The organism is Rhizobium sp. CF142, from assembly GCF_000281145.1.
Lineage (GTDB): Bacteria > Pseudomonadota > Alphaproteobacteria > Rhizobiales > Rhizobiaceae > Rhizobium.
Genome location: NZ_AJWE01000023.1, coordinates 1 through 57,671, shown reverse-complemented (window position 1 = coordinate 57,671; position 57,671 = coordinate 1). Strand labels below are relative to the sequence as shown.

The following is a 57,671-nucleotide window of genomic DNA, read 5'->3' as shown; positions in this document are numbered from 1 at the left end:
TGGCCTCGGCATAGGAGTGGAGTTCTTCGCGCGCCCATTCGGTCTCGGCTTCCTGGGGTACAGGAGCCGGTGTTTCGGCAGCCGGCTCGGACCACATGCGATCGAAATGCGCTGCCGCATCCATTGCAATCGGGTCTTCGCGCGTGTGCTCGATGAAGTCGCTGGTTTGCGGCTGCGATTGCGGTTCGAAATCGGCCATCGGCTCGACGAGTCGATTGGACGCACGGTCTATGCCGCGTGGAGCCGGCTGATGAACCTCTTCGTGCTGAAGCTCTTCTTCCACCTCATGGGCGGTTTCGGCTACCGGCTCGGCAGCGACCTCTTCCGGCCGCGGTTCTTCCGGATAATATTCCTCTACCGGCTCATGAGAGCTCTCGGTCTCGGCATGAACCTCAGCCTGCTCCGGCGCGCGCCATTCTTCCGCAGGCGCTTCTTCCTCATGAGGCGGATGCCATTCGGCGTGCTCGGGCACCACCTCTTCGGCGGGAGCGGCCGCCTGAACGACCTCCTCCGGCTCGGCAGGCTGCTCGTAGGCGGGATGTTCTACGTCCTGTTGCTCATGGCTTTCGGATACGGGTTCCTCGGCAGCAGGGGCCGTCTCTGCGACAGGCTCGTGCTCGAGCGCGGGCTCCTCATGAACTTCAGGCTCCGGAGCGGCTGTGACCGGTTCCTCGACAGGCACGGCTTCCGAGTGTTCGCCCTCGACTTCGCGGATTGCCGCCTCGAGCTTTTCGAGCTGGCGTTGCAGCATGGCTTCCGGCGGACGCGGCTTCATGTTCTCGAGCTGCCGCTGCACTGCGCCGCGCGCGCGCTCGTAGACCTTCACCCGCATCTCGGGCGTATTTTCAGACAGGCCGTCGACTGCCCGCCGAATAACTGCAATAAAATCCGCCATCAGTACTTTCTCAAGAAGTCCGGCACACTCCCGAACGGTCGCCTTAAGTGACCCGCGACATTAATCCTCAAACGGATCGGTCACAAGTATGGTGTCGTCACGCTCGGGGCTGGTGGAAAGAAGCGCAACGGGCGCGCCGATCAGCTCTTCGACCTGGCGAACATATTTGATCGCCTGCGCCGGCAGATCCGCCCAGCTGCGAGCACCGACCGTCGATTCCTTCCAGCCTTCCAGTGTGACGTAAATCGGCTCGACCCGAGCTTGCGCCGCCTGGCTTGCCGGAAGATGGTCGATCTGTTCGCCGTCGAGCATGTAGCCGACGCAGATCTTCAGTTCGTCGAGACCATCGAGCACATCGAGCTTTGTCAGCGCAATGCCGCTGATGCCGTTCGTGGCGACCGACTGACGCACCAGTGCAGCGTCAAACCAGCCGCAACGGCGCTTGCGCCCCGTCACCGTGCCGAATTCATGGCCCTTCTCGCCGAGGAACTGACCGATTTCATCCGTCAGTTCGGTCGGGAACGGACCTTCGCCGACGCGCGTCGTATAAGCCTTGGTGATGCCGAGAATATAACCGAGCGAACCCGGCCCCATGCCCGAACCGGCAGCGGCCTGGCCGGCCACCGTGTTGGACGAGGTCACGAAGGGGTAGGTGCCGTGATCGATATCAAGCAGGCTGCCCTGCGCACCTTCGAAGAGGATGCGGGCGCCCTTGCGGCGCTGCTTGTCGAGGAACAGCCAGACCGTATCGCGGAAGGGCAGCACACGGTCGGCGATCGAGGTCAGTTCATCCATGATCGTCTGGTGGCTGACTTCGGCAACACCGAGGCCACGACGCAGCGCATTGTGATGGGTCAGGATACGATCGACCTTGCCCGGCAAGGCTTCGAGGTCCGCGAGATCCATGACGCGGATGGCGCGGCGGCCGACCTTGTCTTCATAGGCCGGGCCGATGCCGCGCCGCGTCGTACCGATCTTGGTGCCGCTGTTGGAAGCTGCATCTTCACGGTAAGCATCGAGCTCGCGGTGCAGGGAAAGGATGAGGGTCGCGTTGTCGGCGATGCGCAGGTTCTCAGGCGTAACCTTCACGCCCTGCGCTTCCAGCCGGCCGATCTCGGCGATCAGCGCATGCGGATCGACGACGACACCATTACCGATGACGGCCATCTTGCCAGGGCGTACGACACCGGAAGGCAGCAGCGAGAGCTTGTAGCTCGTGCCGTCGATGACGAGCGTATGGCCGGCATTGTGTCCGCCCTGATAGCGCACCACGATGTCAGCGCGTTCCGAAAGCCAATCGACAATCTTGCCCTTGCCTTCGTCGCCCCACTGCGAACCGACCACGACTACGTTCGTCATCAAACTCTTCCTGTTACCGGCGGAGAACCGCACACCTGCTCAAACCCGCGCATCTATAAAGCTTTGTTTTTGGGAAAGCGACCCTGTTGTCACAGCAGATTCGGCTTTTTACGTGACAAATCAGCCGCCGGCAGGCTAAGCCCCGTCATAAAAAGCCTGCCAGAGACGACAAAGACGGGAAGATCCCCTTGCAAGCTACAGCCTATATCTGCCTCGTCATTGCAACTCTCTGCTGGGGCGGCAATGCCGTCGCAGGCAAGCTGGCGCTCGGCCATGTCAGCCCGATGATGCTGACCTTCCTTCGCTGGTTCCTGGCTGTCGTGCTGATCGCCGCCGTCTCGCTGCCGCAGTTGAAGAAGGACTGGCCGGTCGTGCGCAAGAACCTGCCCCTTCTCTTCTTCTATGGCGTGATCGGCTACACGACCTTCAATGCCATGCTCTATTCGGCCGTGCAGTATACGACGGCAATCAATGTAGCGATCGAGCAGGCCGGCATCCCTATGCTGATTTTCCTGTTGAATTTCGTCTTTTTCCGCACCGGCGTTTCGCTGGCCCAGGTCGTCGGCTTCGGCATGACGCTTGTCGGCGTCGCACTGACGGCTGCCCATGGCGATCTTGCAACCCTGCTGCAGCTCAGCCTGAACCGCGGCGATGGATTGATGCTGATCGCTGTCGCCGCCTATGCCGTCTATACGATCTTCCTGCGCTGGAAGCCCGTCGTCGACTGGCGCACGCTGATGGCGATCCCCGCGCTCGGCGCGGCGCTGACCGCCCTGCCGCTGCTTCTATGGGAGGCCTCCCGCGGCGCGGCCCAATGGCCTGATGGCAAAGGCTGGGCGATTGCCGTCTATACGGCAATCTTCGCCTCGCTGCTGGCGCAGATACTCTATATCAGGGGCGTCGAGGAAATCGGCGCTAATCGCGCCGGCCTGTTCATCAATCTCGTCCCGGTTTTCGGCACGCTGCTTTCTGTCGCCTTGCTCGGCGAAACGCTGCAGCTTTTCCACATGATTGCGCTGGTGCTGACGCTCGGCGGCATCGCTATCGCCGAAAAGGGCCGCCCAAAAATGGCTGCGCCCACCGTGCCGGCTTCGCCGGTCGACTAACCAAGCTCCAGCGTCGTCACGCCATAGACATTCTTTAGCGGGATTTCGGGCGCCGGACCGCGATACATGCGCGCGGTTTCCATAACCGGCTCGAGCCCTACGCTTTCCGCAAGTGCAATCGCCTCGGCATTGGCGGCGGGGATATCGATATAGATCGACGCGCCATGCGCCTGAGGAATAAGGCCGGCCAGAAGGGCAGCGGCGCTATCTGCGTCGCCAGCAAAAAGCGGGCCGATCTTGTAGCCCTCATAACAGCGGCGGATCGTGCCGTAACCGCGGATCTTGCCGCTCTTGCGCACGACGACCGAGCTGCGCCCCTTGCGGCCCGTGCACCAGGCGGCAAGAAAAGCCGCACGGGGCTGCGGGAAAATACCGCTGTCATAGCGCAACAGGCCTTCGAGCCTCGCGTCCGGAACCGGCTGCGCGACGAGTGACGACTGCGGCACCGATGTCGGCACGCCGCCATAGCGGATCGTGTTATAGGCGATCTCGAAACCGGCCTTGCGGTAGGTTGCCTGCTGGGCCGCAACTCCATCGAGGCCGATCGTGCGATCTCCCGCCGACGCGATGCCGGCGTTCCAGATCGCCTTGCCGAAGCCCCGGCCGCGGAAATCGGGATGCACGATGTAAAGACCGAGGAAGGCAAAATTGTCGCCATATTTGACGACTGAGATAGAGCCGACCGGCACCTCACCGATGGCGCCGACGAAAAATCCGGAAGGATCAGCTTCGTGGAATGCGATCGCATCGTCGAGGCCGGGATTCCAGCCCTCCTGACGTGCCCATTCCAGCGCAAGCTCCAGTTCGCCGGGCCGCATGGAACGAACGGCAAATTCCGAATTCATGCAACCTTCCCAGATTGAAACCCGCAAGTCCATTCCGCCATGCGCCAAGCAATCGTCAAGTCGATTGTCCCTGCGCTCAGTCCGGTCATGATGAACTCGCGTTCACGGCTTGAACGATGCGTGTCGTCGTTTTGAAATGCAATGCAAAAGAACTTCGATCTCGCCTTACCATGAAACAATGTAATTGCAATCTCAAGAAAATTACTGCGCCCGCCGGATCCTTCCCGCGGGCGCAAATCGAAGACGGCAGTATCTAGTATTTAAGCCTTAGCGCAGAAACGGACCCAGCGCTTCGGCAGTACCGATGGTCTGGGCAGCCTGGCTGAGAACGCTGTCGAAAACGAAGCCGACGACGATGGTCAGCTGCTGCGAATAGGCCTTCAGCTGATAGCCCTCGCCTTCGACCTGCGCCGGCGCGCTGAGGACAAAAGGCATGTTCGGGCGAACGAAACCGGCGCTCGTCGTCAACGGCTCCTCCGGCAGGTGGCCGATGGCCGAAGTGTACATCAGGTCACGGCCGAAACCGCCCGGGCCAAAGGCGAAAGCCGGCTGGCCTGCAGCCGATATCGTGATTGCGAGCGTCGCGGCAAGAAGAAATCTGCTCATCTCAAGTCCCCGTTTCCAGCCGGCCGGCGATTTCTGCCTGGCCGCAGCGCCGATCGCATCTGTCCATGCCCGGCCGCTTTCATGAGGGTCACTCTACATGCCAGTATTTGCAGGCTTTTTAAGCCGATCCGTACAATTTTATTGAAACGCGATTTTTTAGACTGTCGCCATTCAAGCAGAAAACAATCTTTACCATACGCCTTGACGGTATCTTCGCATCCTTACTTTTAAGGTGCCTCAAAACGAAACAGGGGCAAAAACGATGCACGAAGTTCCAGTCAAATCGCGGATTATCCAGAACGTCTATTTCAGCCAGGAAGACGGGCGCCTGCGTATCTGCTTCCGCAACGGCGAAGAACGCCTGTTCGAAGGCGTACCGGCCGCCGACGTGAGCACCATGGTGAAGGCGCCTTCGCCGGGCCAGTATTATATCGACCGGATCAGGACGCGGTATCGTCGTATCGCGGCCTGACAGGCTTCGATCGCTTCACCGGAGCGGCCTTAAATCGATTACGCCGCGCCGAGTGAGATCGATTGCCACATCGGTCCGAGCCTTATAAATGATGACTTCCATTGTCCGAGGTCTCGCGAACTGACGATGCCATCGTCCGATCAGAACATGAAACTGGCGCCGCAGCCGCGAAAGGGCCGCGCCGTCATGTGGCTGCTGATTGTTCTGTCCGTTTCAATTATTGGCGCAACGGTACTGCTGTCGAATGACATGCGACACCTGAAGTCGCTGGCCCACTATTTCGGCATAGAGCTTTTCCCGCCCGCGGCACCCCCGCCTCCCCCCCCGCCGAAGGTCTTCCGCCGCACCGAACCTGTCAGCATCAAGATCGCACCGCGCATGTTCGACCCGCCGCAGCCGGCGCTCGCGAGCGTTTTCCTGCGCACCTGGCGGATTTCCGGCCCGCTCATGTGCGAAGCGCTGCGCTCAGCCGGCGTGGAAACCAGCGAATGGGCGGAAACGGCATTCAATTCCGATACGTTCGAATGCTCCTACGAACATGTCTACAAGAAGGAGAAGGAGCACGTCGTCAGCTCGCTCTTCCTCGTCGTGCGCGGCAACGGCAGAGGCACGATTACGAGCATGCGCGTGAAGCTCCTCGGTCCCGCGACCGATAGCAACGGACAGCTTGATCCGAGCATATCACGCATTTTCGAAACCATGCTGACGCAGCCGGCGTGGCTGGATTTCCATGATGCGCTGACGGCAATCCGCAATCTCAGGGATGTGAAGGAGGAAGGCTTCGGTGCCCTCATCAACTTCACCCAGGAATTTTCGCGGCCGGGCGCCTTCAACTTCACGCTCCTGCTTCAGGAGAGCTCCGCCCAACAGCGCCGCACGAAGGATTACTTCTCCCCGAAGACCTGGCTGCCCGCGCCCGATCCCTCCTGGCAGGTGCCGGAACTCATCTTCTGGCGACGCGCCTGATCACGTCGCGCTGCCAACGAGCTGCTCCTTGGGCATGTCGTTGAGCAACTCGGCGAGGTCCTGACCGTCCCGCCGGCAACTCACCATGAACAGCTTCGGCGCTAACTCCTTGCTGCTGCATTCGATGAAGCTGCGGCGCAATGCGGTCCGCAACAGGCCCGCTGCATTCTGGCCGCAGGCAAGGCGCCGACCCTGCGTATCGGCGCAGAGCGCCCGCGGAGCGATCCGCGCGACACCGGTAATGACGAAGGTGTTGTCATCAAGGAAAAAGGTCGCATTGTCGATGACCTTCAGGGACGGGCCGGCAGAAAACTTGAAGGGATAGCGATCGGGCTCGCGTTCATAGGGCTGATGGCTCGCATCGATATGAACCGGCACGGAGGTCCAGATCGCTCCACTTTCTGCATCCATCCGCGGCGTCGCATCGACCGGAGAGGCGACCAGATAGGAGGCGAAAGCCATCGCGCCCACAACGGCCACGAGCGCGCAACAGATGCGGCCGAAAAGAATGATCAGCTCTGCAATCACCCGCAAGGACATCCCCATTTCAAGGCTGGACGAAACGCTTTTGAACGCTCGCTGAGGGAGCATTGTTCCGCTGCAGGTTGCGCTTAATTGTCATAACGCTTTCGGGCTAATTTAGAGCGTCAAACTTCAGACGCATTTAACTCAAAATAGGTAGGGCTCCACTCTTTGGATCCTTGACTTGAATCGACCAGAGATTAGCTTGACGCTGTCTTGAACCGCTCGTCGGATCCAGCAGCCACCTCTCTCGCGCGAAACACATCGGGGAGTACCGCATGGAAACTAGACTGCAGTCCAAACTCATTGAAGCGATCGATTACCAGCGCGAGACTCGACACCTCACGCTCTATCTGACCAACGGTCAACGTCGTCACTACGAAGATGTCCCTGAAGGCATCGTCGTCGGACTGACCGCAGCAGCTTCTCCTGGCGACTTCTACATGAGCCAGATCCGGGGCCGCTTCCGCACTACCTGAAAAATACGGCACGCACCCAAGGCGTGCCGTGTCGGTGCACTGAGAGTTAGCCTAAAGTGCTCGCCGACTGCACCGTTCGAACCGAAATCGGCCTCACATTCCATTCATCGACTAAACTTCAGCCCCCAGATCTCAACCCGCCACACTTCGCGATTTGCCACCGTGGCCGTTTGATGCAAGAAGGCGCCCCGTATCGGCGGCGTTAGAGGGATAGCCGAGCGCAAAACCCTGCAGGCTGTCGCAGCCAAGCCATGACAACGTCACGGCATGGGCTTCGGTCTCCACCCCTTCGGCAATCACTTCCACATCGAGAGCCTTGGCAATCTCGACGATCGATCCCACCACGCGCCTCTGCTCAGCCGATTCAACCACATCGGTGACAAGCTGACGGTCGATCTTCAGCCGCTTCGGCTTCAGTCGCACGAGGCCAATGAGCGAGGCATGGCCGGAACCGAAGTCATCGATCTCGATATCGATGCCCATCTGCTTGATGAGGTCGATATTGGCGAGGAATTTCTCATCGCAATCGTCGAGGAAGATCGTTTCCACCAGCTCGAAGACGATGGCGCCCGGCGGAATGGCCAGCCGGCGCAGCTTGTCCAGCAGGGCAGGATCGGCAAGACGCCCGGGCGAGATGTTCACGGCGGTGCGCGGCACATGATAGCCCATGGCCTGCCAGGCGGCGCGATCTTCAAGCGCGCGCTGCAAGACCGCGGCATCGATCTCCGCCGAAAGCCCGTATTCATCCGCAATGCGTAGGAAGACGCCTGGCGCAAGTACGCCCTTTTCCGGATGGTTCCAGCGTGCCAGCGCTTCCAGCCCGGTGATCTCGCGGGTGCGCGCATCGAGCTGCACTTGGTAGTAGGGAATGATCTCACCCTGTTCCAGGGCTTGGGCGAGATCTTCGGCTAGGCGACGCTTGCCGCGCAAGTCGTCCTGAAGCTGTCGGCTGAAGAATTCGATGCGGTTGCGGCCGAGCTTTTTTGCCTGGTAGAGCGCCAGATCGGATTCGGCGAGCAGGTTGCGCGCCCTTTTGTCGCTGCTCCAGGATACACCGATCGACGCACCGGATTGCAGCATCTCCTGCCCGAAGCGGATTTTCTTCCGCAGTCGCCGCTGCACATCCTCGATGATTGCCTTCAGCGCATCGAGGCCGGCGAAATTGGTCAGCACGATGACGAAATCGTCGCCGCCGACACGGGCGGCCATGCCATCTGAGGGAATGGCAGCGGCAATTCTGAGTGATGCGGTACGCAGCACGGCATCACCGGCGGCGTGACCATGGCTGTCATTGATCTGTTTGAACTGGTCGAGATCGAGATGCAGGACGGCAAGCGTCGACACGCTCTTATCCGCCAGCAGCGCCGCGAGCCGCCTGTCGAACAGGCGCCGGTTCGGCATGCCGGTCAGGTAGTCATGATTGGCGACATGCTCGATCCGCGCATTGCTTTCTTCAAGCGCCAGCGCCCTAGCCTCGGCCATCATCTTCTGCCTACCGAGCTCGGCATTGAGCAGCACATCGGATGTTACGTCCCATTCCGCACCGATGAAGGAGGGGGTGCCCTCCTCATCGACATAGAAATGTGCACGCGACCTTAAATGCCTGATCTCTCCACTCGGCAGAATGATGCGAAACTGGGAGTTATACGCGCCGCGAGTGGCAACCGCTTGTTCGAAATCCTGCTCGGCCCGTTCCCGGTCCTCGGGATGCAGGGCATTCGTCCAGATCCAGGTCGGCACTTCCCGGTCTGTCTGGCCGGTACAATACAGACGGTGCATCTGCGCGTCCCAGAGTATAGCATCTTTGTTGATGCTGTGCTCCCACACACCAATTTGCGAAGCATCAAGCGCCAGCTCCAGTCGCCGAAGAAGATCCTGGAACTCTCGCTCTGATCGCGTTGGTTTATTCTCGGGCAATTCGTTTCAGCCTTCGAAGCCTGCAAAAACTCATAATATAGTCGCAAGCCCTCATTAATGAAGCCTTTTCGTAAGTACCGAACTAGTTACTAGGTGAACTGTTCGTTACGACTGCCTTCTTTTCAATCAGTATTGTTTTAATCAGTGATTGTGTCGCGGTGGGTTCCTGGCAATCTGCCGGAACTCAGCGGCCCCCTCGATGACCGCACCATCTGACAGCTGCGTCACCGTATTGCGGTAGATGCGCTGCCACGGCGTCGCATCATCAGGCACCGGCGGGATTCCATCGCCCTTGCGCCGCTCGATTTCAGCCTTATCAACCAGCATATCGCAACGCCCCTGATTGAAATCGATGCGAATGATGTCGCCGGTCCTGAGCCACGCAAGCCCACCGCCCGCCGCACTTTCCGGCGAGGCATTGAGGATCGAGGGACTGTCCGAAGTGCCGGACTGGCGCCCGTCACCGATCGTCGGCAGGCTCTTGATGCCACGCTTCAGGATATGATCCGGCGGCTGCATGTTGACCACTTCTGCAGAGCCCGGCCAGCCGAGCGGACCGGCGCCACGGATGGCGAGGATCGTGTTCTCGTCAATGCCGAGCTCCGGATCGTTGATGCGCTTGTGGTAATCCTCCGAACCGTCGAAGACGACAGCCTTGCCTTCGAAAACACCTTCCCGGCCTGGCTCCTGCAGGTAACGCTTGCGGAAATCCTCTGATACGACGCTCATCTTCATGATGGCGAAATCGAAGAGGTTGCCCTTGAGTACGAGGAAGCCCGCACGCTCCTTCAGGGGCGCGCTGTAGGGTTTGATGACGTCGCGGTCACGTGACTCACGCCCTCTCAGATTCTCCGCCATGTTCTTGCCGGTGACGGTGCGACAGTCGCCATCGAGCTTGCCGGCCTGCAGCAATTCCCACATCACGGCAGGGGTACCGCCGGCACGGTGGAACTTCTCCCCGAGATAGGCACCCGCCGGCTGCACATTCGCCAGCAGCGGAATATCGAAACCATGCACCTGCCAATCCTCGGGATACAGCTCGACTCCCGCATGCTTCGCCATGGCGGCAAGATGCGGCTGGGCGTTCGTCGAGCCACCGATCGCAGAATTTGTCTTGATGGCATTGAGGAAGGCCTCGCGCGTCAGGATATCCGACGGCTTCAGGTCTTCGAGCACGATCTCGACGGCGCGACGGCCGGTGCGATAGGCCATCTGGCCGCGCTCACGATAGGCAGCCGGAATATTGCCGCAGCCTGTCAGCGAAAGGCCAAGCGCCTCGGCCAACGCATTCATGGTCGAGGCTGTGCCCATCGTGTTGCAATGGCCGACGGAGGGTGCCGAATCGAGCGCCGTCTGCAGGAATTCCTCTTCGTCGATCTCGCCTGCCGCGAGCTTCCGGCGCGATTGCCAGATCGCCATGCCCGAGCCGGCGAGTTTTCCTTCATGCCAGCCGTCGAGCATCGGCCCGCCCGAGAGAACGATCGCGGGAATATCGACCGTCGAAGCCGCCATGATCGCCGAAGGCGTGGTCTTGTCGCAGCCGGTCGTCAGCACGACACCATCGAGCGGATAGCCGTAGAGGATTTCAACGAGGCCGAGATAAGCGAGATTGCGGTCAAGTGCTGCCGTCGGGCGCTTGCAGTTCTCGAAGATCGGGTGCGTCGGAAATTCGATCGGGATGCCGCCCGCATCGCGGATGCCATCCCGCACCCGCTTGGCCAACTCGATATGGACACGGTTGCAGGGTGTCAGGTCGCTGCCGCTCTGGGCGATGCCGATGATCGGCTTACCGGACCGCAGTTCCTCCGGCGTCACACCGTAGTTCATGAAGCGCTCCAGATAGAGCGCCGTCATGTCGATATGATCAGGATTGTCGAACCAGTCCTGCGAACGCAGGCGGCGCTTGCCGGTCTTGCTGTCGGTCATTTCTTTCCTCCCGGTCGGGCATTCCTGTCTTCGAGATGGAGCAGCAAGGCGCTGTGATCCGTCTCGCCGTTGCCCCTGGCAACAAATTCTGTGAATTCGGCATGAACCGCTTCCGTCAGCGGCAAGGTCAGAGACAGTGCCTTCGCCGTCGCCATGACGGCGTCGAGATCCTTCAACTGGTTGGCCGAAGAACCACCCGGCGCGAACTGCCGGTCGATCATGCGCTTGCCATGGATCTCCAGGATGCGGCTGTCTGCAAAGCCACCACGCACCGCGTCCCGGAAAGCGGCCGGCGAACCGCCGCCGGCCTCGATCAGCATCATCGCTTCCGCGACGGCACCGATCGTCACCGCAACGATCTGCTGGTTGGCAAGTTTGGCAAGCTGCCCGGCCCCATCAGGGCCGACATGTGTGACCCGCCCCATCGGCGCGAAGACATCTGAAAGTTCGGCGATGACGGCAGCATCCCCGCCCGCCATGATGGCAAGCGTCCCGGCCGAAGCGCCGACCACGCCGCCGGAAACCGGCGCATCGATATGGCGGATGCCGCGTTTGGCAAGCTTCTCGGCATGTTCCCGCGCGAAAGGCGGAGCGATGGAACTCATGTCGATGACAACAGCACCCGGCTTCATGGTCTCGACGGTTCCTATGTCGAACAGCACCTGCGCGACAGCCTCAGCATTGGTCAGCATACAGATAACGACATCGGCTGTGGAAGCAGCCTCCGAGGACGTAAAAGCTACAATGGCACCATCGCCGGACAGCGCCTCAGCCTTGTCACGGTCACGATTCCAGACGGTGACAGAAAAGCATGCACCCAGTAAACGCCGCGCCATCGGCGCACCCATGAGCCCGGTACCAAGGAAAGCGATCTTCCGCTTTCCGCTGTTTTGCAATGCGTGTGTCACCCAGCCCTCCCGAACTGTTGCCTGCCCTTGATATCCCCCTCACCTCAGCATGCAACCGTTTTGATGGACGTAACGCATTTTTGTCTCATCACCTAAAAACGAAACGGGCGAGGACCGAGGCCCCCGCCCGATTTACCCGACAAAGGAGAGGTTATTCCGCAGCGACCTTCATATGGTCGTCTTCATCCTGCGGATGATTGTCGTTGTGCTGAACGAGCGGACGGTTGCCCGTCATCCGGCGTAGAAGCACGTAGAACACCGGCGTCATGAAGATGCCGAAGAAGGTCACGCCGATCATGCCCGAGAAGACCGCGACACCCATGGCCGCGCGCATTTCCGAACCCGCACCGGTCGAGGTGACAAGCGGCACGACACCCATGATGAAGGCCATCGAGGTCATCAGGATCGGGCGCAGACGCAGGCGGCTGGCCTCGATCGCGGCTTCACGCGGCGTCCTGCCTTCGAACTCCAGCTCGCGGGCAAATTCCACGATCAGGATCGCGTTCTTGGCCGATAGACCGACAAGGACGACGAGGCCGATCTGCGTGAAGATGTTATTGTCTCCACCGGTGAGCCAGACGCCGGTCAAAGCGGCCAGAACACCCATCGGCACGATCATGATAATCGCAAGCGGCAATGTCAGGCTCTCATACTGGGCGGCAAGCACGAGGAAGACGAGCAGCAGCGCCAGCGGGAAGACGACGACGCTGGAGTTACCGGCAAGGATCTGCTGGTAGGTCAGGTCGGTCCACTCGAAGTCGATGCCGGCAGGCAGGGTCTCGTGCAGGATCTTCTCGATCGCAGCCTGCGCCTGGCCGGACGAGAAGCCCGGTGCCGGACCGCCGTTGATATCGGCAGCGAGGAAGCCGTTGTAGCGGTTCGCACGCTCCGGACCGGTGCTGGCATCCACCTTCAATAGCGCTGCGAGCGGAATCATCTGGCCCGATGCCGAACGAACCTTCAACTGGCCGATATCTTCCGGCTGGGCGCGGAACTTGGCATCGGCCTGCACACGGACGCTGTAGGTGCGGCCGAAGGCGTTGAAGTCGTTCACATAGAGCGAACCGAGATAGATCTGCAGCGTCTGGAAGACGTCGGTGACGGACACTCCGAGCTGCTCGGCCTTGGCGCGGTCGAGATCGGCATAGAGCTGCGGCACGTTGATCTGAAAGCTGGAGAACAGGCCGGCGAGTTCAGGCGTCTGATAGGCCTTGGCAAGCACTGCCTTGGTTGCCTCGTCGAGCGCCTGGTTGCCGAGGCCAGCACGATCCTCGATCTGCAGTTTGAAACCACCCGTCGTGCCGAGGCCGTTGACCGGCGGCGGCGGGAACATGGCGATGAAGGCATCCTGGATGACGCCGAACTTCTGGTTCAGGGCCATGGCAATTGCCCCACCCGAAAGATCGGGCGTCTTGCGCTCCTCGAAATCCTTCAGCGTCACGAAGACGATGCCGGCGTTCGAAGAGTTGGTGAAGCCGTTGATCGACAGGCCCGGGAAGGCGATCGCGTTGGCAACGCCCGGCTGTGCCAGAGCGATGTCGGTCATGCGCTTGATGACGTCTTCCGTACGGTCGAGACTTGCGGCATCCGGCAACTGGGCAAAGCCGATCAGATACTGCTTATCCTGCGACGGCACGAATCCGCCCGGTACCGTGTTGAAGATGTTGTATGTCGCTCCGACCAGCACAAGGTAGAACACCATGACGATGCTCTTGCGCGATACCAGACCGCCGACGCCCTTGCCGTAGGCGTTCGAACCGGCGCCGAAAGCGCGGTTGAAGCCACGGAAGAACCAGCCGAAGATCGCGTCCATGAACCGCGTCAGCCAGTCCTTCGGCGCATGGTGACCCTTCAGGAGAAGGGCGGCGAGCGCCGGAGACAGCGTCAGCGAATTGAAGGCGGAAATGACGGTCGAGATCGCGATCGTCAGCGCGAACTGGCGATAGAACTGACCCGACAGGCCGGAGATGAAGGCAAGCGGCACGAAGACCGCGACAAGCACCAGCGCGATCGCGATGATCGGGCCGGAGACTTCCTTCATGGCCTTGTAAGTCGCCTGACGCGGACTGAGCCCGGCCTCAATGTTGCGTTCGACGTTTTCAACGACGACGATTGCGTCATCCACGACGATACCGATCGCCAGCACCAGGCCGAAAAGGCTGAGTGCATTAATCGAGAAGCCGAACATGTACATGACCGCGAATGTACCGATGATGGATACCGGAACGGCAATCAGCGGGATGATCGAGGCACGCCATGTCTGCAGGAACAGGATGACGACGAGAACGACGAGCGCGATGGCTTCGAGCAGCGTGTCGATGACCTTCTCGATCGAGGCGCGAACGAACTTCGTCGTATCATAGACGATCTCGTATTTCACGCCTGAAGGCATGGCCAACTGCAGCTCGTCCATCGTCGCGCGGACATTGTCGGCGATCTCGATCGCGTTCGAACCCGGCGCCTGGAGAACGGCAACGGCGACAGCCGGCTTGCCGTCGAGCAGCGAACGCAGCGTGTAGTCGGCGGCACCCAGTTCGATCCGGGCAACGTCGCGCAGACGGGTGATCTCGCCATTGGCGCCCGTCTTGACGATGATGCTGCCGAATTCCTCGGGCGTGCGCAGACGACCCTGGGCGTTCACGTTGAGCTGGAGATCGACGCCCGGCTGGCTCGGCGAAGCGCCAATGATGCCTGCAGCGGCCTGGACGTTCTGCGAGCTGATCGCATTGCTGATGTCGCTTGCGGCAAGATTATGCTCGGCTGCCTTCTGCGGATCGATCCACACACGCATGGAATAGTCGCCGGCACCGAAGACCTGCACCTGGCCGACACCGGCGATACGGGCTAGCCGGTCTTTGACGTTCAGCGTCGCATAGTTACGCAGATAGGTGATGTCATGACTGTTCCCGTCGGAGACGAGGTTGACGACCATGATGAAGTCAGGCGAGCTCTTGACCGTGGTAATGCCAAGCGCGCGAACTTCCGCCGGCAGGCGCGGTTCGGCCTGCGACACGCGGTTCTGCACGAGCTGCTGCGCCTTATCGGGGTCGGTACCGAGCTTGAAGGTGACGGTGACGTTCAAGGCGCCGTCAGACGTCGCCTGGCTGGACATGTAGAGCATGCCCTCGACGCCATTGATCTGCTCTTCGAGCGGTGTAGCCACCGTTTCGGCGATGACCGACGGGTTTGCGCCGGGATAGGTGGCATGCACGACGATCGACGGCGGCACGACCTCGGGATACTCGGAGATCGGCAGCGCCCTGAGGCCGATGAGGCCGGCGACCACGATGAGGACCGAAAGAACACCGGCAAAGACCGGGCGGTCGATAAAGAATCTGGATATGTTCATTTTAACGCCCTCTCCGGGGTGAACATGGATGCAAAGTCCCTCGCCGGCGGCTTAAAGGCGCACCGGCAGGTCATGTTATCTAGGGTAACGGCCGCCTCCCCGAGGGAAGGAGGCTCAAACCTTACTGAGCGGTCGCGACCTTCTCTTCCATCTGGGGTGCTACGACTGCACCCGGACGGATACGCTGAAGGCCGTTGACGACGATCTTGTCGCCGATTTCGAGACCGCCTTCGACCACGCGCTGGCCATCGAACAGCGAACCGAGCTTGATCTGCCGGTAGTTGACCTTGTTCTCACCATCGACGACGAAGACGAATTTCTTGTCCTGGTCGGTCCCGACGGCGCGGTCACTGATGACGATCTTGTTCTCGGCCTTCGGCTGGCCCATGCGCACCCGAACGAACTGGCCGGGGATCAGCTTGCCGCCGGGATTGTCGAAGACTGCCCGCACGGCAATGGTGCCGCTGGCAGCATCGACTTCGTTGTCGACGAGCTGAAGCTTGCCCTTGATCGGCGTTCCCTCATCGGTAAGCGTGCCGATTTCAACCGGGATCTGTTCAACCGCCGGCAATGCCGCATCAGTTGCCGGAAGCTCAGAGAGAGCCTTCGTGACCATCTCTTCGCTGGCATTGAAGCTTGCATAGATCGGATCGACGGAGACGAGTGTCGTCAACTCAGGCGAAGCCGAACCGGCCGCAACAATATTGCCGACTGTGACCTCGATCTTGCCGATACGGCCGGAAACCGGCGCCTGAACCTGCGTATAATCGAGATCGAGCTGCGCGGACTGGAGAGCAGCCTGTGCCGAACGCAGGCTTGCCTGGGCTTCAGCCAGCGTGCTCTGACGCTGGTCGAGGTCGCTCTGCGAAATCGTCCGGTTGTCTGAGAGACGGCGGCCGCGGTCGAGTTCCGTCTGCGCCAGGCTGACCTTGGCTTCAGCCGAAGCGACCTGGCCCTGGGCCTGGGCGACGGCTGCCTGATAGGGGGCAGGATCGATGGCGAAAAGCAGATCGCCTTGCTTGACCAACGCACCTTCACGGAAATGCACGGACTGGATGGCACCCCCAACGCGGGGACGGATCTGCACACGATCGATAGCCTCGAGACGACCGGAGAAATTCTCCCAGTTCGTCACATCACGGCTGGCGACGACGGCAACCGTCACCGGCACAGCGGGAGGCTGCGCAGGTTCAGAGGCGGCCGTGGCGGTTGCGCTCATCGGCAGTTCGAAAAAGATGGCAGCGGCCGAAACGGACGCAGCAACACCCAGACCGGCGCCCACCAGGGCCCAGCGCTTATTTCTGGACGTCATCGGTACTCTCCTTGCGGCCCTGAATGGCCGTAAAAAATCAGTTCGTCTTCAATGCAATTGTGGCTGAACGCTCACGTTCTGAAGGAAATCTCCGAAGTGGCGGCTGACGTTGCCCTGCCACGTTGAAGTCCCATCAGATTTTCCGCCATAAATGGATGGCCAACCTGTCCCGGCGGGAAGGACATGCTGGCGCACGCCAACGCCTGCCTTCTTCAGGCGAGCGGCGTAACCGATAGTCTCGTCGTGCAGCGGATCGTCTTCCGCCGTAAAAATCAGAGCCGGTGCAACACCTGAAATCCGCGAGCACAGGCAAGGCGCAGCATAGGGATGACAGCCGCCGCCACTCAGGTAATGGCTCCAGCCTTCCGTCCAGCGCTGACGCATGCCGATCTTGTCCGCCTTGCGGATCGAAGACGTGCCCATGAAAGGATCGAGAAGGGGAGAAAGCAGGATCTGGCCGTCAAGCGCATCCGGCATCTGGTCACGCGCTTTCAGCGCAACACCGGCAGCAACGTTACCGCCCGCCTCTTCGCCGGCAACGAAAAGCAGCGACTTGCGATCGCCGAGGCCGGCCTTCTTGAGGGCGAGGTAGGAAAAGATCGAGAAGGAGACTTCGAGCGCCTTCGGAAAGACATTGCCCGAAAGCGTACTGTAGTCGGCGGAAACGACGATCGCGCCGGCCTTTGCGAGGCTCTGTGCAATCGGGCGGTCGGCCTTAGGGTCGCTGTCGAGAAACGCCCCACCATGCAGATAGAGCACGATTGGCGGACCCTTGCCGAAATCGGCGCCCATATAGACGCGCGCAGAAACGGGGCCAGCGGCCACCTTTTCCAGCACCATGTCTTTGATCTCGGGCACCATCGTTTCTATCTCTTCGCTGCTTTGCAATGGACGGACAACGCCCGCCTCTTGCATTTTGAACCAAAAAGATATTGTTATTCAAATCGGGGAATAAGAAGCGATATCGCGATAACACTATTCCAAATCCCGAACAATGTTGCAACGCAAACTGCGGAATTGAACCGATGGATCAGCTCTCGGCAATGCGCGTCTTCATCCGCGTAGTGGAGACGGGCAATTTCACCCGCGCCGCCGACATGCTCGCCATGCCCAAGGCGACGGTGACCAATCTCATTCAAGGACTGGAAGCACATCTGCGCACCAAGCTCCTCAACCGCACCACCCGCCGTGTCATGGTCACGACGGATGGTGCTCTTTATTATGAACGCGCCGCGCAGATCATTTCCGAACTTGAGGAGTTGGACGGCAGTCTTTCAAACTCCCAGAGCTTGCCGACGGGCAGGCTGCGCGTCGAGATGGCGGGTGCCTTTGCCGATTCCATTCTGGTACCGGCGCTCTGTGATTTCTATCAGCGTTATCCCGATATCCGCATCGACCTCGGCGTCGGCGACCGCACCGTCGACTATCTCGCCGAAAACGTCGACTGTGCTCTGCGCGCCGGCACGCCGGCCGACCAGTCGCTGATTGCAAGACGTGTCTCGGAAATCGAAATGATCACCTGCGCTGCCCCCCTCTACGTCGAGAAATTCGGCCTGCCGCAGCGACCGGAAGAGCTTGAAACGGAACATTATTCCGTCAATTATTTCCGTGCCCAGAACAATCGCACGGTGCCTTTCGAATTCCGGAAGGGCAACGAGATCATCGAGGTCAATCCGCGCTATATCGTCTCCGTCAATGACAGCCGCACCTATATGACCGCGGCACTCGCCGGCCTCGGCCTCGCCCAGATCCCGATCTTCATGGCCCGCGAGCCCCTGGCAAAGGGGGAACTGATTCAGACTCTGCCGGAATGGACGCGCGAGTCGCTGCCACTCTACGTCGTCTATCCGCCAAACCGGCATCTCAGCAACAAGGTCCGCGTCTTCGTCGACTGGCTGGTGAAACTGCTGGCCGACGCCAAACTTAACGCCCGCTGACATAGAGCCGCTGGCAAAAAAGCGGCCCGTGACGGGAGGGATAACCGTCACGGGCCTTGATCTGATGTCTGAAACTGAAGGCCTGTCGCACCGCAGGAAAGGCGCGGCAGGCCCTGGAGTGGAGGTCGGGAGGCTGGCGGCGATTGCCGTCCGCCTCCGTCCATTCTGATATAGGTGCGCTTAGCCGGATAGTAAGGGGCAGCTCACCAAGAGGCCGTTCACAAGTTTGCGACGATCTTTATCCGTTCGTGACGGGCTTCAGCAGATCCTCGATGCCGATGCGGCGGAAGAGTTCGGCACGAACGCGGTCAGCGACGCCATTGACGATCTCAGCACCGTCTTCCGATGGATCGACATGGGTGCGGAACGGCCGCTTGCCGAAGGGCATGTTTATGACATCAACGATGGCGGTCGCAACGGAAGCGGCATCTGCATCAGCGGGTTCGAGCGAGGCAAGGCCTTTCAGCGCCTGTTCCGGCAGGCCCTTATAAGGACCGTCATTATATTCGGCGGCGCGGGCGGTATCGGCAGGCGAGCCGGAATGGGCGAAGTGGTTCGTACCCTTGGTGAAGGCTCCGGGAACGATGATCGCCGTTTCGATGCCCCAGCGAGTCAGTTCACTGGCATAGGAGACGGCAAGCGAGTCCATGGCCGCCTTGGCAGCGAAATAAGGAGCAAGGTACGGAGGCGTACCGCCGCGGGTGCTGGAGGAAGACACCCAGACAACCAGGCCCTTGCCCTGCTTGCGCAGATGCGGCATCACCGCACGGTTCACGCGCTGGGTCGACAGCACGTTGATATCGAAAAGCCCGGCATATTGCTCCGGCGTGAAGGCTTCAGCCGGGCCGAAGGACATATGGCCGGCATTATGAATGATCGTGTCGATCTGGCCCTCGGCGGAAATCACCTTGGCAATGCCTGCTTCGACAGAGCCATCGGAGGCAACATCCAGTTCGACGGCCTTCAGATCGACGCCGTTTTCTCTCGAGAAGGCTTCGACAGCCTCGACCTGCGGCCGATTGCGACCTTCGGTTTCGCGCATCGAGGCATAGACGGTGTGACCGGCCGTGGCGAGAGCGCGGGCGGTAAGAGCGCCGAAACCGCTGGAGGCTCCGGTGATGACGATGACTTGCTTGCTCATGATCCAATTCCTTCTATGAGAGTGGGGTGGTTGAAAGAATGCGAGGGAAGAGTGGGGCGGCGTGCATGCCGCCACGAAATCTGCATCAGACCATGCCGCCATTGGCGCGCAGCACCTGACCGTTGACCCATGCGCCGTCAGGACCGGCGAGGAAGGCAACAACGCCGGCGATATCTTCGGACGTACCCAGACGTTCCAGGGGGTTTGCCTTGGCAAGGCGGTCGATCAGTTCGTCGGACTTGCCGTTGAGGAAGAGGTCGGTGCCTGTCGGGCCGGGGGCGACCGTATTGACGGTGATCTGGCGGCCACGCATTTCCTTCGACATGATAGCGCTCATCGTCTCGACGGCGGCCTTCGTGGCGGCGTAGACGCTATAGGTTTCCGGCTTGAGGCCGACGACTGAGCTCGAGAAGTTGATGACCCGACCACCATCACGCAGACGCTTGGCAGCCTCGCGCAACGTATTGAACGTGCCCTTGAGATTGACACTGATCTGACGGTCGAAAGTGGCGTCATCGACATCGGCAAGGCGCGAAAGCAGCATGATGCCGGCATTGTTGACGAGAACATCGACACCGCCGAAAGCTGCTTCCGCAGCGTCGAACATGCGGCGCACGGCCTCTGCATCGGCAACATCGCCCTGTGCCGTCAGTGCTTTGCCGCCGGCCTTTTCGATCTTCAGGGCCAGCTCTTCGGCAAGTGCCGCGTTGCCAGCGTAGTTGATGACGACGGTAAAGCCGTCCTTTGCGAGACGTTCTGCGATCGAAGCACCGATGCCGCGGGAAGCGCCGGTAACGAGAGCGACCTTGTTTTGATTGGCAGACATTTTCTTCTCCTTTGGGTTCGGCGCCGCAGCGCCCTTTCGATGAGAAGAGGATGCCTCTTTCTATATTGCGGATAATCGGCCATTATTCGGCATCACTATCCGGGAAACGCAAACAAAATAAAATGGACAGATTCGATGCCATGCGGGTCTTTTCCCGCGTCGTGGAGCGCCGCAGCTTCACGCTTGCCGCCGAAGATACCGGCCTGCCGCGCTCGACGGTGACGGATGCGGTCAAGCAGTTGGAAGCCCGCCTCGGCGTACGCCTGCTCCAGCGCACGACACGCCATGTCAGCCCGACGCTCGACGGCGAAGCCTATTACCAGCGCTGTCTGTCGATTCTGGCCGATATCGAGGATGCCGAAGGCGCCTTCGCCGGTGCCAAGCCGAAGGGGCTGCTGCGAGTCGATGTACACGGCACGCTCGCCCGGCATTTCGTGCTGCCGAGCCTGCCATCCTTTCTGGAAACCTATCCCGATATCGAGTTCTATATGAGCGAGGGCGACCGGCTGGTGGATCTGGTGCGCGAGGGCATCGACTGCGTGCTGCGCGTTGGCACTCCGCAGGACAGCGACATGGTTGCGCGGCGAGTCGCCATGCTGGATGAGATCACCCTCGCCTCGCCATCCTATATCGCCGCTTTCGGTCAGCCCGGGCATCCCGACAAGCTGGATACACACCGCATGGTCGGCTTCCGTGCGACCGGCAGCGCCGGCCCTCTGCCCCTGGAATTCATCGTCGACGGCAGCGTGCGCAACATCACTATCCCCGCGACTGTGACCGTCAACGCCGCCGAAAGCTACATTTCCGCCGCTCGCATGGGGCTAGGCATGATCCAGATCCCGCGTTACCACGCCGAACAGGATCTTGCTGCCGGCACCCTGGTCCAAATGCTGGCCGATTTCCCGCTCACGCAGACGCCGGTTTCGCTGCTCTATCCGCGCAACCGCCAGCTCTCGCCGCGCGTGCGCGTCTTCATCGACTGGCTGGTGAAGGTCTTTGCTCGACAAAACTCCGAAAACACGGTTCACTCATATTAGCACTCTCGGAGGAACGAACATGGCACTCAGCGACACCATGGTTTACCAGACGGATGAGGGCTTCGTCGTCGAGTTCGGCAACGAGGGTGAAGACAGGATTGCAGTCACGCTTCGCAACGCCCCCGATCTCACGCACGAAAATGCCATAGCCAAGGCGAAAGCATTGCTTTCTTCCGCATTCGAGCCCGTTCACGGTGACGGCGCCCGCAGCAAGGATGCAGCGGTGCTTGAAGAAGAGCTGCAGGAAGGCCTGGAAGATTCCTTCCCGGCGAGCGATCCGGTTTCCGTCACCAGTTCGTCGATTTCGATGCGCGATCCGAATGCCGGTCACTAGATCTGCGTCGAGATGATATTGTCGACGCGGACCTGCTGACGATGCCGCGCGGGCCGGCCGGCGAACGATTGTCCCGGGTGGCGGATCGGCGAAGGGAATGCTATCGGCAATTTCCATGACGATCGAAACGACTGATGGCGCGATCGGCGCCGGCCCGCTTGCCGGGGAGAGCCTGCGCCATTTCTTCGAACGCGATGCGATCGAGGTCGCTCGCGATCTTCTCGGCTGCCACCTCACGGTCAACGATATAGGTGGGCGGATCACCGAGACGGAAGCTTATTACCCTGATGACGCGGCCTCCCACAGTTTCCGTGGTCCAACGAAGCGCAATGGCGCCATGTACGGCCATCCGGGCAATGTCTATATCTACCGCATCTATGGCATGTATTGGTGCCTGAACTTCGTCTGCACACCAGGCTCTGCGGTATTGATCCGTGCGCTGGAGCCGGAAATCGGTCTCCCTGCGATGATTGATCGGCGAGGCACTGATGCGTTGACGCAGCTTTGCAGCGGTCCCGGCAAGCTCTGCCAGGCACTCGATATCGATATCTCCATCAATGACCGGACGCTCGACCAGCCACCCTATGCGATCTCGCCTTCCGCGCCTGTGTCCATCGTCTCGGGCAAGCGGATCGGCATTACGAAAAATGCCGAAGCACCGTGGCGCTTCGGCATTCAGGGATCGCGATATCTGAGCAAGCCGTTTCGCTAGAGCAAATTCCAGCAAAAGTGTGCAGCGGTTTTGCGTCCGGGATTGCGTGAAACAAGCAGAAGGGCTTGCAACGTCATTCCATGACGGCGCTATGATCCACGGCCGGCGCGGCCCTCGGCTTGCGCAGCAGCAGGACCAGCGGCATGACGGCAAGCGACATCAGCATCAGCAATTTGAAGTCGTCCATATAGGCAATGATGGTCGACTGCAGCGTGATGACCTCGTTAAGCGCCGCGCGGCCGACCGCCGTCAGCGGACTGAGGCCCTGCGCCGCCGTCGCATTGAAAGCATGGTTGAACGGCGTCACGTAGGCCGCGATCGACTCATGGTTGCTCTGCGTGTTCTCGACGATCAGGGCCGAGACGATGGAGATGCCGACAGAGGAGCCGATGTTTCGCGACAGGTTGTACAGGCCGGTTCCATCGCCGCGCATCTGAGCCGGCAGCGTCGCAAAGGCAATTGTCGTCAGCGGCACGAAGAGGAAGCCGAGGCCTGCACCCTGGACAAAGCCGACAGAGATGATCGTCCACTGCGAGACGTCGGGCGTCCAGCCGGTCATGTCGTACATCGCCCAGGCCGTCAGCCCGAGGCCCAGCAGCAGCAGCCAGCGCGTATCCACCTTGCCGATCAGCCGGCCGACGATGAACATGCAGAGCATCGTGCCAAGGCCGCGCGGTCCCATGACTATACCCGCGGTGATAACCGGATAGCCCATCAGCGTCTGCAGATACGGCGTCATCAACGCCAGCGAGGCGAGATAGGTGATGCCGATCACGAAGATGAAGACCATGCTGACGGTGAAATTCTGGTCGAGGAACAGCCGCGGATTGACGAAGGATTTCTCCGCCGTCAGCGTATGCACCACCAGCAGATAGAAGGCAGCGGCGCAGACGATCGCTTCGACCATGATCTCACCTGAGGAGAACCAGTCGAGCTGCTCGCCGCGATCGAGGAAAAGCTGCAGCGAAGCGATGAACAGGCTCATCATCCCGAAGCCGAACCAGTCGAGCTTGGCGAGCGCATCCCTCTTCGTCTCCGAGACGAATATGACGATGCCAGCAAAGGCGAGCGCGCCGATCGGAATGTTGATGTAAAAGACCCAGCGCCAGCTGATATTGTCCGTCAGCCAGCCGCCGATGACAGGGCCCAGAACCGGCCCGACCATGACCGAGACGCCGAATAGGGCCATGGCCGAGCCGCGCTCCTCGACGGAATAGATGTCGAGGAGGATGCCCTGGGAAAGCGGAACCAGCGAGGCGCCGAACAGGCCCTGCAGCAGGCGGAAGGCAACGATCTGCGGCAGCGACTGCGCCAGGCCGCAAAGGATGGAGGCGACCACGAAGCCAACGATTGCCGTCAGCAACACGCGCTTGCGACCGAACTTGGCAGCAAGAAAGCCCGACGGCGGCGTCATGATCGCGGCCGCGACGATATAGGAAGTCAAGACCCAGTTGATCTGGTCGGCGGAGGCCGAAACGCTACCCTGGATATAGGGCAGCGCCACGTTGGCGATCGTCGTATCCAGCGCCTGCATGATGACGGCCAGGATAACGCAGGCGGTGATCGCGCCGCGATTGGCAACCGGAGTTGCCGGTGATGCAGGAGCAGTGCTCATGGCCGTTACTCTTGGCTCTTGGCCTGGCCCAGAAGGTTGTTGACGAAATCAGGCAATCCGCGCGCATGGCCGGTATCGACGTCGACGACCGTACTCATGCCGACGCGAAGCGGCGGCTTGCCCTGAGAGTCGTCGATGCTGACGCGCATCGGAATGCGCTGCACGACCTTCACCCAGTTGCCGGTCGTATTCTGTGCCGGCAGCAGCGAGAAGGAAGAACCGGATGCCGGGCTGATGCTCTCGACCTTGCCCTTCCATAGGACGCCCGGATAGGTGTCGACATAGATATCGACCACTTGGCCGGGCTTCACGTAAGTGAGTTCCGTTTCCTTCGGACTTGCGGCAATCCACAGATGCGAGGTCGAAACCAGCGAAAAGGCCTGCTGCGAAGCTTGCAGGTAGGAGCCGACCTGCAGCGCGTTCACATTGGTGACGATGCCGTCGAAGGGCGCCCTGACCACGCTGTGATCGAGTTCGCGCTGAGCGTTGTCGACCTGCGACTTGGCCTGCAGATAGAGCGGGTTTTCCTCAACTGGCTGGTCGGCATTGCCCCCGAGCTGGGCAAGCGTCGTTGCTGCTTCCGCCTTGGCGACGGAAACCTTCTGCTGTGCGGCCTCGAGATTGTGCTTGGCTTCGTCATAGGCCGACTGCGTGGCGCTGCCGTTGTTGACGAGATTTTGCTGCCGGTCGAACTGATCCTGGTAATAGGGCAGATCGGCTTCGGCCTGCGTGATCTCGGCGAGCGACTGCTGGTAGCTGGCCTTGAGGTTCATGATCTGGTTGCGCTGCGCCCCGAGCTGCGCCTTGGCGCCATCGAGCGCGATCTTGAAGGAATCAGAGCGCAGGCTGAAGAGCACCTGCCCCGCCTTGACCTGCTCGTTCTCATGCACGTTGATCTGCTCGACGAGACCGGAAACGTCGGTCGTGATGCCCACCATATCCGCCTGGATATAGGCATTGTCGGTCGACATAATCTGACCGCCATTGACGTAGTAGTAGCCGCCGACGACGAGCGCCACCGGCAACAGGGCAAAGAGAACGGGACGGGTGAAGCTGCGCCGGCGGCGGACCTTGTTGCCGCCAGGCGCAGCCACCGCGGCAGCCGCGGGCGCTGAATTGGATGAAGGCGCCTCAGCCACCGTTTCCGGTTGTTGGGGAATTTCTTTTTCTTCGACAGGGTTCTTGGCATTCGCGTTGGACACGACGCGCAGGGGGGATTGATCAGCCATGTTTCGTCTCATTCTCGGCGACCGGGGACCGGCACGCCTGCACCAGGTTCGTCTTCATTACGGATAGGATGTGGAAAAGCTGGTCGCGCTGTTCAGGTGTGATGCTTTCCAGCGCCTCGCCGCGGGTCACGTCACCGATCTTTCGCATTTCGGCGAGAATCGGATGGGCTGCTTCACGCATGTAGAGCAGCCAGATGCGCCTGTCGGTCGGGTGCTGGCGGCGCTCGATCAGGCCGCGCTCGGCGAGCTTGTCGAGGATGCGGACCAGCGTGATCGGCTCAATTTCGAGGATTTCGGCAAGCCCGCTCTGATGGATGCCCTCATTATTGGCGAGATAGGCAAGCGTCTGCCACTGAGACCGCGTCAGTCCAAGGTCCTTTGCGCGCTGCTCGAACCGCTTGCGAAGCAGACGGGCAACGTCGTGCAGAAGAAAACCGAGTGTTGGATTGTTGGTCATATACATTCGCCGGCTAGTAATAAGCATCCTTATGATATTGGTAGATATATTGAGCATATGCAGTGCACAAGGATGCAACCTCAAGATTCCGCACCTGCGGCCAAAATGCCGCAGCCCGCACCAAGCAGCGCCTTCGATCCGGTCTTTGGAAAGGGTCAAGCAGCGGTCGAAACTCGTCTCAGCAATGTGATAAAGCGAGGCATCGGCGGAAATGCCGGGGGTTTGTGGAACTCCAAATCCATGTAATCAATTGGCATTTGCAATTTTTGGATTCTCCCGTTTATAGTCTGCCTTCATAGAGTTAGGGAGAAGCAGGATTTTCTCCCTCCGGTTGATTTCGAGGTGCTGGCTTGCACCTGTCATCTTCCCGGCAGCCAAGCATGAGTAGAATTCGGACTTAGGACGAAGGCTCATGCTTTCGTTCCAGCAGACATGAACAGCTTATCTCAGGCATAGGTTCAGGCGGCTGCGTTCGGCCGCCCGCAAGGGGGACCGGAATGGCTTATTCGCTTCGACAGACACTGGCGCTCGGCTGCTTTGCGGCCTTCCTGCCGCTCATTGCTGAGGCCCAGCAGGCGCCTGCTCCCCCACCCGTCACCGTCGCCAAACCCGTCGTGCGCGATGTGGTCGACAGTGATGAGTTCATCGGCCGTTTCGAACCTGTCGATGAGGTCTCCGTTCGCTCGCGCGTCGGTGGTTACCTGCAGGAAATCGACTTCACCGACGGCGCTCTGGTGAAACAAGGCGAACGGCTCTTCGTTATCGATCAGAGGCCGTTCGTAACCGCACTCAATCAGGCCAATGCTGCGCTCGAAGCGTCGAAATCGGCTCTCGTCTTTGCCGATGCGCAATATAAGCGCGCGCAGTCGCTTGCTTCGAGCGGCAGCCAGTCGGCGCAGACGCTGGACGATCGCCGCCGCGAATTCGATTCAGCGCAAGCCAATGTCCGCGGCGCGCAGGCTGCAGCCGATCGCGCCGCTCTCGACATGGAATATACCGAGATCACCGCGCCGCTCAGCGGCCGCATCGACCGGCGCCTGATCTCCGCCGGCAACCTCGTGCAGACGGACCAGACGGTGCTGACGACGATCGTTTCCCTCGACCCGATCGATTTCTATTTCGACGTCGACGAGCGCCGCCTGCTGAATTTCGCCGACACCGCACGCAAGCTCGGCAAGGATCTTCAGCAGGGCGGTGGCGGACTGGATGTGACAGTCACGATCTCGGATCCCAATGCCAAGCCATTCAAGGGAAAACTGGATTTCGCCGAGAACCGGATCGACAACGAAAGCGGCACCATTCGTCTGCGTGCCCGCTTCCCTAACCCCGATCTCGTCCTTCAGCCCGGCCTCTTCGGCCGCATCCAGGTTGAAGCCTCCAACACCTATCAGGCCATTCTCGTCCCTGATGAGGCAATCGGCTCTGACCAGAACGAGCGCGTCGTCTATGTCGTCGGTACCGACGGCACGGTATCGACCAAGCCCGTGAGGCCCGGTCCGCGGCTCTATGGCTACCGCGTCATTCGCGAAGGCCTCGATGGCACCGAGACGATCATCGTCAATGGCCTGATACGCGCCCGGCCCGGCGCAAAGGTAACACCTCAGATGACCGAACTGCCGAAGGAGCGGACGGACGCTCCGCCGGAAACCGCCGGTGCGGAGAGCGGCCAATGAGATTTGCTCACTTCTTCGTAGACCGGCCGATCTTCGCGGCCGTCATCTCGATCGTTCTCCTCGTTGTCGGCAGCATCGCCTATACGCAATTGCCGGTCTCCCAATATCCGGAGATCGCGCCGCCGACTATTGTCGTGCGCACCTCCTATCCGGGCGCCGACCCGCAGACGATCGCCGATACGGTTTCGACCCCGCTCGAGCAGCAGATCAACGGCGTCGAAGACATGCTCTACATGTCTTCCTACTCCAGCGCCGATGGCGCCATGTCGCTGACGATCACCTTCAAGCTCGGCACCGATCTCGACAAGGTCCAGGTTCTTGTCCAGAACCGCGTTTCCATCGCCCTGCCCCGTCTTCCCGAGGAAGTCCAGCGGCTTGGCGTGACCACCGACAAGAGTTCGCCTGACCTGATGATGGTGGTGCACCTCTTGTCGCCGTCGCACCGTTATGACCAGCTCTACGTCTCGAACTACGCCCGTAACCGCATACGCGACGTTCTCGTGCGCCTTGACGGCGTCGGCGACGTGCAACTCTTCGGCGAACGCCAATATTCGATGCGAATCTGGCTGGATCCGGAAAAGCTCTCCGCCTACGGAATGACATCCGATGACGTCGTCGCCGCATTGAGAGACCAGAACGTCCAGGTATCGGGCGGCAAGATCGGCGCCCCGCCTGTTACCGGCAAGAATGCGTTTGAATATACGGTGCGAACGGACGGGCGCTTCTCTGATGTGCGCCAGTTCCGCTATGTTATCGTGAAATCGACGGCCACCGGCCGGCTTGTGAGCTTGCAGGATGTCGCCCGCATCGAGCTTGGCGCACAGGATTACGTCACCAACAGCTATCTCAATAATGACCCCGCAGTTGCTCTCGGCATTTTCGCCCGGCCGGGAACCAATGCACTGGATACGGCGCATCAGATCCAGGGCATTATGAAGGATCTTTCGCAGAATTTCCCGCAGGGCCTGGAATACCGGATCGTCTACGATACGACCGAATTCATCTCGGATTCGATCAATGAGGTCTACAGGACCATCGCCGAGGCGGCGATCCTCGTGGCAATCGTCGTCCTCGTCTTCCTGCAATCCTGGCGAACCGCCATCATTCCGATCATCGCCATTCCTGTGTCGCTGATCGGCACCTTCGCGGTCCTGCTCGCCTTCGGCTTCTCACTCAATATGCTGACCCTGTTCGGCCTCGTCCTTGCGATCGGTATCGTCGTCGACGATGCGATCGTGGTGGTGGAGAATGTCGAGCGAAACCTGGCGCGCGGCATGACCCCGAAACAGGCGGCGCACGTCACAATGGACGAAGTCGGAACCGCCGTCGTCGCCATCTCACTGGTGCTGATCGCCGTCTTCGTACCGACAGCCTTCATTCCCGGCATTTCCGGCCAGTTCTACAAGCAGTTCGCGGTGACGATTTCCGTCACCACGGCCATCTCGGCATTGAATTCGCTGACGCTTTCGCCTGCACTTGCCGGCATCCTGCTGAAGACCCACGATCACGAAGCGAAGCCCAAGAACATCTTCTCACAAGTGGGAAGCGGCCTTGCCAATGGTTTCAACCGCGGCTTCGACAAGATGAGTTCCGGCTATTCCTGGATCGTTCGGCATCTGGTCAGCAGCTGGATCGGATTGACCGCTTCGCTGATCGTCTTCGCCGGCCTCCTCGGAGCGACCTGGTATATGGGCCAGAAAGTTCCCTCGGGCTTCATCCCGACCATGGACCAGGGTTACGCAATCATCGTCATCCAGCTTCCGGACGGAGCCTCTCTTGCGCGCACCGACGCCGTCGTCAAACAGGTGGGTGACATCGCCCGCACGGTGCCGGGCGTCGGCAATGCCGTGCAATTTGCCGGTTTCAGCGGGGCAACTTTCACCAATGCCTCGAATGCCGGCGTCGTCTTCGTCCCGTTCAAATCCTTTGCCGAGCGTGAAGAAGGTGGCGAAACCGCCAACAAGATCATCGGCGAGCTCTATGGCAAGCTGCAGAGCATCCAGGAGGCCTTCATCATTGCCATCCCGCCGCCATCCGTGCGCGGCGTCGGCAATTCCGGCGGCTTCAAGATGCAGATTTCGGATCTCGAAAACGCCGACATGACGCGCGTCCTTGGTCTGGCCCGCCAGATGATGGGTGCCGCGGCCACGACCCCGGGGCTGACAGGCGTCTTCACGACATTTTCGGATGCAAGCCCGCAATATTTCCTCGCGATCGACCGCGACAAGGCGCGTTTCCTAAACGTGCCGATCCCCAACATCTTCAACGCACTCTCGATTAACCTCGGCGTTGCCTATGTGAACGACTTCAATGCCTTTGGGCGCGTCTACCAGGTTCGCGCCCAGGCCGACCGGCAATACCGCATGGACAGGGACGATATCCTGGCGCTGAAGGTTCGATCGGCAACCGGGGCGCTGGTTCCGCTTGGCACTTTGATGGATATCCAGGACTCCAGCGGTCCGGCACTTGTCCAGCGCTACAACATGTATGTCTCGGTGCCGCTTCAGGGCAATCCGACGCCCGGCACATCGACCGGCGATGCCATTAAGAAGATGGAAGCGCTGGCGGGGCAGATCTTGCCACCGGGAACGACCTTTGAATGGACTGAGCTCGCCTATCAGGAAACCCACACCGGCAATACCGCCATCTATATCTTCGCCCTGTCGGTGATCTTCGTCTTCCTTGCGCTTGCGGCACAATATGAAAGCTGGGTCCTGCCTCTGGCCATTATCCTCATCGTTCCGCTCGCAGTGCTCGCCGCGTTGATCGGCGTATCGCTGAGGGGAATGGACAACAACGTCCTCACCCAGATCGGCCTGATCGTCCTGATCGGCCTTGCGGCCAAGAACGCCATTCTGATCGTCGAGTTTGCACGACAGGCGGAAGAAGAAGGGAAAAGCGTCGTGGATGCCGCAATCGAGGCAAGCCATCTTCGCCTGCGCCCGATCCTGATGACGGCCTTCGCCTTTATCTTCGGCGTTCTGCCGCTTGCCATCGCCACCGGCCCAGGTGCTGAAATGCGCCAGTCGCTCGGCACGGCTGTGTTCTCGGGCATGTTGGGTGTGACGATCTTCGGCCTGTTCCTGACGCCGGTCTTTTACGTAGTGCTGCGCCGCTGGCGCAAAAAGCCGGCAGAAGCGCCGGCTCAGGTCGATGCAGAGGAGAATGCTGCCTGAACCGGTCTCAGGTGGAGAAGAGGTAAACCTGGCCCTGCCAGAAGCGGGCAACGGAGAGCCTGCCGCTCCTGAAGGCGCGGGTATCGAGGTTCAGCCGCATTGGCTGCACATCCGGCTGGTCGCTGGGTGTGTGACCGTGCACGATGAGCTTCGGCAACGGCAGCGGGCTTTCCAGGAAACGCTGGCGAATGAAAGCCAGATCGTCATCGGCCTGCTCTTCGAGCGGCACACGTGGATCGATACCCGCATGCACGAAGGCTACATTGGGCGTATCGAGCATGATCGGCAGGGAGCGGATGAAATCGATATGGGTATGCGGCAGCGACTGGCGGATGAAGGCGTCGAGCTGCGCACCGGAACGGAAAACGAGCGGCAGGTGATCAGGATCGAGACCGTAGGATCGCAGAAGCTCGGCGGCACCCATGGTCATCCAGTCGTCATAGGACGCCCAGCCGTCAATATAGTCGAGCATGACGATCTCATGGTTGCCGGCAAGGCAGATGCGCTCGAAACCCTCGGGCGCCGGGTCCATGATATGGCTGATGACATGCGCCGATTGCGGACCGCGGTCGATATAGTCGCCAAGCATGACGATGAGTTTGGTGCCTGGTATATGCTCTGCATCCCGGACGATCGCCTCTTCCGCTTTCTGCAGCAGGTCGAGACGACCATGCACGTCGCCGATGGCATAAGTGGGGATGTCAGCTATATCCATGCTCACGCGCGGACGCGGCTGACGTCCAGCCTTCGAACCCTCGCGGCTTCGTGCAAGAGAATCACTCATCATCATTCCTGATCATTTCGCCGTCCCTTAACCATAAGTAGAGCATACGGCAAGGTGATCAAGCTGGTAAGAAAATTCCGCCGGCCAGGCTTTTGTGGAAAAAGCAGCCTTACGCAAGCCGATGCAATCACGCACTTTTTTAGCACTGGGAAAGAGTGGCAGATGGGCACCGTATCGCAACTGCACGACAATGTGCGTCCTCCGGCGCACCGCATCGAGACTGAGGAGGAGGCCATCTCCGCGGCTCGCGGCCTTGCGGTCGGCTTTCGCCGGCAGGCAAGCGAGCGCGACATCAACCGCCTCATGCCGAACGCCGAACTCGACGCGCTCTCGCAATCCGGCCTCACAGCAATCACCGTTCCCCCTGAATATACCGGGCTCGATATTTCCAACGCCCTGCTCGCCGCAATCGTCGCCATCGTCGCTGAAAGCGATGCCTCGATCGGCAACGTGCTGGCATCTCACTTCCGCGTGCTGGAAGGGCTGCGCAACCAGCCCTCGGAAGAGCTGAAGATCGCCCTTTTCACCCGTGCGCTGGACGGCGACCGTTTCGCCGCAACCCGTTTTACCGATCAGGCAAGTCTCGTTGCCGAGGGCTCCGGCTTTCGCCTGACAGGCCGGTCGGAACAGGCAGCCGCCATCCTTTTCTCCGACTGGATCGCCGCGGCAGCGATCGATCCCGGCGGCCGCAGGGTAACGCTCCATCTTCAGCGTGACAGCGACGAACTGCAGGCGGTGGACGACTGGGATGCTTTTGGGCTGCGCACCAACGGCACGGCAACGCTGATTGCCGGCAAGCTGCATGTGAATGCCGATACCGTCACTGCCGCTCTATCCGGCGACCACACGACGGAAAAATCCTTGAGTCTTCTGCTGCAGGCAGCCGTCAGCCTCGGTATCGCCCGTGCAGCCTTTGCCGACCTGCTCATCATGGCGAAGGAACCCTCTGCCCTTTTTGGCAAAATCGGCGAGCGCGCCATCCGCATCGAAATCGCGACCGGCGCGCTGGAACAGGCAGGCCGCAAACTGGATATCGCCCAGGTAAGTCCCGCCGAGGCCGCCATGGCGGAAGCCTATTTCTCCGCCTCATCCGCCTGCCTCACGGCAACTGAGGTGGCGCTGGACACGGCAAATGCTCTCTTCGAACTGGCTCGAGGCGCAACCGGCAGCATCGCGCTCAACCTCGACCGCCACTGGCGGAACGCCCGCATCCACGACATGGCAATCCAGCGCGAGCCGCTGTTGAACGCAGCAGGCGCGCATATTCTGAGAATCAGGGAAAGCTGAAACAATTCCAGCAAAACCGTGCCGCGGTTTGCGTCCGGAATTGCGTGAAAATAAAGGGAGTGCGGATCAGCTCGCGGCGGAAACCGGAACCTTTTCCTCGACCGTCTCGATGCCGCCGCCGGCGACGAACTGTTCGAGCGTCATGTTGTCGAGAATGGCGGCGATCGCGTCCCGGACTTCGGTCATCGAGCGCCGCACCTGACAGGTCTCGGGATCGGCACAGTCGTCGCAGGCCTCGTAAGCCGTGCGGCTCGCACACCGGATCGGCGCGAGCGGCCCGTCCAGCGTGCGGATGACATGACCGATGCGGATATCAGACGCAGGCCGCGACAGCGAATAGCCGCCGCCCGGCCCCTTCTTCGACCGCAGGATGCCGACATTGCGCAGTTCGAGCAGGATCGTATCGAGAAACTTCTTCGGGATATTGTTGCGCGAGGCAATATCGTTGATGAAGGCGGTCTCGCCCGGCGCCAGCCGCGCCAGATCAACCAGCGCCTTCAATCCGTATTTTCCTTTTTTTGTCAACATCTGCGTCGCCCTGCACTTTGCGGCATTATGCTTCTGTAATAGCAGGCAAATAGAGTCAAAACCATGAAGAGACAACAAAATAACCCGTTTTTATAGGTTATTTCGACTATCTATGTTGCTGTAAAACCGCGCCTTCAAGTCTCCCGACGCCCAGCGGGTTGATGTGCCAGTCCCCCATTGGGCAAGCCCATGCGAGACCGGAAATCACAGGCTATACCGTTTTCAGCATGCCGCCATCGACGAAATAGGTAGAGCCGATGCTGTAGCTCGACCGGTCGGAGCAGAGGAAGACGAAGAAATTCGCCAATTCCTCCGGCGTGCCGAAACGCTTGGACGAGGCATGTTCATCCGCCACGCTCTGCAGATAACCCTCCCAGTCACCACCGGTCTCGGCTGTCAGTTGCTTGGCGGTCTTGATCCAGTCGGGTGTCAGAATGAGGCCGGCATTGACGCAGTTGACGCGAATCCTGTCCTTGACGAGCTCGGTGGAGAGCGTCTTGGAAAACATCATCAGCGCCGCCTTGGTGACATTATAGATCGGTTCGTACCACAGCGGCTGCACGGCGCAGATCGAGGCATTGTGAAGGATCACCCCGCCACCGCGCTTCTTCATCTGCGGCGCAATTCCGCGGGCAAGGCGCACGGCGGCCATCACATGCAGATCAAAATACGCCTGCCACTTCTCGTCGGGCGCCTCCATGACCGTCTCGTTGGAGCCGGTGCCGGCATTGTTGATGAGAATATCCGCTCCACCACGTTCGGCTGCCGCCGCGATGATCGCCTCCGTACCTTCGACAGTCGCGACATCGCTTTCGACCGCAATGGCGCTGACACCATATTTTTCAGCGATGCGCACAGCTTCAGCATCCAGCCGCTCACGTCCACGCGCAGACAAAATGAGGTTGGCACCCTCGGCCGCCAGCCCTTCGGCGATCGCCAGCCCGATACCGACCGAACCACCAGTGATGACGGCGGTCTTTCCCTTCAATCCAAGATCCATGAAATCCTCCCAATCCGGCCGGCGGTCCGGCCGCTCCGCCAACTCTTCCGGCATTGGCTCTGCCCGTCAAGCCATGGCGGAAAATCATCGGTGCCGCTAGCTGATCCCTCTTGCCGCAGGTCGCGATCTGTCGCATGCCTGCGGGCATAGTGGAGGAATTTTTATGCGTCTTTATTCAGCTTGCATTGAATGGCTGTTTGCCGAGGAAGGCGATCATTTCGCCGATCGCATCCACCGCGCCCATGCCGCCGGCCTCAAAGCTATCGAGTTTTGGCGCTGGACGGACAAGGATCTCGACGCGATCGAAGCCGCATTGAAGGAAACCAGCCTCAAGGTGACGAGCCTCGTCGCCGAGCCGATGATCGCGCTGACTAACCCTGCCAATCGCGAAACCTGGCTGAAGGGCCTTACCGATTCCGTCGCCGTCGCGAAACGCCTCGGCGCCCCTGTCCTGATCGCGCAAGCCGGCGATGATCTCGCGGGTTTCACACGAGACGAACAGCGCAAGGCGCTCACCGAAACGCTACGGGCCGGCGCGGACATCCTTGATGATAGCGGCGTGCGCCTCGGTGTCGAGCCACTCAACATCCGCATCGACCACATCGGCTATTTCCTCGATTCCACCCGCGAGGGGCTGGATATCGTCGATGACGTCGCCCGTCCGGAAATCGGCATCGTCTATGACATCTATCATTCCGCCGTCATGGATGAGCGCACGGAAGATGTTCTGGCCGGCCGCATCGACCGTGTTTTCCACGTTCATGTCGCTGACCACCCCGGCCGCAACGAACCAGGCACCGGCACGATCGATCTCGCTCACCGCCTGAACTGGATCTTCTCCAACGGCTACACCGGGGCTATCGGCTTGGAATACAAGCCAACGGCTCCGGGTGCGGATGCAGTGACGGCGGCAATTGCGACCTTGGGCTGACATTCAGCACTCTGCCGTTATCCGGCAGCATCAGCCCGATCACTTCACAAGTGCACTGTGCTGATTGGCTTCCGATTCCGGCTTTGCTGGATCGGTAGTTGCCGGCACCTTGCACGGACCGGCCGAACGGCGCTCGACGATGCGTGAAGCGATCATGACGCGGCGGGCAGGCATGCCAGGCAGACGCGGGTTTTCTATCCGCTCCAGGAGCAGCCGGAGACCGACGGCCCCGCCCTCCTGGCCTTCCATTTTCACCGTCGTCAATGGCGGCGAAATCTGCGTGGCCGGCGAGAAATCGCCGAAGCCTACGACCGAGACGTCATCGGGAATGCGATAGCCCTGGCCCAGCAATTCGGAAACCACGGTCAGCGCCAGTCCGTCATGGGCACAGAAGAAAGCCGTCGGGTGGATGCCCTTTGCCTTGAGGTCCTTGAAAGCCTCGCCGAAGCCGATCTGTTCGTCGAAGCGTAACACATGCAGCGAGACGTCCTCGCAGCGTTCGGCAATCTCCCGCGCGCCGTAGAAGCGCTCGCGCCGCCCACGGAAACCGGGCGTGCCGTTGACATAGACGATCGACCGATGGCCGAGTTCGATGAGATATTGCAGCACCGCCTGCCCCGCCTCATGGTCGGTGCCGGTCACCTGATCGGCCTGCTCCAACGCATCGACCCAGCCGAAACGCACGATCGGAACCCCCGTCGCTGTTGCCGCCGCGATCGCTTCCCGATCATGCGGTCCAACGAGCAGCAAACCTGCGCAGGAGCGCCCCAACTCTTCCAGCTGATCGGCACTATGGGTCCAGCGAATGCGCAGGGCCATGCCCAGCCGATGGGCTTCGCGCTGCACGCCGTTCTGAATCTGCATATAGAGTTCGCTGTTGACGGCATCGAGATCGTGGAAAACAACGGCAATATCACTCGTCAGCGACTGGCCTGCAGGACGCGTGTAGCCCAGCCGTTCGGCCGCCGCGCGGATCAGCGCGCGTGTCTCCTCACTGACGCCGCTCTTACCTGCCAGCGAGCGCGAGACCGCATATTTCGAGAGGCCGACCTCGCGCGCGATCGTCTGTAAGGTAACTCGCCCCCTGCTTCCCACTCTACACCTCGATTTCCCGTTCGGTATTCGGAGCGCTTCGCTACACCTTCCCTACCGGAATTGCAAATTCTTGCACTAACAAAACATAACGCTTTACCTAACAATATCCAAATGTATTCTTCTCGTTATCCCAGCCTGAAAGCAAAAAATAACGATAAGGGCTGAGGATTTTTGGAGGAGAACCCTATGATCAAGCTGAAACGTCGTGCGTTTCTGGCCGGGACTTCGGCCGTTCTGATCTTGCCGGCTCTGCCGGCTTTCGCCGCCGACTACAAGGAAGCGGCCATTCTGAAAGACAAGGTTTCAAGTGGCGCGTTGCCGGCCCTCAAGGACCGGCTGCCGGAAAATCCGCTCGTCATCAAGCCGGTCGAAAGCGTCGGCAAACATGGCGGCGACTGGAATATGGCGCTCGTGGGTGGCGGTTCGCTGTCGATGCTATTCCGCTATCAGGCCTACGAACCGCTGTTGCGCTATACGCCCGACTGGTCCGGCGTGACGCTGAACGTCGCCGAAGCCTTCGACGGCAATGCAGATTCCACAGAATATACCATACGCCTGCGCAAGGGCATGAAATGGTCGGACGGCCAGCCCTATACCACGGCGGACGTGAAATTCTGGTACGACACGATCCTGACCGACAAGCGCGTCGCCGTGAACGGACAAGGCCACTGGAAGACAGCAGGCAAGCCGGCGAAGCTTGAAATTGTCGACGAACAGACGTTCAAAGTTATCTTTGCGAAGCCTAACGGTATGTTCCCGTTGCAGGTCGCCTGGGCCAACAGCGATCACACCACACGCTGCCCCAAACATTATCTCGAGCAGTTCCATATCGATTACAACCCGAAGGCCGACGAGCTTGCCAAACAGCGCGGCTTCGAAAGCTGGATCGCCGCCTTCCAGTCCGCCTCCGGCTTCCAGGACGACAATGCCTTCTTCCTGAACTCCTCGAAGAAGCCCTGCCTACATGCCTGGATGTTCACCACAGCGCCCGGCGAGAATACCGAACGCGCTATTGCCGAACGCAACCCCTTCTACTGGAAAGTAGATACGGAGGGTAACCAGCTCCCCTATATGGACCGCATCGTCTACCAGATGGTCGCCGATCCGCAGGTGCTGCTCTTGAAGGCCATGCAGGGCGAAATCGATCTGATGGATCAATATATCGCCACACCGAACAACAAGTCGGTACTCTACGATGCGCGCGAGCAGGGCAAGTATGATTTCTACACGCTGACTTCAACCGAAGCCAATGTGATGAACTTCATCTTCAACCTGAACCACAATGACGAGACCAAGCGAAAGCTCTTCCGGAACAAGGATTTCCGCGCAGCGCTCTCCATGGCGCTCGATCGCCAGTCGTTGATCGATGCCGTACTCGTGGGTCAGGGCGCACCTGCCCAGCCTTCGATCAAACAGGGCGACCCGCTCTATAATGAGCAGCTTGCCACGCAGTTCACGAGCTATGATGTCGACAAGGCGAATGCCATGCTCGACACGCTGATCCCGAAGCGCGACGACCAGAATTTCCGACTTGACGATCAGGGCCGCCGGCTCACGGTGATCTTCGAGATCGACCAGGCGCGCGCCGTCTTCCTCGATCTCTTCCAGCTCGTCATCCCGATGTTCCAGGCCGTCGGCATCGATGCGCAGATGCGCACCATGGACCGTTCGCTCTGGGAGACCCGCGTCCGCCAGGGCCGCGATTTCGATGCGACGGCCCACCAGTTCGGTGCGAATGGCGGCGTCGCTGCCATGCTCGACCCGCGCTATTACGTGCCGACGGATTCGAATGCCATGTATGCCCCGGCCTGGCAGCTTTGGTATCTCGACCGCAATAATGCCAATGCCGAAGAGCCGCCCGAGGAAACGAAGAAGCTGCTTGAACTCTATGACAAGCTGAAGGCGACTTCCGATGCGACCGGCCAGCAGGAGATCATGAAGCAGATCCTGCAGGGCGCCGCCGACAATTTCTATGTCTTCGGCATTTCCCAGCCGCCGGATGGCTACGGCGTCGTCAAGAACAACATGAAGAACATCACCAAGACCATGCCGAATTCCTTCGGCTGGCCGACCCCCGCTCCCACCATGCCGGAGCAATTCTACAAGGTCTGATGGCCTGCAAAATGATGATGCATTCCAGGCGCCGGCTTTATCGGTCGGCGCCAAGGCCCCTCTTTTGCCAATGCCCTCGTTTGACAATGATTGGATGAAGACGATGCTCGACGCCAGAAGACAGAACACCGACACGCTGCGCACACCGGACTGGTTCAAGACCGCAACGCGCTGGACCCAGCTCACCTTCGTGGAAGACGATCCGGAAAAATACGATCCGGCCTTCTGGGTGGATGTCTTCAAGCGCACGAAATCCAATGCCGTATGCCTCAGCGCCGGCGGCTACATCGCCTATTATCCGAGCGAAGTACCCTATCACTATGTGAGCAAATATCTGGGTGATAAGGACATCTTCGGCGCACTCGTCGATGCTGCCCGCAAGCTCGACATGCATGTCATGGCCCGCGTCGACCCGCACGCAATCCATGACGATGCCGCGAAGGCCCATCCGGAATGGGTTATGATCAACGCCGACGGCACGCCGCGCCGCCACTGGGCCTATCCCGACGTCTGGGTCACCAATGCCTATGGCGACTACAACACCGTCTTCATGCCCGAGGTGGTGAAGGAGATCGTCCGCAAATACGATATCGACGCCGTCTTTGCCAATCGCTGGCAGGGCCACGGCGTCGATTACAGCGAAGATAGCGCCCGCCGCTTTAAGGACATGTTCGGCCATGCTCTGCCAAAGAAGGCGGACGCTGATGATCCTGCCTGGCAGAGCTGGTTGCAGTGGCGCCGCCGCGTGCTGACCGACATGATCGCCCAGTGGGATGATGCGGTCAAAGCGATCCGCCCGCATGCGAGCTTCATCCCTAACATGGGTGGCGCCTCGCTAATGGAATTCGACCTTTCGGTCATCGCCAAGCATTGCCCTTTCCTCGTCGTCGATCATCAGGGTCGCAAGGGACTTGAACTCGGCTGGTCTGCCGGCCGCAACGGCAAGCGCATCCGCGCCACCTTCCCCGACCGGCCGGTCGTACTCATCACCTCGATCGGCCCGGAAGAAGAATATCGCTGGAAAGATGCTGTCACCTCGGGCGAGGAAATGCAGCTCTGGATCAATGACGGCACCGCCCACGGCCTCTATGCCTGGTTCACCAAGTTCAACGGCGTCGTGCCGGACAAGCGCTGGGTGGAGCCAGTCGCCGACGCCTTTGCGCTGCAGGCGGCCGTCGAACCGGTTCTTGAGAGCATGCATCCGACGGCCGAAATCGCCGTCATCGACCCCTCGACCACGCTTCGCCACTGGGCGCCGGAAGAACGGCATAGCGCCGAGAAGCACGATCTCGGCTTCTATCACGCGCTCGTTGAGGCCCGCCTGCCCTTCGAACTTCTCTCGGATCAGGTTCTGACCAAAGAAAATCTCGACCGCTTCAAGCTGATCATTCTCGCCAATGCCTCCTGCCTTTCGGATGCGCAGAACGAGGCGATCCGCGCCTATGTGGAGCGTGGTGGCAGCATCGTCGCTTCCTACGAGACCTCGCTGCGCGACGAATTCGGCAAGAGGCGCAGCGAGTTCGGCCTCTCCGATGTACTGGGCGCAAAATTCGTTTCCGGCCCACGTGGCATCGTCAAGAACACCTATGTGGCGCTGTCGGGCGATCATCCCATCAATCAAGGCTACGAAGGTGCCGAGCGCATCATGGGCGGCACGCGCCTGATCCATGCCGATCCGACCGGCAATGCGACGACACCCTTCCTCTATGTGCCCGATTTCCCCGACTTGCCGATGGAAGAGGTCTATCCGCGCAAGGCACCGGAAGGCGCCGGCGTCATCGCTCGCGAAACCGGCAAGGGCGGCCGCACCGTCTACATCCCATGGAATATTGGTGAAATCTTCTGGGAAGTCTTCGCCGTCGACCATGGAAAGCTGATTGCCAATGCCGTGCGCTGGGCACTCGGCAAGACCTCGCGCGTCACCGTCGAAGGCCCCGGCGTCCTCGACATGGCGCTGCGTGAAAATGCCGAGGGCATCGCGCTCAGCCTCTTCAACCTCACCAACCCGATGATGATGAAGGGGCCGATACGCGAAAATTACCCTCTGGCGTCGCAGACGGTTTCAGTGGAAATTCCCCCGGGCAAATCGGTGGCAAAGGCATGGCTCGTCGTTACCGACCGCGCGGCAAACTTCAGCGTCAAGGATGGCCGCGCACAGGTGGAGGTGCCGGGCATCGAAAGACTGGAGGTGCTGCACCTCACCTGGAAATGAGGTGTTGAGACAAGGAGGAGCGCTTTCGGCCTGGAGGGGCCGAAGGCGGATGGAGATCCGAAGGAAGCGCCTGACCGGACGCTCTCAACGGGAGGAGAAACATTCCGATGCTTGGTTACATCTTCAAGCGCGTGCTCTACATGATCCCGACACTGTTCGGCATGTCGCTGATCTCGTTCCTGATCATCCAGCTGCCGCCGGGTGACTACCTGACCTCGATGATCGCGACGATGAGCGACAGTGGCCAGGCCGTCGATCCTGCGCAGATCGAGCGGCTGAAAGAGATCTACGGCTTCGACGACCCTTTCTACATCCAGTATCTCAAATGGATGTGGGGCATTGTCAGCCGTGGCGATTTCGGCTGGTCCTTCGAATGGAACCAGCCCGTCTCTGGCCTCATCTGGGCACGCATGGGCTCGACACTGGTCATCTCGCTTCTGAGCCTGCTCTTCGTCTGGATCGTTGCACTGCCGATCGGCATCTATTCCGCCGTGCGCCGCCATTCGATCAGCGATCACGTCTTCACCTTCTTCGGCTTCATCGGTCTTGCCGTGCCGAACTTCATCCTGGCGCTGACGCTGATGTATGTCGCCTATCGGTATCTCGGCCAAAGCGTCGGCGGCCTCAACTCCCCCGAATTTGCCGAAGCGCCCTGGAGCCTCGCCAAGGTCGGCGATTTCCTCGCCCATCTCTGGATACCGATCATCATCATCGGCGCCTCGGGCACAGCCGCCCTCATCCGCGTCCTGCGCGCCAACCTGACGGACGAGCTGCACAAGCCCTATGTCATCACCGCCCGCGCCAAAGGCTTGCCCGAATACAAAGTCATTCTCAAATATCCGGTGCGCATCGCCCTCAATCCCTTTGTCTCGGCCATCGGCTGGGTGTTGCCGCATCTCGTCTCCGGCGTGACGATTACCGCCATCGTCCTGAACCTGCCGACCGCCGGCCCCCTGCTCTTCCGTGCGCTGGTCTCGCAGGACATGTATCTCGCCGGCAGCTTCATCCTGCTGCTGTCAGCTCTGACCCTCGTCGGCATGCTCCTGTCGGACCTGCTGCTTGCGCTGCTCGATCCGCGCATCCGGTTCAACTGAGGAGGCGCCGATGACGCACGAAACATTCGGAACCCATACCGGTCCCCTGAACGTCGCCGCCGACGGCCCCTCGATCAGCCCGCTGAAACAAGGAAAGACCGTCTCGACGGCCGCCATCGGCCCGTGGCGGCTGATTGCCGGCAAGCTCATCCGCCAGAAGGTGGCGATGGTCGCCGGCATGATCATCCTCCTGCTCTATCTCATCGGCCTCTTCGCCGAATTCCTGGCGCCTTCCCTGCCCGCAACCTCGAAGCCGCAATATACCTACGCACCGCCACAGGGCCTCAGCTTCTTCGTGACCAGGCCGGATGGCAGCTCGGAATTCAATTTGCATGTGAAGGGCTACAGGGTTGAGATAGACAAGGTGGCGCTGAGGCGCACTTTCGTGGTCGATGATACCAAGGTCGTTCCGATCGGCTTCTTCGTCAGAGGCGCGGCCTATAAGCTCTGGGGTCTGATCCCGATGACCACGCATTTCATCGGTCCGATCAACCCCAATGATCCCATGTACCTGCTCGGCGCCGACCGCCTCGGCCGCGACGTTCTCACCCGGCTGATCTACGGCACCCGCATTTCCATGTCGATCGGCCTCGTTGGCGTTGCTATGTCGCTGGTGCTAGGCGTGGTGCTCGGCTCCATCTCCGGCTTCTACGGCGGTTGGGTCGATACGCTGATCCAGCGCGTCATCGAAGTCGTCAGTGCAATGCCGACCATTCCGCTCTGGCTCGGCCTTGCGGCGGCGATCCCGCTCACATGGTCGCCGGTCAACGTCTATTTCGTCATCACCATCATCGTCTCGCTGCTCGGCTGGACGAGCCTTGCCCGCGAAGTGCGGGGGCGCTTCCTGGCGCTGCGCAGCGAAGATTTCGTCACTGCTGCAAAGCTCGACGGTTCGAGCGAGGCGCGGCTGATCTTCCGCCATATCCTGCCCTCGCTGACAAGCCACATCCTCGCGGTCGTCACCCTCGCCGTGCCGACGATGATCGTTGCCGAAACCTCGCTCTCCTTCCTCGGCATCGGCCTCAAGCCCCCTGTCGTCAGCTGGGGCGTGCTGCTGCAGGACGCCCAGAATATCCGCACGGTCGCAACCGCGCCCTGGCTGCTGATCTGGCCGTCACTGGCGGTCGTCATTGCCGTCCTCTCCTTCAACTTCTTCGGCGACGGCCTGCGCGATGCAGCCGATCCCTATGACAATTGAGGAGGAAGCATGACCGATCTTCCCGATGACGTCGTCCTCTCGGTTGAAAACCTTTCGATCGATTTCCGGCTGCGCACGCATATCCTGCATGCCGTCGAGGATGTGAGCTTCCAGCTCAAGCGCGGCCAGACCCTCTGCCTCGTCGGCGAAAGCGGCTCCGGCAAGAGTGTCACGGCCCGTTCGCTGCTGCAGATCGTCGACAAGCCCGGCACTATTGTCGGCGGTCGCATCCTGCTGAGAAACGGCAGCGATATCACCGATATCGCTGCCGTTCAGCCCGGCAGCCGCACCATGCGAGAGATCCGCGGCCGGCGCATCGGCCTCATCTTTCAGGAGCCGATGAGCTCGCTCTCGCCAGTTCATACGATCGGCTCGCAGATCGTCGAGGCGATCCGCCTGCACAGCAATCTCGACAAGAAGGCGGCGCGCGCCCGCATGGTCGAACTGCTGCGCCAGGTCGAAATCCCCAACCCGGACAAGATGGCCGACCGCTACACGTTCGAGTTCTCCGGCGGCATGCGCCAGCGCGCCATGATCGCCATGGCCCTTGCCGGCAATCCCGATATCCTGATCGCCGACGAGCCGACCACCGCCCTCGACGTGACGACGCAGGCGGAAATCCTCGACCTCATCAAACGGCTGCAGGTCGATCGCGGCATGGCGATGCTGCTTATCACCCACGATATGGGCATTGTGGCCGAAGTGGCGGATGAAGTCGCCGTCATGCGCTTCGGCCATATTGTCGAGCGCGGCCCGGTCGACGCCATCTATCACGCCGCAACCCATCCCTATACCCGCCAGTTGCTGGCCTCTACGGTGAAGCTGACGCATCACGTCGAAGGTCGATTGCCGGCCATCGCCCTCTCATCGGAAGCGCCGCAGCCGATCCTGTCGGTACGCAATCTCGGCAAGACTTTCGGTTGGCATGGCAATGCCAATACGCTGCGCGCCGTCGATGACGCCAATTTCGACCTCTATCCCGGTGAAAACCTCGGCATCGTCGGCGAAAGCGGTTCCGGCAAGACGACGCTCGGCCGCCTGATCCTGCGCACCGTCGAGCCGACGACCGGCACCGTCCTCTATCGCGGCAAGGATGGCAGTGAAACCGATGTCACCAAGCTCGGCAAGAAGGACCTGCGCAACTTCCATCGCGAAGTCCGCCTCGTCTTCCAGGATCCTTTCGCCTCGCTCAATCCGCGCATGACCGTCAAGGAAGTGATCGGCGATCCACTCATCGTCAACGGCCTCGCCAAAGGCAAGGCGCTGGAGGACCGTGTCGCCGAACTGATGCGCCTCGTCGGCCTCGATCCGATGGGCATGGAGCGCTATCCGCACGCCTTCTCCGGTGGCCAGCGCCAGCGCATCGGCATTGCCCGGGCGCTAGCGCTCGACCCGCGCATCATCATCGCCGATGAGGCAACCTCGGCACTCGACGTTTCCATCCGCAGCCAGATCCTCGATCTTCTGCTCGATATCCGCCAGCGGCTGAACCTCAGCTTCATCTTCATTTCGCACGATATTTCCGTGGTACGCTATTTCTGCGACCGCGTGGCCGTCATGCATCGCGGCAAGATCGTCGAACTCGGCGAGGCCGAGCAGATCTGCACCGCGCCGCAGGAAGCCTATACGAAGAGCCTCATTTCAGCCGTTCCCAATCCCGACCCACGCGACAAGCGCATGCTGCACCGGCATCGGTTCGTCGCTCCCGCCAATGCCTGAGGATGTTCCAGTGCCGAAATTTTCCGCCAATCTTTCCTTCCTCTATCAGGATCTTGCCTTTCTGGATCGTTTCGCCGCCGCCGCAAAGGACGGCTTTGGCGCGCTCGAATATCTCGGCCCCTATGCCGAGCCGAAGGAAAAGGTCGCCGATGCGCTCAAAGCAAACGGCCTGAAACAGGCCCTCTTCAACGTTCCCTCGGGTGACTGGGCCGGCGGCGAACGCGGCATTGCCTGCCTGCCGGATCGTGTCGAGGAATTCCGCAGCGGCATCTCGCTCGCCCTCGACTACGCCAAGGCGCTCGATTGCCCGCAGGTCAACGTCATCTCCGGCCTCGTGCCAAAGGGGGCCGATCTCGAAACGCTGGAAAAAGTGCTGGTGGAGAACCTGAAATATGCAGCACGGCGCACGGCCGATGCGGGTGTGAAGCTGTTGATCGAGCCGATCAACCTGCGCGACATTCCCGGCTTCTTCCTGTCGACGACCGATCATGCCGAGCGCATCCTCGACAAGGTCGGCTCCGACAATCTCTACATCCAGTACGATTTCTACCACATGCAGATCATGCAGGGCGATCTGATCCCGACCTTCACCCGGCTGAAGGACAGGATTGCCCATGTGCAGATCGCCGACAATCCCGGCCGCAACGAACCCGGCACGGGCGAGATCAATTACGGCTTCATCCTCTCCGAACTCGACCGCCTCGGTTACGACGGCTGGGTTGGCTGCGAATACAAGCCGAAGGCCGGCACCAGAGAAGGCCTTGGCTGGATGAAACCCTATCGGAAGTGAGCGTGACATGAATATCGGTTTTATCGGACTGGGCGTCATGGGCCGCCCGATGGCGGAACATCTGATCGATGCCGGCCACACGCTGCATCTGAGCCGCGTGAAGGACGCTTCGCAGCATCTCATCACCAAGGGCGGCAAGGCTGCCCATAGCGCCAAGGCTGTTGCCGAGGCCTCCGACATCATCATCCTGATGCTGCCGGATACGCCCGATGTCGAGGCGGTGCTCTTCGGCGAGAACGGTGTGGCCTCCGGCCTGTCGGCAGGCAAGCTCGTCATCGACATGAGCTCGATCTCGCCGGTTGCCACCAAGGATTTTGCCAGGCGCATCGAAGCGCTCGGCTGCGATTATGTCGATGCTCCGGTCTCCGGCGGCGAAGTCGGCGCCAAGGCCGGCTCGCTGACCATCATGATCGGCGGCAAGGAAGAGGCCTTCGAGCGTGCCCGCCCGCTCTTCGAAAAGATGGGCAAGAACATCACGCTGGTCGGCGGCGTCGGCGACGGCCAGACGGCCAAGGTCGCAAACCAGATCATCGTCGGCCTGACGATCGAAGCGGTTTCCGAAGCACTGCTCTTCGCCAAGCGGGCCGGCGCCGATCCGGCCAAGGTGCGGGCAGCCCTGATGGGTGGTTTTGCCGCCTCGCGTATTCTTGAGGTGCATGGCGAGCGCATGGTCAAGGAGACCTTCGAACCGGGCTTCCGCATCCGCCTGCACCGCAAGGACATGACGCTTGCAGTTGACGCCGCCCGCGCGCTCGATCTTTCGCTGCCGAATACGGCTGCCACCCAGCAACTCATGAATGCCGCTGTTGCCAACGGCGACGGCGAACGTGACCATTCCGCCCTCATCCGGACGCTCGAACTCCTCGCCGGAGGACCGCGCTAGATCAGGACCCTTTAGACCCACCGGACACCATCTTCGATTGCCTCCTGCCGGAGCCCTTTCTCCGGACGGCGAAGCCATGTCCGGACATCGATAGAGAAGGACAGGACAATGCTCAGAAACGATATCCAATTCCCCTACGGCGCCGTCTATTTCCGCAAGTCCAATCCGCCGCGCGACGACTGGGAACGCGACTACGCGACAGCGGGCGAAGACGGCCTCAACATCTTCCGTCACTGGTTCATGTGGAGCGCGATCGAAGTGGCCCCGGGCGTCTACGACTGGGAGGAATATGACCGCCAACTCGATCTAGCCGCCAGGAACGGCATAAAGACCATCATTGCCGAACTCATCCACGCCGTGCCCGACTGGGCCGTCCGCAAATATGCCGATGCACTGCAGGTCAATGCCGATGGCACCAAGCTCGGCTCCTACATGGGCGTCTCGGCGGCGACCGGCGGCTTTTCCAACAATGGCGGCGGCGCCGGTGCGCTAACGCTGAACTGCCCGGAAGTGAAGGAGGCCGCCGGCAAGTTCCTGACGGCGCTCGCCACCCGCTACAAGGATCATCCGGCAATCTACGGCTACGATGTCTGGAACGAAGTCAACTATTCCGCCGATGTCGATTATAGCAGCTATGCAAAGGCCGCCTTCCGCGAATGGCTGGAAAAGAAATACGGCAGCCTGAAAGTGCTCGCCAAGGCATGGCATCGCTACAGCTACGCCGAATGGGCCGATATCGAGCCGCCAGTCCATATGGCGCCCTACCCCGAATGCATCGACTGGCTGCAGTTCAAGCGCGACAATTTCTATGGCCAGATGCAGTGGCGCATCGACACGATCCGCGCCGTCGACCAGAAGAACGTCATTGCCGCCCACGGCATTTCCGGCGCAATCCCCAACATGGCGGCCAATGGTTGCGACGACTGGCTCGCCGCCTCCAAGGTGGAAATCTACGGTTTCACCTGGATCCAGGCCCGCAAGGGCACCGAGCCGTGGAAGACCTGGTACGGCGTCGATATCAACCGCGCCGCTGCCCGCGGCAAGCCTTTCTGGCATGCCGAGCGTCAGGGCGGCCCGCTCTGGCTGCAGCCGCAGGTGATCGGCCGCGACAAGGACGACGGCCGCGTCGCCGAGCCAGAGGATATCCGCATCTGGAGCATGACTTCCTTTGCCGGCGGCGCTCGCGGTGTCCTAAACCTGCGCTGGCGCCCGCTTCTCGACGGCCCGCTCTTCGGCGCCTTCGGCGCCTACGGCATGGACGGCAGCCGCACGCCGCGTTCCGACCTGCAGAGCGCCATGGCGAAATGGGCGAATGATCCGGCGCAGAAGACACTCTGGGACGCAAAGCCTGTTCGCGGCGAGGTCGGCATTCTCGTGGTCCCAGAAACACAGGAATGGGATTACCTGCTGAACTACGACCGAAAGGAAAAGCCCTATCCGGAAGCCATGTGGGGCGCCTACCGCGCCTTCCTCGGTCAGGGCCTGCAACCGGACTGGGTCCATATCGACGATATCGACGCCTACGACTTTCTCTATTTCCCCTACCCGATCATGTTCACTGCCGAGCAGGCAGCGCGCCTGATGACCTGGGTGGAAAAGGGCGGCACGCTGATTGCCGAAGCTTGCCCCGGCTATTTCGGCGACCGCGGCCATGTCGGCCAGGTACAGCCGAATATGGGCCTCGACGAAGTCTTCGGTGCACGTGAAGAGGAAGTGGAATTCATGCCCGACATCGGCAACCGCATCCACTTCAAGTTCGATGATATCGCCGTCGATGGCGGCGGTCTCCTGCAGTCCTATCGCCTGACCGGCGGTACCGGTCGCGGCACGTTCGATGGTGGGCGTTTAGCCATCGTCGAAAACCGCTACGGCAAGGGCCGCACCCTGTTGATCGGCACCAACCCCTCGGTCGCCTTCTATCGCACCGATGGCAAGGCCAATGCCGCCTTCTTCGCCGAACTGGTGAAATGGAGCGGCCGGACGCGTCATGCGACGCTTTCCAATGATGCGGTCTTCGCCCGCGTCCACAAGGGCGAAAAGGGCAGCTTTCTCTGGCTGGTCAATCCGACGCGCAAGGCGCAGACGACAACAGTCAGCCTTGCAGACGGAAAATTGTCAGGCGGCAAGCCCGCCTGGCCGGTAAACCATGCCTATGATGCGGGCCACATCGAGGTGCCGGCTCGCGATGTCCTGATCCTGCCGCTCGCGTAACTAGCGGGCGGCAAGCTGCTCGACCCAGCCGCCTTGCGAGAGGGTGGCGCGGTCGAGTTCGCTTTCGATGCGACCGGCCTGCATCAGCACGGCCCGGTCGCACATATGCGCGACGACGCCGGGATCGTGGCTGACCAGCACGAAGGTCATGCCGTGCGACACCTTGAGATCATTCAGCAGGTTGAGAATTTCGGCCTGTACCGAGACATCGAGCGCCGATGTCGGTTCATCGAGCAGCAGCAGCTTCGGTTTCAAAAGCAGCGCACGCGCAATCGCCACACGCTGCCGCTGCCCACCGGAAAGCTGGTGCGGATAACGTCCGGCGACAGCAGCCGGCAGGCCGACCTGATCGAGCGCGATGCGCACCTCATCCTCGACATTGCGCACGCCCCGCAGCGCCAGCGGCTCGCCGAGAATGCGGGAGATGCGATGGCGCGGATGCAGCGAGGAATAGGGATCCTGAAACACCATCTGGATATTGGAGCGCAGTGCGCCGGTGATCTTATGCCCCGGCTGCAGCGCCTCATCGAATACGGTGATGGAGCCCTGCCAATGGGTGTTCAGCCCGGCAACAGCATGCAGCGCCGTCGTCTTGCCGCAGCCGGAGGGACCAATCAGCCCGAAGGTTTCGCCCGGGGCAACCTCGAAGCTGACGCCACGTACGGCGGTAAAACCCTTGCCGCTGCCCTGGAAGGTCACGGAAAGATCGGAAACGGAAAGCGCGCTCATGCCACCTCTCCGTAAACCGGCAAGCGCGTCCCGTAGGTCGCAGCCGAAGGCCGCGCCGCCCAGAGCGCCCGCGTATAATCCGATTTGGCATTGGCAAGATCGGCCGACGCCATATGTTCCTCGATCTTGCCGTGACGCATGACCATGACGCGATCGGCATAACGCGAGACCTGCTGCAGATCATGGCTGATGAGCAGCAAGCCCATGCCGAGCTCTTCGGTCAGCGACCGCAGCAGCGTCAGGATCTGGTCCTGCAGGCCGCGATCCAAAGCCGAGGTCGGCTCGTCGGCGATCAAGAGTTTCGGCCGGTTGATCAGCATGGCCGCGATCATCACCCGCTGCCCCATGCCGCCCGAGAGGGAAGCGGGATAGCTGGAATAGATCCGCTTCGGATCGGGAAGACCAACCTTGTCCAGCATGTCGAGCGCCCGCTCGCGCCGTTCGGCAGCCGACAGCTTCGTGTGCAGAAGCAGCGCCTCCTCTACTTGCCGGCCGACCTTATGGGCCGGGTTCAGCGAATATTTCGGATCCTGCAGGATCAGCCCGAGACCACTACCGCGCAACCTGTTCCAACCGGATGCGGACAGCGTCGTCAATTCCTGCCCGTCGAAGGCGAGACGCTTTGCTCGCACCTCTGCCCGGCGCGGCAACAGCCCCATCATCGCGCGGCCGGTCATGGACTTGCCGGAGCCGGATTCACCGACCAGCGCCACGACCTCGCGACCGACCGAGAAGGAAATGCCATCGACGACACGTACCGAGCCAGCCTCTGACGGAAAGGCGATCGACAGATCATCGACGGAAAGCAGTGGCTCAGTCATGGCGCGGATCCAGAATATCGCGCAGGCCATCGGCCAGCAGATTGAAGGCAAAGGAGGTGATCAGGATGGCAAAGCCCGGCACGGCCGCCACCCACCATTGATCGAAGATCACCTGCGTGCCCTCCGAGACCATCGAGCCCCATTCCGCCGTCGGCGGACGAACACCGAGACCGAGGAAGCCGAGGCCGGCCGCGGCAAGAATGATGCCCGAGAGATCAAGCGCCAGGCGGATGATCGCCGAAGGCAGAACCAGCGGCAAAATATGCCCCCAGAGCAATCGTACCCCGCGAATACCAACCATTTCGGCGGCCGCCAGATAATCGCTGCGCCTGAGCGCTGCCGTCTCGACGCGCGCCTGACGCGCATAGGCAGGCCAGCTTGTCAGCGCCAGCGCCAGCGCACCATTGATGAGCCCCGGCCCCATGATGGCAACGAAGGCGAAGGCAAGCAGCAGCCGTGGAAAGGACATGACGATATCGGTGATACGCATCAGTACGCGCTCGGTGATGCCGCCAAAGAAACCGGAGAGGATACCGACGAGAATGCCGAGCGGCGCCATTAGCAGCACGACGACCAGCACGAGAAGCAGCGTCGGCCGCGCGCCATGGATGATACGCGACAGGATATCCCGGCCGAAACCATCCGTGCCGAACCAGTGCGAGGCATCAGGCGGCATCAGGCGATTGGCCGTCTCCTGCAGGTTGGGATCATAGGGCGCAATCAGCGGTGCCAGCAGGGCAAGCGCCAGAATGAAAAGCACGACGGCACTGCCCGTCGCTGCCGAGGGCGAGCGCAACACACGTCGCACGAAAGATGGACCGGCGAGCGGCGCCTGGACGATCGCGCTCATCGCTTCCTCCCCGCATCCAGCCGCGCCACGCCGAGATCGGTCAGCGCGTTGAGAAGTACGAAGGAGGCCCCGACGACCAGCGTCGCACCGAGGATCGCCGGCATGTCACCGGCAAACATCGCCGTCGTCAGATACCGGCCGATACCCGGCCAGGCAAAGACTGTCTCGGTCAACACGGCGCCTTCCAGCAGGCTGGCATAGGAAAGAGCAATCACTGTCAGCAGAGTTCCTGAAATATTCGGCAGGATATGGACGAAGACGATGCGGCCGAGGCTCGCTCCCTTGGCACGTGCCGTTGTCACATATTCCTGCCCGAGTTCGGTGAGGATAGCAGCGCGCGTCAGCCGTGAAATCGCAGCAAGTGCATGAAAGGCAAGCACGATCGCCGGCAGCGCCAGATGCACCAGCGCGTCGCGAAAGGCGCCCGCCTTGCCCGATATCCAGGTGTCGATCAGCGCAAACCCAGTCACCGATTTGACCGTATATTGAAAGACGACATCCGCCCTGCCTGGCCCCGGCGCCCAGTGCAGCCGCGCATAGAACAGCAGCAACATCAACAGGCCAAGCCAGAAGATCGGCACGGAATAGCCGAAGAGAGACACGAAACGGGCAAGCCCATCCACCCATGTCCCCTGCCGCATGGCGGCGGTTATGCCGAGCGCAAGACCGATAATCGCACCGAGGATGATCGCCGCCGTCGCAAGCTCGATCGTGGCAGGGAATGTACGGGCAATGTCCTTCGCCACCGGCTGGCCGGTCGAGATAGACTGGCCGAAATTGCCCGACAGCGCCGTCTCGACATAACGGAAAAACTGCACGGGCAGCGGCAGATCCAGCCCAAGTTCGACCCGCGCCTGCGCATAGGTCGACTGGCTGGCATGATCGCCGACCAGCTGCAGCGCCGGATCGATGGGCGAGAGCCGCGTCATTGCAAAGGTCACCAGCGCCAGCCCGAAGAGCGTCAGCGCAAAGGACCACAGCCATTTCGAAAGCGGCCAGACGAACGACAACTCCCGCCAGCTGTTGCGCTGGCGGGAGTTGTTCATGTCAGCATGCGTATTGGTTGCCGTTTGCGGCACTTACTTTGTCACCTTGTCGTAATAGACTTGGTCTGCGTTGAGACCCTGGGCATAGTTCTTCACCTTGTCGCTTAGCACGACCTGGTCATTGCCTTGAAGCATGAAAACGAAGGGCGAGCTTGTCTGGACCTTCTTCTGCAGATCCTGATAGAGCGCAGCGCGCTTGGCGGCATCCCGCTCCTTGACGGCGGCAAGCGTTTCGTCGGTCAGTTCCGGGATCACCCAGCCAGCATATTTGGCAGCCGTGTTGGCAGAGTTGTCCTTGTTGATCGCGAAGGCGCTGGCGTTGGAGTGCGGATCGAAATAGTCCGGGATCCAGTAACGCAGCGTCATCTCGAACTTGCCCGAACGACCGCGCGCATAGATGTCGCTCGCAACACCCGGCTGGATGTCGAGCGTGATGCCGGCCTGCGCGAAGGTCGACTGCAGCGACTGGGCGATCGACAGGAACGGCTGGTCGTTGAAGACGATAAATTCAACCTTCAACGGCGTCTTGATCCCTGCATCGGCGAGGATCTTCTTTGCCTTCTCGACATCGAGCTTGAAGGGCGTGTCGCTGAACGCGCCAGGGAAGCCGTTCGGCAGGAAGGCCTGGTGAACGCTGCTCTGCCCGCGCAGCAGGTTCTTGGTGATGCCGTCATAATCGACGAGATAACGCGCCGCTTCCCAGAAGGCCGGGTTGCCGAGTGTCGGGTTCGCCTTGCTGTTCAGCAGGATGTAATCCTGGCGGGCGGAAGGAACCGAGAGAACCTTGACACCGCTCTTGTCCTTCAACGCTTCGATCTGGTCTGCGGAGAGACCGCGGGCGATATCGGCATCCCCCTGCTCGACGAGGAGGCGGCGGGCGCCGACGTCAGGCACGTTACGGATGATAACGCTTTCGAGTGTCGGCTTGTCGGACGAATTGGCGTTGGCCTGCAGCACCAGAGCTTCATGCGGCGTGTAAGTGGCAATCGTGTAGGCGCCGCTACCCGCCGAATTGGTCTTCAGCCAGCCATTGCCGAAATCATTGTCCTTGGCCTGCGGCGAAACCGTCTGCTCATCGACAACAGAGGCGATCGGCGCCGTCAGCAGCGACAATGCAAAACCGGAGCCGACATCGGCCGTCCAGGTGAGCTTGACGTGCTTGTCGTCAACCTTGGTAATGGCGGCATCGACATTGTCAGCCTTCCAACCGAGTTCGTTGAGGATGAAGGCCGGCGACTTGTTGAGCTTAACGGCGCGCGTCAGCGAGAAGATCACGTCCTCCGGGCGAACTGGATTGCCGGAGGCGAACTTGGCGTCGGCAAGCGCAAAGGTCAGGCTCTTGCCATCGCTGCCGGCTTCCCAGGAAGCGGCGAGTGCAGCCTCGATCTTCGTGCCATCGTCACGGTTGGACTGAACGAGGCGCTGATAAAGGTTGTTGAAGGACTGAACGGTGGTCAACTCAAAGCCTTCGGCCGGGTCGAAGCTGACAGCATCGTCGATCGACTGGGCAACGACGAGCACGTTTGGCGGCGTCTCGGCGTGAACGGCCGGCGCACTGAAAGCCAGCGCCAGGCTGAAAACGGTACCGAGCAGCTTGGCGCGGCTTGAAATGATGGACATGGAAAACTCCCCTCGGGTGATGAAAAACTCAGTTGGCGCCTTCGGCAAAAGCCTCAAGCTCGGGGTCGAAATCGACCTCGACAACATTGATGTAGACGGCAGTAGCAATCATGATGCCGGCAAAAGCGACGAGATCGACGAGCACTTTGGTGTCGTAGCGCGCCTTCAACTCGGCCCAGATATCGGCAGGAATGGCATTGGAATCGGCGACGATTGCCGCGCCAAACCGTTTAAGCAGCTGTTCGGTATCGCTCAACTCCAGGGCATCGGGATTGAACCCGTTCTTGATCAGAGCCCGGCGAAAGAAGGTGATGGCAATGTCGGACTTCAGCGCCTTGGAAATCGAATACGAGAAGATCCAGATCTCGCGGTCGCTGATGGCAGGATTGAGCTCGGCCCTGAGCGTGAACCATTCGGCATAGATGCGGTGTGCCTGCGGCGAATGCAGCAACGTCCGCTTCATGTTGGTCATGTTGCCGCGAACCCGCACTTCTTCGTCATGCGCCGCGCGAATCTCTTCGGAAGCGGTGTCGTAATCGATGTAGGGAAGCTGGCTCATGCGGATTGCTCTTTCTTTGTGCGATAAAGGCTAACGAGGTGGCGAGATATTGTGCAGTCCATATTCATCCAGCTTTTCCGCCTTTTGACGAAAAATATTCCGCCGAACGTTACCGGTAAAAACGAACTTTTCGTCACAGATATATCAGCATTTCGTACCAGGCATTCTTGACATCGGTGCACACAAACGACACGATGAAACCGGTTTCAATCGTACATAAGGGAGTGATCGTGCGGTTCGACCTTTCGATCCTCTTGCCCCATCTGGGTTTTCTCGCGCAGGGCGCGCTGCTGACAGCGGAGGCCTGTGCGCTGGCGCTGATCGGCAGCGTCATCATGGGCGCTTTCGTCGCTATTGCCCGCACCTCTTCGTCCGCTGCTTTGCGCAGGATTTCCTTCGTTTACGTCGATATCTTCCGCAACATCCCCTTCATCGTGCAGCTGTTCTTCTTCTATTACGGCCTGCCGGAGATCGGCATCTATATCGATGCCTTCACGACAGGTGTCGTGGCACTCTCGATTGCCGGCGGCGCCTATGCGTCCGACGTGATCCGCGCCGGCATTCTGGCAATCGATCCAGGCATCATCGAAGCTGCCGAAGTGAGTGGCCTGTCGCGCCGGGTGACCTTCACCAAGATCGTGCTGCCGATCGCGCTCCGAACCTCGGTTCGCCCGCTCGGCTCGGTGCTGATCAACATGGTCCTGACCTCCTCGATCCTCTCGACCATCACGCTGAACGAATTGACCGGCTCGGCACAGATCGTCGTCTCACAGACTTACCGGCCCTTCGAAGTCTATGTCGTGCTGCTCGTTGTCTATGCGGCACTGACCTATCTAGTATCACTCGGCATCGCCCTCCTCCACCGCCGTCTTAACCGCGACATGATGGAGGCCGTAGCCTGATGCGCTTTTCCGATTTCACACCGTTCGACATCTGGCTGTTGCTGCAAGGCCTCGGCGTCAGCCTCGGTCTGTTCTTCTCGACTTCGCTGATCGGCCTGCTGATTGGCACGCTCTGGGCCGTCTGCCGCTTCTACTGCGTGCCGGTGCTGACCCCGGTCATCACCTTCATTGCCGAACTCCTGAAGAACTCGCCCGTGCTGGTGCAGCTCTTCCTCGTCTTCTTCGGCCTGCCCGGCCTCCTGCACATCCGGATCACGCCGACGACGGCTGCCACCATCACGCTTTCGGCCAATTCCGCAGCCTTCGTCTACGTGATCGCAGTCTCGGCAATCGAATCCATCGGCCGCGACCAGATCGAGGCCGCCCGCGTCTTCGGCCTCACCCGCTGGCAGGTGTTGCGCCATGTCGTGGCGCCACAGGCCATGGCCTTTGCCATCGGCCCGCTGACGGCACTGCTCGTCAATCAGTTGCAGGTCACCTCGCTGATCTCGGTCATCGGCGTCGTCGATCTCACCAAGATCGGCAACATCCTCAACCTGCGCACGCTGAAACCCTTCATCGTCTGGACGGTGGTCGGTCTGCTCTATTACGTCTGCGCAAAGCTGTTCGCATGGCTCGGCGCCCGCTTCGAAAACCGCCTCAGGGCGCATGCCGCCTGGAGAGGGCTCTGATATGCTCAAAGTAGAAAACGTAAAGAAGGCCTTCGGTCCGGTCACGGTCCTCGACGGCGTCAATCTCACCATCAACCCCGGCGAGGTCGTCTCGATCCTCGGCTCTTCCGGTTCCGGCAAGTCGACGCTGATCCGCTGCATCAACGGCCTGGAAAAATTGAACGGCGGCAGCATCATCGTCGATGATTTCGACGTTAGCAAGCCGAAGGAATTGGCGGAAGCCCGCAAGCGCTCTGGTACCGTCTTCCAGCTCTTCAACCTCTACCCGCATATGACGGTGCTCGGAAACATCACGCTGGCGCCGATCGAAGTGTTGAAGAAGCCCCGCGCCGAAGCCGAAGCTAGCGCCCGTGCCCTGCTGCAGTCCGTTGGCCTTGGCGATCGCGCAGAAGCCTATCCCGCGCAGCTCTCGGGCGGCCAGCGACAGCGTGTCGGCATCTGCCGGGCGCTTGCCATGCAGCCGCGCTATCTGCTGCTCGATGAAGTCACCAGCGCGCTCGACCCGGAAATGACCTCGGAAGTCCTAGCGATCCTCGCCAAGCTTGCGACCGAGGGCACGACCATGCTCTTCGTCACCCACGAGATCGAATTCGCGCGGCAGATTTCCAACCGCATCGTCTTCCTCGACAAGGGCAAGCTGCTCGTCGACCTGCCGACTGCGGATTTCTTCGCTGCCGAGGGCGGCATGGCTAACCCGCGTATCGCCCAGTTCCTCTCCAAAATGCGCAAAGATTAGAGGTATTCATGCTGCTCTTGGCCAATAAAGAAGCCTGGCCCGGTTTCCCGACGACAGTACAGATGCTGCGCGAGGGCGCCATCAGCCTCGATGCCATGGTCACCGGCATCAGCAAGGTGGAAAGCGAGGTCAAGGTGCGCAGCGTCGGGTACGGCGGCTGGCCGAACATGCTCGGCAATATGGAGCTCGACGGCGCCGTCATGGACGGCAACACCCGCGATGTCGGCACCGTCGGCGCCGTACCGAACACGCTGCCGGTTGCCCGCCTCGCCCACGAAGTCATGAAGCGCCTGCCGCATGTCATGCTGACCGGAGACGGTGCGCGTCGCTTTGCCAGTGAAATCGGTTTCTCCGAAGATGACGTCCTCTTCGAAGACAGCAAACGAGTCTGGTGGGAACGGCTGGAAAAGGAACTTTCACCGGAAGAGCTGGCGAAATTCCCGGATATTCCGCTTGCGCCCTTGAGCCGAACCATCACCGATCCCGAGCGCGTGCGTGACACCACGGTCTTCCTGTCTGCCGACCCGACGCGCGGCATTCACGCTGCGACGTCCACCTCCGGCTGGGCCTGGAAATATCCCGGCCGTCTCGGTGACAGCCCCATTCCCGGCGCCGGCTTCTATGCCGACAGCCGTTATGGCGCGGCCGCCTGCACCCATACCGGCGAGATGACCATGCGCTGCTCGACTGCGCGCACCGTCGTCCTGGCGCTCAAATTCGGCTATTCGCTCTCCGACGCCGTCAAGCTGGCTGTCGAGGAGCTCAAGGAACTCTCCACTGGTTTCCTGGCCGGCGTGGTCATCCATGCCGTCGATGCCAAGGGAAACCATGAGGTCGTGAATTTCAGATGCGAGGGCGAAATCCGCTACTGGCTCTGGGAGGACTCGATGCCCGAACCGGAACTTCGGGCCGCGAAACAGGCATAATCAGAAGAGGGAAATGGAACCATGAAACGCATTCTCACAGCCATTGCCGCGCTGGCCGTCGTTGCCGGCTCTGCGCTTCCGTCCTTTGCCGGCATGATCGACGATATCCGCTCGCGCGGCGTCGTTCGCATCGGTGTATCGCTCGGCGGCGAGCCGATCGGCTTTCGC

The 57,671-nt window shown here is 60.6% G+C and carries 48 protein-coding genes and 2 pseudogenes (1 of these 50 running past the window's edge); 24 read left to right on the top strand and 26 right to left on the bottom strand.

The genetic code is table 11. The annotated features are described in order from the left end of the window. Positions 1-895, bottom strand: partial view of a hypothetical protein gene (locus tag PMI11_RS07555; RefSeq protein ID WP_007815164.1) — the 5' end (the start) only. Its footprint begins 1,487 nt before the window's first position; only the first 895 of its 2,382 coding nucleotides appear in the window; the start codon lies at positions 893-895; the stop codon falls past the left edge of the window. Positions 896-955: 60 nt separating this feature from the next. Then, positions 956-2,254, bottom strand: coding sequence for an adenylosuccinate synthase (locus PMI11_RS07550; protein ID WP_007815162.1), 1,299 nt, complete (start codon positions 2,252-2,254; stop codon positions 956-958). A 188-nt stretch (positions 2,255-2,442) separates the two neighbouring features. Between PMI11_RS07550 and PMI11_RS07545 the strand changes: the two genes are divergently transcribed. Next, complete coding sequence (locus PMI11_RS07545) at positions 2,443-3,360, top strand: DMT family transporter (protein WP_007815160.1); 918 nt, start codon at positions 2,443-2,445, stop codon at positions 3,358-3,360. On the opposite strand, the gene PMI11_RS07540 is transcribed toward PMI11_RS07545, so the two are convergent. Together PMI11_RS07540 and PMI11_RS07535 are read right to left on the bottom strand one after the other, a co-directional pair. Then, the gene (locus PMI11_RS07540) at positions 3,357-4,205 is read right to left on the bottom strand and encodes a GNAT family N-acetyltransferase (RefSeq protein WP_007815158.1); all 849 of its coding nucleotides are present in this window, start codon (positions 4,203-4,205) and stop codon (positions 3,357-3,359) included. The genes PMI11_RS07545 and PMI11_RS07540 overlap by 4 nt on opposite strands. Positions 4,206-4,472: 267 nt before the next feature. After that, on the bottom strand, positions 4,473-4,811 hold the full coding sequence (locus PMI11_RS07535) for a hypothetical protein (RefSeq protein WP_007815156.1): 339 nt from the start codon (positions 4,809-4,811) through the stop codon (positions 4,473-4,475). 262 nt (positions 4,812-5,073) lie between these two features. Between PMI11_RS07535 and PMI11_RS07530 the strand changes: the two genes are divergently transcribed. Both PMI11_RS07530 and PMI11_RS07525 read left to right on the top strand, forming a co-directional pair. After that, positions 5,074-5,283, top strand: a complete 210-nt coding sequence (locus PMI11_RS07530) for a KTSC domain-containing protein (RefSeq protein WP_007815154.1) — start codon at positions 5,074-5,076, stop codon at positions 5,281-5,283. A 126-nt stretch (positions 5,284-5,409) separates the two neighbouring features. Beyond that, a complete protein-coding gene (locus PMI11_RS07525) occupies positions 5,410-6,249 on the top strand; it encodes a DUF6030 family protein (protein WP_007815153.1) in 840 nt (279 codons plus the stop codon). Here PMI11_RS07525 and PMI11_RS35945 read toward each other — a convergent pair whose 3' ends face one another. Beyond that, positions 6,250-6,783 carry a hypothetical protein gene (locus PMI11_RS35945; RefSeq protein WP_157179599.1) on the bottom strand — a complete coding sequence of 178 codons (534 nt, stop codon included), beginning with the start codon at positions 6,781-6,783 and terminating at the stop codon, positions 6,250-6,252. It lies immediately after the preceding gene. A 266-nt stretch (positions 6,784-7,049) separates the two neighbouring features. Here PMI11_RS35945 and PMI11_RS07515 point away from each other — a divergent pair, with 266 nt between their 5' ends. Further along, positions 7,050-7,250 (top strand): KTSC domain-containing protein, encoded by a 201-nt coding sequence (locus tag PMI11_RS07515; protein WP_007815149.1) that lies wholly within the window; start codon positions 7,050-7,052, stop codon positions 7,248-7,250. Positions 7,251-7,382: 132 nt separating this feature from the next. On the opposite strand, the pseudogene PMI11_RS07510 reads toward PMI11_RS07515, so the two are convergent. The 6 genes and pseudogenes from PMI11_RS07510 to PMI11_RS07485 form a co-directional block, all read right to left on the bottom strand. Further along, a pseudogene (locus tag PMI11_RS07510) lies at positions 7,383-9,193 on the bottom strand (EAL domain-containing protein). A gap of 115 nt (positions 9,194-9,308) precedes the next feature. Further along, complete coding sequence (locus PMI11_RS07505; protein WP_007815144.1) at positions 9,309-11,093, bottom strand: IlvD/Edd family dehydratase; 1,785 nt, start codon at positions 11,091-11,093, stop codon at positions 9,309-9,311. Next, positions 11,090-12,013 (bottom strand): annotated as a pseudogene (locus PMI11_RS07500) (NAD(P)-dependent oxidoreductase); the annotation flags it as partial. The gene PMI11_RS07505 and the pseudogene PMI11_RS07500, both read right to left, overlap by 4 nt. A gap of 139 nt (positions 12,014-12,152) precedes the next feature. Further along, complete coding sequence (locus tag PMI11_RS07495; RefSeq protein WP_007815140.1) at positions 12,153-15,350, bottom strand: efflux RND transporter permease subunit; 3,198 nt, start codon at positions 15,348-15,350, stop codon at positions 12,153-12,155. A gap of 121 nt (positions 15,351-15,471) precedes the next feature. Next, positions 15,472-16,662: an efflux RND transporter periplasmic adaptor subunit gene (locus PMI11_RS07490; protein WP_007815137.1), complete on the bottom strand. Its 1,191-nt coding sequence runs from the start codon at positions 16,660-16,662 to the stop codon at positions 15,472-15,474. 48 nt (positions 16,663-16,710) lie between these two features. After that, entirely contained in the window at positions 16,711-17,523 is an 813-nt protein-coding gene (locus tag PMI11_RS07485) for an alpha/beta hydrolase fold domain-containing protein (RefSeq protein WP_007815135.1), read from the bottom strand. 164 nt (positions 17,524-17,687) lie between these two features. On the opposite strand from PMI11_RS07485, the gene PMI11_RS07480 reads away from it, so the two are divergent. Next, positions 17,688-18,599 carry a LysR family transcriptional regulator gene (locus PMI11_RS07480; protein WP_007815133.1) on the top strand — a complete coding sequence of 304 codons (912 nt, stop codon included), beginning with the start codon at positions 17,688-17,690 and terminating at the stop codon, positions 18,597-18,599. A 238-nt stretch (positions 18,600-18,837) separates the two neighbouring features. Here the strand turns inward: PMI11_RS07480 and PMI11_RS07475 are convergent, their stop codons facing one another. Together PMI11_RS07475 and PMI11_RS07470 are read right to left on the bottom strand one after the other, a co-directional pair. Next, the gene (locus PMI11_RS07475) at positions 18,838-19,740 is read right to left on the bottom strand and encodes an SDR family oxidoreductase (protein ID WP_007815131.1); all 903 of its coding nucleotides are present in this window, start codon (positions 19,738-19,740) and stop codon (positions 18,838-18,840) included. 85 nt (positions 19,741-19,825) lie between these two features. Next, positions 19,826-20,566 (bottom strand): SDR family oxidoreductase, encoded by a 741-nt coding sequence (locus tag PMI11_RS07470; protein ID WP_007815129.1) that lies wholly within the window; start codon positions 20,564-20,566, stop codon positions 19,826-19,828. 122 nt (positions 20,567-20,688) lie between these two features. Between PMI11_RS07470 and PMI11_RS07465 the strand changes: the two genes are divergently transcribed. From PMI11_RS07465 to PMI11_RS07455, 3 genes are all read left to right on the top strand, one after another. Then, positions 20,689-21,603: a LysR family transcriptional regulator gene (locus PMI11_RS07465; protein WP_007815127.1), complete on the top strand. Its 915-nt coding sequence runs from the start codon at positions 20,689-20,691 to the stop codon at positions 21,601-21,603. 19 nt (positions 21,604-21,622) lie between these two features. Beyond that, a complete protein-coding gene (locus PMI11_RS07460) occupies positions 21,623-21,937 on the top strand; it encodes a hypothetical protein (protein WP_007815125.1) in 315 nt (104 codons plus the stop codon). 115 nt (positions 21,938-22,052) lie between these two features. Next, positions 22,053-22,649, top strand: coding sequence for a DNA-3-methyladenine glycosylase (locus PMI11_RS07455; protein WP_244430542.1), 597 nt, complete (start codon positions 22,053-22,055; stop codon positions 22,647-22,649). Positions 22,650-22,722: 73 nt separating this feature from the next. Here the strand turns inward: PMI11_RS07455 and PMI11_RS07450 are convergent, their stop codons facing one another. The 3 genes from PMI11_RS07450 to PMI11_RS07440 are packed head-to-tail and all read right to left on the bottom strand — an operon-like array spanning position 22,723 to position 25,950. Then, entirely contained in the window at positions 22,723-24,264 is a 1,542-nt protein-coding gene (locus PMI11_RS07450) for a DHA2 family efflux MFS transporter permease subunit (protein ID WP_007815120.1), read from the bottom strand. A gap of 5 nt (positions 24,265-24,269) precedes the next feature. Next, positions 24,270-25,493 carry an HlyD family secretion protein gene (locus tag PMI11_RS07445; protein ID WP_007815117.1) on the bottom strand — a complete coding sequence of 408 codons (1,224 nt, stop codon included), beginning with the start codon at positions 25,491-25,493 and terminating at the stop codon, positions 24,270-24,272. After that, the gene (locus tag PMI11_RS07440) at positions 25,486-25,950 is read right to left on the bottom strand and encodes a MarR family winged helix-turn-helix transcriptional regulator (protein ID WP_037070867.1); all 465 of its coding nucleotides are present in this window, start codon (positions 25,948-25,950) and stop codon (positions 25,486-25,488) included. The genes PMI11_RS07445 and PMI11_RS07440 overlap by 8 nt, the downstream gene beginning before the upstream one ends. A gap of 497 nt (positions 25,951-26,447) precedes the next feature. On the opposite strand from PMI11_RS07440, the gene PMI11_RS07435 reads away from it, so the two are divergent. Then, positions 26,448-27,623: an efflux RND transporter periplasmic adaptor subunit gene (locus PMI11_RS07435; RefSeq protein ID WP_007815111.1), complete on the top strand. Its 1,176-nt coding sequence runs from the start codon at positions 26,448-26,450 to the stop codon at positions 27,621-27,623. Then, positions 27,620-30,799 (top strand): efflux RND transporter permease subunit, encoded by a 3,180-nt coding sequence (locus PMI11_RS07430; protein WP_007815109.1) that lies wholly within the window; start codon positions 27,620-27,622, stop codon positions 30,797-30,799. The genes PMI11_RS07435 and PMI11_RS07430 overlap by 4 nt, the downstream gene beginning before the upstream one ends. A 7-nt stretch (positions 30,800-30,806) precedes the next feature. Here the strand turns inward: PMI11_RS07430 and PMI11_RS07425 are convergent, their stop codons facing one another. Beyond that, positions 30,807-31,583, bottom strand: a complete 777-nt coding sequence (locus tag PMI11_RS07425; protein ID WP_007815107.1) for a metallophosphoesterase — start codon at positions 31,581-31,583, stop codon at positions 30,807-30,809. Positions 31,584-31,745: 162 nt separating this feature from the next. Between PMI11_RS07425 and PMI11_RS07420 the strand changes: the two genes are divergently transcribed. Further along, positions 31,746-32,870, top strand: a complete 1,125-nt coding sequence (locus PMI11_RS07420; protein WP_007815105.1) for an acyl-CoA dehydrogenase family protein — start codon at positions 31,746-31,748, stop codon at positions 32,868-32,870. 66 nt (positions 32,871-32,936) lie between these two features. Here the strand turns inward: PMI11_RS07420 and PMI11_RS07415 are convergent, their stop codons facing one another. Then, a complete protein-coding gene (locus tag PMI11_RS07415; RefSeq protein WP_007815103.1) occupies positions 32,937-33,398 on the bottom strand; it encodes an RrF2 family transcriptional regulator in 462 nt (153 codons plus the stop codon). Positions 33,399-33,609: 211 nt separating this feature from the next. Further along, positions 33,610-34,398 carry an SDR family NAD(P)-dependent oxidoreductase gene (locus PMI11_RS07410; protein WP_007815101.1) on the bottom strand — a complete coding sequence of 263 codons (789 nt, stop codon included), beginning with the start codon at positions 34,396-34,398 and terminating at the stop codon, positions 33,610-33,612. Between the two features lie 163 nt (positions 34,399-34,561). Here PMI11_RS07410 and PMI11_RS07405 point away from each other — a divergent pair, with 163 nt between their 5' ends. Beyond that, positions 34,562-35,329: a TIM barrel protein gene (locus tag PMI11_RS07405; protein ID WP_007815099.1), complete on the top strand. Its 768-nt coding sequence runs from the start codon at positions 34,562-34,564 to the stop codon at positions 35,327-35,329. A gap of 39 nt (positions 35,330-35,368) precedes the next feature. Here the strand turns inward: PMI11_RS07405 and PMI11_RS07400 are convergent, their stop codons facing one another. Beyond that, positions 35,369-36,424, bottom strand: coding sequence for a LacI family DNA-binding transcriptional regulator (locus PMI11_RS07400; RefSeq protein ID WP_007815096.1), 1,056 nt, complete (start codon positions 36,422-36,424; stop codon positions 35,369-35,371). 186 nt (positions 36,425-36,610) lie between these two features. Between PMI11_RS07400 and PMI11_RS07395 the strand changes: the two genes are divergently transcribed. From PMI11_RS07395 to PMI11_RS07360, 8 genes are all read left to right on the top strand, one after another. Next, entirely contained in the window at positions 36,611-38,536 is a 1,926-nt protein-coding gene (locus tag PMI11_RS07395; protein ID WP_007815094.1) for an ABC transporter substrate-binding protein, read from the top strand. Positions 38,537-38,639: 103 nt separating this feature from the next. Further along, positions 38,640-40,748 (top strand): family 10 glycosylhydrolase, encoded by a 2,109-nt coding sequence (locus tag PMI11_RS07390; protein ID WP_007815092.1) that lies wholly within the window; start codon positions 38,640-38,642, stop codon positions 40,746-40,748. Positions 40,749-40,855: 107 nt separating this feature from the next. Further along, a complete protein-coding gene (locus tag PMI11_RS07385; protein WP_007815090.1) occupies positions 40,856-41,842 on the top strand; it encodes an ABC transporter permease in 987 nt (328 codons plus the stop codon). Positions 41,843-41,852: 10 nt separating this feature from the next. After that, entirely contained in the window at positions 41,853-43,040 is a 1,188-nt protein-coding gene (locus PMI11_RS07380) for an ABC transporter permease (protein ID WP_007815088.1), read from the top strand. Positions 43,041-43,049: 9 nt separating this feature from the next. Beyond that, entirely contained in the window at positions 43,050-44,759 is a 1,710-nt protein-coding gene (locus tag PMI11_RS07375; protein ID WP_007815086.1) for an ABC transporter ATP-binding protein, read from the top strand. Positions 44,760-44,769: 10 nt separating this feature from the next. Further along, positions 44,770-45,549 (top strand): 2-oxo-tetronate isomerase, encoded by a 780-nt coding sequence (gene otnI / locus PMI11_RS07370; protein ID WP_007815083.1) that lies wholly within the window; start codon positions 44,770-44,772, stop codon positions 45,547-45,549. Between the two features lie 7 nt (positions 45,550-45,556). Continuing rightward, positions 45,557-46,432 carry a 2-hydroxy-3-oxopropionate reductase gene (locus tag PMI11_RS07365; RefSeq protein WP_007815081.1) on the top strand — a complete coding sequence of 292 codons (876 nt, stop codon included), beginning with the start codon at positions 45,557-45,559 and terminating at the stop codon, positions 46,430-46,432. Positions 46,433-46,540: 108 nt separating this feature from the next. Next, positions 46,541-48,643 carry a beta-galactosidase gene (locus PMI11_RS07360; protein ID WP_007815079.1) on the top strand — a complete coding sequence of 701 codons (2,103 nt, stop codon included), beginning with the start codon at positions 46,541-46,543 and terminating at the stop codon, positions 48,641-48,643. Here the strand turns inward: PMI11_RS07360 and PMI11_RS07355 are convergent, their stop codons facing one another. The 6 genes from PMI11_RS07355 to PMI11_RS07330 are packed head-to-tail and all read right to left on the bottom strand — an operon-like array spanning position 48,644 to position 54,268. After that, a complete protein-coding gene (locus PMI11_RS07355; RefSeq protein WP_007815076.1) occupies positions 48,644-49,372 on the bottom strand; it encodes an ABC transporter ATP-binding protein in 729 nt (242 codons plus the stop codon). It abuts the gene before it with no gap. Beyond that, positions 49,369-50,193: an ATP-binding cassette domain-containing protein gene (locus tag PMI11_RS07350; RefSeq protein ID WP_007815074.1), complete on the bottom strand. Its 825-nt coding sequence runs from the start codon at positions 50,191-50,193 to the stop codon at positions 49,369-49,371. Before PMI11_RS07350 ends, PMI11_RS07355 begins: the two co-directional genes overlap by 4 nt. Continuing rightward, on the bottom strand, positions 50,186-51,043 hold the full coding sequence (locus PMI11_RS07345) for an ABC transporter permease (protein WP_007815072.1): 858 nt from the start codon (positions 51,041-51,043) through the stop codon (positions 50,186-50,188). The genes PMI11_RS07350 and PMI11_RS07345 overlap by 8 nt, the downstream gene beginning before the upstream one ends. Continuing rightward, complete coding sequence (locus tag PMI11_RS07340; RefSeq protein ID WP_007815069.1) at positions 51,040-52,122, bottom strand: ABC transporter permease; 1,083 nt, start codon at positions 52,120-52,122, stop codon at positions 51,040-51,042. The genes PMI11_RS07345 and PMI11_RS07340 overlap by 4 nt, the downstream gene beginning before the upstream one ends. Beyond that, positions 52,123-53,709, bottom strand: coding sequence for an ABC transporter substrate-binding protein (locus PMI11_RS07335; protein ID WP_007815068.1), 1,587 nt, complete (start codon positions 53,707-53,709; stop codon positions 52,123-52,125). Positions 53,710-53,737: 28 nt separating this feature from the next. Beyond that, positions 53,738-54,268, bottom strand: coding sequence for a hypothetical protein (locus PMI11_RS07330; protein ID WP_007815065.1), 531 nt, complete (start codon positions 54,266-54,268; stop codon positions 53,738-53,740). Positions 54,269-54,498: 230 nt separating this feature from the next. On the opposite strand from PMI11_RS07330, the gene PMI11_RS07325 reads away from it, so the two are divergent. From PMI11_RS07325 to PMI11_RS07310, 4 genes are read left to right on the top strand one after another with little or no spacing between them, the layout of a single operon-like run. Further along, a complete protein-coding gene (locus PMI11_RS07325; protein WP_037070869.1) occupies positions 54,499-55,170 on the top strand; it encodes an amino acid ABC transporter permease in 672 nt (223 codons plus the stop codon). Next, positions 55,170-55,841 (top strand): amino acid ABC transporter permease, encoded by a 672-nt coding sequence (locus PMI11_RS07320; RefSeq protein WP_007815062.1) that lies wholly within the window; start codon positions 55,170-55,172, stop codon positions 55,839-55,841. Before PMI11_RS07325 ends, PMI11_RS07320 begins: the two co-directional genes overlap by 1 nt. Before the next feature lies 1 nt (position 55,842). Beyond that, positions 55,843-56,577, top strand: a complete 735-nt coding sequence (locus PMI11_RS07315; protein WP_007815059.1) for an amino acid ABC transporter ATP-binding protein — start codon at positions 55,843-55,845, stop codon at positions 56,575-56,577. A gap of 8 nt (positions 56,578-56,585) precedes the next feature. Continuing rightward, the gene (locus PMI11_RS07310; RefSeq protein WP_007815057.1) at positions 56,586-57,503 is read left to right on the top strand and encodes an isoaspartyl peptidase/L-asparaginase; all 918 of its coding nucleotides are present in this window, start codon (positions 56,586-56,588) and stop codon (positions 57,501-57,503) included. Positions 57,504-57,671: the final 168 nt, after the last annotated feature.

Coding starts and splice junctions, on each gene's coding strand:
- PMI11_RS07485 (WP_007815135.1), bottom strand. CDS start 17,523: ATGGTGCCCGAGATCAAAGACATGGTGCTGGAAAAGGTGGCCGCTGGC.
- PMI11_RS07310 (WP_007815057.1), top strand. CDS start 56,586: ATGCTGCTCTTGGCCAATAAAGAAGCCTGGCCCGGTTTCCCGACGACA.
- PMI11_RS07465 (WP_007815127.1), top strand. CDS start 20,689: ATGGACAGATTCGATGCCATGCGGGTCTTTTCCCGCGTCGTGGAGCGC.
- PMI11_RS07505 (WP_007815144.1), bottom strand. CDS start 11,093: ATGACCGACAGCAAGACCGGCAAGCGCCGCCTGCGTTCGCAGGACTGG.
- PMI11_RS07550 (WP_007815162.1), bottom strand. CDS start 2,254: ATGACGAACGTAGTCGTGGTCGGTTCGCAGTGGGGCGACGAAGGCAAG.
- PMI11_RS07525 (WP_007815153.1), top strand. CDS start 5,410: ATGCCATCGTCCGATCAGAACATGAAACTGGCGCCGCAGCCGCGAAAG.
- PMI11_RS07440 (WP_037070867.1), bottom strand. CDS start 25,950: ATGACCAACAATCCAACACTCGGTTTTCTTCTGCACGACGTTGCCCGT.
- PMI11_RS07530 (WP_007815154.1), top strand. CDS start 5,074: ATGCACGAAGTTCCAGTCAAATCGCGGATTATCCAGAACGTCTATTTC.
- PMI11_RS07535 (WP_007815156.1), bottom strand. CDS start 4,811: ATGAGCAGATTTCTTCTTGCCGCGACGCTCGCAATCACGATATCGGCT.
- PMI11_RS07360 (WP_007815079.1), top strand. CDS start 46,541: ATGCTCAGAAACGATATCCAATTCCCCTACGGCGCCGTCTATTTCCGC.
- PMI11_RS07460 (WP_007815125.1), top strand. CDS start 21,623: ATGGCACTCAGCGACACCATGGTTTACCAGACGGATGAGGGCTTCGTC.
- PMI11_RS07445 (WP_007815117.1), bottom strand. CDS start 25,493: ATGGCTGATCAATCCCCCCTGCGCGTCGTGTCCAACGCGAATGCCAAG.
- PMI11_RS07420 (WP_007815105.1), top strand. CDS start 31,746: ATGGGCACCGTATCGCAACTGCACGACAATGTGCGTCCTCCGGCGCAC.
- PMI11_RS07315 (WP_007815059.1), top strand. CDS start 55,843: ATGCTCAAAGTAGAAAACGTAAAGAAGGCCTTCGGTCCGGTCACGGTC.
- PMI11_RS07330 (WP_007815065.1), bottom strand. CDS start 54,268: ATGAGCCAGCTTCCCTACATCGATTACGACACCGCTTCCGAAGAGATT.
- PMI11_RS07395 (WP_007815094.1), top strand. CDS start 36,611: ATGATCAAGCTGAAACGTCGTGCGTTTCTGGCCGGGACTTCGGCCGTT.
- PMI11_RS07495 (WP_007815140.1), bottom strand. CDS start 15,350: ATGAACATATCCAGATTCTTTATCGACCGCCCGGTCTTTGCCGGTGTT.
- PMI11_RS07350 (WP_007815074.1), bottom strand. CDS start 50,193: ATGACTGAGCCACTGCTTTCCGTCGATGATCTGTCGATCGCCTTTCCG.
- PMI11_RS07335 (WP_007815068.1), bottom strand. CDS start 53,709: ATGTCCATCATTTCAAGCCGCGCCAAGCTGCTCGGTACCGTTTTCAGC.
- PMI11_RS07450 (WP_007815120.1), bottom strand. CDS start 24,264: ATGAGCACTGCTCCTGCATCACCGGCAACTCCGGTTGCCAATCGCGGC.
- PMI11_RS07515 (WP_007815149.1), top strand. CDS start 7,050: ATGGAAACTAGACTGCAGTCCAAACTCATTGAAGCGATCGATTACCAG.
- PMI11_RS07470 (WP_007815129.1), bottom strand. CDS start 20,566: ATGTCTGCCAATCAAAACAAGGTCGCTCTCGTTACCGGCGCTTCCCGC.
- PMI11_RS07365 (WP_007815081.1), top strand. CDS start 45,557: ATGAATATCGGTTTTATCGGACTGGGCGTCATGGGCCGCCCGATGGCG.
- PMI11_RS07345 (WP_007815072.1), bottom strand. CDS start 51,043: ATGAGCGCGATCGTCCAGGCGCCGCTCGCCGGTCCATCTTTCGTGCGA.
- PMI11_RS07375 (WP_007815086.1), top strand. CDS start 43,050: ATGACCGATCTTCCCGATGACGTCGTCCTCTCGGTTGAAAACCTTTCG.
- PMI11_RS07390 (WP_007815092.1), top strand. CDS start 38,640: ATGCTCGACGCCAGAAGACAGAACACCGACACGCTGCGCACACCGGAC.
- PMI11_RS07385 (WP_007815090.1), top strand. CDS start 40,856: ATGCTTGGTTACATCTTCAAGCGCGTGCTCTACATGATCCCGACACTG.
- PMI11_RS07415 (WP_007815103.1), bottom strand. CDS start 33,398: ATGTTGACAAAAAAAGGAAAATACGGATTGAAGGCGCTGGTTGATCTG.
- PMI11_RS07380 (WP_007815088.1), top strand. CDS start 41,853: ATGACGCACGAAACATTCGGAACCCATACCGGTCCCCTGAACGTCGCC.
- PMI11_RS07410 (WP_007815101.1), bottom strand. CDS start 34,398: ATGGATCTTGGATTGAAGGGAAAGACCGCCGTCATCACTGGTGGTTCG.
- PMI11_RS07425 (WP_007815107.1), bottom strand. CDS start 31,583: ATGAGTGATTCTCTTGCACGAAGCCGCGAGGGTTCGAAGGCTGGACGT.
- PMI11_RS07355 (WP_007815076.1), bottom strand. CDS start 49,372: ATGAGCGCGCTTTCCGTTTCCGATCTTTCCGTGACCTTCCAGGGCAGC.
- PMI11_RS07430 (WP_007815109.1), top strand. CDS start 27,620: ATGAGATTTGCTCACTTCTTCGTAGACCGGCCGATCTTCGCGGCCGTC.
- PMI11_RS07405 (WP_007815099.1), top strand. CDS start 34,562: ATGCGTCTTTATTCAGCTTGCATTGAATGGCTGTTTGCCGAGGAAGGC.
- PMI11_RS07435 (WP_007815111.1), top strand. CDS start 26,448: ATGGCTTATTCGCTTCGACAGACACTGGCGCTCGGCTGCTTTGCGGCC.
- PMI11_RS07490 (WP_007815137.1), bottom strand. CDS start 16,662: ATGACGTCCAGAAATAAGCGCTGGGCCCTGGTGGGCGCCGGTCTGGGT.
- PMI11_RS07455 (WP_244430542.1), top strand. CDS start 22,053: ATGACGATCGAAACGACTGATGGCGCGATCGGCGCCGGCCCGCTTGCC.
- PMI11_RS07320 (WP_007815062.1), top strand. CDS start 55,170: ATGCGCTTTTCCGATTTCACACCGTTCGACATCTGGCTGTTGCTGCAA.
- PMI11_RS07480 (WP_007815133.1), top strand. CDS start 17,688: ATGGATCAGCTCTCGGCAATGCGCGTCTTCATCCGCGTAGTGGAGACG.
- PMI11_RS07475 (WP_007815131.1), bottom strand. CDS start 19,740: ATGAGCAAGCAAGTCATCGTCATCACCGGAGCCTCCAGCGGTTTCGGC.
- PMI11_RS07540 (WP_007815158.1), bottom strand. CDS start 4,205: ATGAATTCGGAATTTGCCGTTCGTTCCATGCGGCCCGGCGAACTGGAG.